Annotated in this window: 56 protein-coding genes and 1 riboswitch (2 of these 57 running past the window's edge); of the genes, 24 read left to right on the plus strand and 32 right to left on the minus strand. The window is 73.8% G+C overall.

Annotation, left to right across the window (positions count from 1 at the left end):
- Positions 1-57 carry the 5' end (the start) of a GAF domain-containing protein gene (locus ACZ7HT_RS05875; protein ID WP_471160280.1) on the minus strand. The gene continues 1,473 nt to the left of window position 1, outside the view, so only the first 57 of its 1,530 coding nucleotides appear in the window; it begins with the start codon at positions 55-57; the stop codon falls past the left edge of the window.
- Positions 58-122: 65 nt separating this feature from the next.
- Positions 123-231: riboswitch (ZMP/ZTP riboswitch) on the plus strand.
- Between the two features lie 28 nt (positions 232-259).
- Between ACZ7HT_RS05875 and ACZ7HT_RS05880 the strand changes: the two genes are divergently transcribed.
- Both ACZ7HT_RS05880 and ACZ7HT_RS05885 read left to right on the plus strand, forming a co-directional pair.
- Positions 260-1,114, plus strand: coding sequence for a bifunctional 5,10-methylenetetrahydrofolate dehydrogenase/5,10-methenyltetrahydrofolate cyclohydrolase (locus ACZ7HT_RS05880; RefSeq protein WP_471160283.1), 855 nt, complete (start codon positions 260-262; stop codon positions 1,112-1,114).
- Between the two features lie 179 nt (positions 1,115-1,293).
- Complete coding sequence (locus ACZ7HT_RS05885; RefSeq protein WP_471160286.1) at positions 1,294-2,007, plus strand: hypothetical protein; 714 nt, start codon at positions 1,294-1,296, stop codon at positions 2,005-2,007.
- Here the strand turns inward: ACZ7HT_RS05885 and ACZ7HT_RS05890 are convergent.
- Both ACZ7HT_RS05890 and ACZ7HT_RS05895 read right to left on the minus strand, forming a co-directional pair.
- A complete protein-coding gene (locus tag ACZ7HT_RS05890; RefSeq protein WP_471160289.1) occupies positions 1,988-3,331 on the minus strand; it encodes an SWIM zinc finger family protein in 1,344 nt (447 codons plus the stop codon). The two genes, ACZ7HT_RS05885 and ACZ7HT_RS05890, sit on opposite strands and share 20 nt — an antisense overlap.
- Positions 3,328-6,348 carry a DEAD/DEAH box helicase gene (locus ACZ7HT_RS05895; RefSeq protein ID WP_471160292.1) on the minus strand — a complete coding sequence of 1,007 codons (3,021 nt, stop codon included), beginning with the start codon at positions 6,346-6,348 and terminating at the stop codon, positions 3,328-3,330. Before ACZ7HT_RS05895 ends, ACZ7HT_RS05890 begins: the two co-directional genes overlap by 4 nt.
- Positions 6,349-6,642: 294 nt before the next feature.
- On the opposite strand from ACZ7HT_RS05895, the gene ACZ7HT_RS05900 reads away from it, so the two are divergent.
- Positions 6,643-7,731: a fatty acid desaturase family protein gene (locus tag ACZ7HT_RS05900; protein ID WP_471160295.1), complete on the plus strand. Its 1,089-nt coding sequence runs from the start codon at positions 6,643-6,645 to the stop codon at positions 7,729-7,731.
- A gap of 87 nt (positions 7,732-7,818) precedes the next feature.
- Entirely contained in the window at positions 7,819-8,364 is a 546-nt protein-coding gene (locus tag ACZ7HT_RS05905; RefSeq protein WP_471160298.1) for an MOSC domain-containing protein, read from the plus strand.
- Positions 8,365-8,382: 18 nt separating this feature from the next.
- Here the strand turns inward: ACZ7HT_RS05905 and ACZ7HT_RS05910 are convergent, their stop codons facing one another.
- The 4 genes from ACZ7HT_RS05910 to ACZ7HT_RS05925 form a co-directional block, all read right to left on the minus strand.
- Entirely contained in the window at positions 8,383-9,825 is a 1,443-nt protein-coding gene (locus ACZ7HT_RS05910; RefSeq protein WP_471160301.1) for a tannase/feruloyl esterase family alpha/beta hydrolase, read from the minus strand.
- Between the two features lie 141 nt (positions 9,826-9,966).
- On the minus strand, positions 9,967-10,836 hold the full coding sequence (locus ACZ7HT_RS05915; protein ID WP_471160303.1) for a hypothetical protein: 870 nt from the start codon (positions 10,834-10,836) through the stop codon (positions 9,967-9,969).
- Positions 10,837-10,935: 99 nt separating this feature from the next.
- A complete protein-coding gene (locus ACZ7HT_RS05920; RefSeq protein ID WP_471160306.1) occupies positions 10,936-11,271 on the minus strand; it encodes a hypothetical protein in 336 nt (111 codons plus the stop codon).
- Positions 11,272-11,353: 82 nt separating this feature from the next.
- Positions 11,354-11,959 (minus strand): class I SAM-dependent methyltransferase, encoded by a 606-nt coding sequence (locus ACZ7HT_RS05925; RefSeq protein WP_471160309.1) that lies wholly within the window; start codon positions 11,957-11,959, stop codon positions 11,354-11,356.
- Positions 11,960-12,120: 161 nt separating this feature from the next.
- On the opposite strand from ACZ7HT_RS05925, the gene ACZ7HT_RS05930 reads away from it, so the two are divergent.
- From ACZ7HT_RS05930 to ACZ7HT_RS05980, 11 genes are all read left to right on the plus strand, one after another.
- Positions 12,121-12,954, plus strand: coding sequence for an MHYT domain-containing protein (locus tag ACZ7HT_RS05930; protein ID WP_471160312.1), 834 nt, complete (start codon positions 12,121-12,123; stop codon positions 12,952-12,954).
- A gap of 71 nt (positions 12,955-13,025) precedes the next feature.
- The gene (locus ACZ7HT_RS05935) at positions 13,026-16,178 is read left to right on the plus strand and encodes a sensor histidine kinase (RefSeq protein WP_471160315.1); all 3,153 of its coding nucleotides are present in this window, start codon (positions 13,026-13,028) and stop codon (positions 16,176-16,178) included.
- Entirely contained in the window at positions 16,175-16,609 is a 435-nt protein-coding gene (locus ACZ7HT_RS05940; RefSeq protein ID WP_471160317.1) for a roadblock/LC7 domain-containing protein, read from the plus strand. The genes ACZ7HT_RS05935 and ACZ7HT_RS05940 overlap by 4 nt, the downstream gene beginning before the upstream one ends.
- 13 nt (positions 16,610-16,622) lie before the next feature.
- A complete protein-coding gene (locus ACZ7HT_RS05945; RefSeq protein WP_376590648.1) occupies positions 16,623-17,039 on the plus strand; it encodes a DUF742 domain-containing protein in 417 nt (138 codons plus the stop codon).
- Positions 17,020-17,637, plus strand: a complete 618-nt coding sequence (locus ACZ7HT_RS05950; protein WP_116164262.1) for a GTP-binding protein — start codon at positions 17,020-17,022, stop codon at positions 17,635-17,637. Before ACZ7HT_RS05945 ends, ACZ7HT_RS05950 begins: the two co-directional genes overlap by 20 nt.
- 218 nt (positions 17,638-17,855) lie before the next feature.
- The gene (locus ACZ7HT_RS05955) at positions 17,856-18,269 is read left to right on the plus strand and encodes a roadblock/LC7 domain-containing protein (RefSeq protein ID WP_471160322.1); all 414 of its coding nucleotides are present in this window, start codon (positions 17,856-17,858) and stop codon (positions 18,267-18,269) included.
- Between the two features lie 164 nt (positions 18,270-18,433).
- Positions 18,434-19,579, plus strand: a complete 1,146-nt coding sequence (locus ACZ7HT_RS05960; RefSeq protein WP_471160325.1) for a DUF6397 family protein — start codon at positions 18,434-18,436, stop codon at positions 19,577-19,579.
- A gap of 52 nt (positions 19,580-19,631) precedes the next feature.
- On the plus strand, positions 19,632-21,179 hold the full coding sequence (locus ACZ7HT_RS05965) for an ATP-dependent DNA ligase (protein ID WP_471160328.1): 1,548 nt from the start codon (positions 19,632-19,634) through the stop codon (positions 21,177-21,179).
- Between the two features lie 57 nt (positions 21,180-21,236).
- Positions 21,237-21,680, plus strand: a complete 444-nt coding sequence (locus tag ACZ7HT_RS05970) for a hypothetical protein (protein ID WP_471160331.1) — start codon at positions 21,237-21,239, stop codon at positions 21,678-21,680.
- 55 nt (positions 21,681-21,735) lie between these two features.
- Positions 21,736-21,903 carry a hypothetical protein gene (locus tag ACZ7HT_RS05975; protein WP_471160333.1) on the plus strand — a complete coding sequence of 56 codons (168 nt, stop codon included), beginning with the start codon at positions 21,736-21,738 and terminating at the stop codon, positions 21,901-21,903.
- 130 nt (positions 21,904-22,033) lie between these two features.
- On the plus strand, positions 22,034-22,819 hold the full coding sequence (locus ACZ7HT_RS05980; protein ID WP_471160335.1) for a polysaccharide deacetylase family protein: 786 nt from the start codon (positions 22,034-22,036) through the stop codon (positions 22,817-22,819).
- Between the two features lie 224 nt (positions 22,820-23,043).
- Here ACZ7HT_RS05980 and ACZ7HT_RS05985 read toward each other — a convergent pair whose 3' ends face one another.
- From ACZ7HT_RS05985 to ACZ7HT_RS06015, 7 genes are all read right to left on the minus strand, one after another.
- Complete coding sequence (locus ACZ7HT_RS05985) at positions 23,044-23,811, minus strand: rod shape-determining protein (RefSeq protein ID WP_471160338.1); 768 nt, start codon at positions 23,809-23,811, stop codon at positions 23,044-23,046.
- 123 nt (positions 23,812-23,934) lie between these two features.
- On the minus strand, positions 23,935-25,122 hold the full coding sequence (locus ACZ7HT_RS05990; RefSeq protein ID WP_471160341.1) for a globin domain-containing protein: 1,188 nt from the start codon (positions 25,120-25,122) through the stop codon (positions 23,935-23,937).
- 71 nt (positions 25,123-25,193) lie between these two features.
- On the minus strand, positions 25,194-25,643 hold the full coding sequence (locus ACZ7HT_RS05995) for an RrF2 family transcriptional regulator (protein ID WP_471160344.1): 450 nt from the start codon (positions 25,641-25,643) through the stop codon (positions 25,194-25,196).
- A gap of 36 nt (positions 25,644-25,679) precedes the next feature.
- Entirely contained in the window at positions 25,680-26,396 is a 717-nt protein-coding gene (locus ACZ7HT_RS06000) for a hypothetical protein (protein WP_471160347.1), read from the minus strand.
- Positions 26,397-26,647: 251 nt separating this feature from the next.
- Positions 26,648-27,046, minus strand: coding sequence for an SHOCT domain-containing protein (locus ACZ7HT_RS06005; RefSeq protein WP_471160350.1), 399 nt, complete (start codon positions 27,044-27,046; stop codon positions 26,648-26,650).
- A gap of 171 nt (positions 27,047-27,217) precedes the next feature.
- Positions 27,218-27,667: a peroxiredoxin gene (locus ACZ7HT_RS06010; protein WP_471160353.1), complete on the minus strand. Its 450-nt coding sequence runs from the start codon at positions 27,665-27,667 to the stop codon at positions 27,218-27,220.
- Positions 27,668-27,768: 101 nt separating this feature from the next.
- Positions 27,769-28,359: a PadR family transcriptional regulator gene (locus tag ACZ7HT_RS06015; RefSeq protein ID WP_471160356.1), complete on the minus strand. Its 591-nt coding sequence runs from the start codon at positions 28,357-28,359 to the stop codon at positions 27,769-27,771.
- A gap of 179 nt (positions 28,360-28,538) precedes the next feature.
- On the opposite strand from ACZ7HT_RS06015, the gene ACZ7HT_RS06020 reads away from it, so the two are divergent.
- Together ACZ7HT_RS06020 and ACZ7HT_RS06025 are read left to right on the plus strand one after the other, a co-directional pair.
- Positions 28,539-29,024, plus strand: coding sequence for an SRPBCC family protein (locus ACZ7HT_RS06020; protein WP_471160359.1), 486 nt, complete (start codon positions 28,539-28,541; stop codon positions 29,022-29,024).
- Positions 29,025-29,160: 136 nt separating this feature from the next.
- Complete coding sequence (locus tag ACZ7HT_RS06025; RefSeq protein ID WP_471160361.1) at positions 29,161-30,576, plus strand: L,D-transpeptidase; 1,416 nt, start codon at positions 29,161-29,163, stop codon at positions 30,574-30,576.
- Positions 30,577-30,642: 66 nt separating this feature from the next.
- On the opposite strand, the gene ACZ7HT_RS06030 is transcribed toward ACZ7HT_RS06025, so the two are convergent.
- From ACZ7HT_RS06030 to ACZ7HT_RS06045, 4 genes are read right to left on the minus strand one after another with little or no spacing between them, the layout of a single operon-like run.
- Complete coding sequence (locus ACZ7HT_RS06030; protein ID WP_471160364.1) at positions 30,643-31,458, minus strand: ABC transporter permease; 816 nt, start codon at positions 31,456-31,458, stop codon at positions 30,643-30,645.
- 22 nt (positions 31,459-31,480) lie between these two features.
- The gene (locus ACZ7HT_RS06035) at positions 31,481-32,404 is read right to left on the minus strand and encodes an ABC transporter permease (protein WP_471160366.1); all 924 of its coding nucleotides are present in this window, start codon (positions 32,402-32,404) and stop codon (positions 31,481-31,483) included.
- Positions 32,405-32,414: 10 nt separating this feature from the next.
- Positions 32,415-33,614 (minus strand): ABC transporter substrate-binding protein, encoded by a 1,200-nt coding sequence (locus ACZ7HT_RS06040; RefSeq protein ID WP_471160369.1) that lies wholly within the window; start codon positions 33,612-33,614, stop codon positions 32,415-32,417.
- A 54-nt stretch (positions 33,615-33,668) separates the two neighbouring features.
- On the minus strand, positions 33,669-34,706 hold the full coding sequence (locus tag ACZ7HT_RS06045) for an ABC transporter ATP-binding protein (RefSeq protein WP_471160372.1): 1,038 nt from the start codon (positions 34,704-34,706) through the stop codon (positions 33,669-33,671).
- Positions 34,707-34,835: 129 nt separating this feature from the next.
- Between ACZ7HT_RS06045 and ACZ7HT_RS06050 the strand changes: the two genes are divergently transcribed.
- Both ACZ7HT_RS06050 and ACZ7HT_RS06055 read left to right on the plus strand, forming a co-directional pair.
- On the plus strand, positions 34,836-35,687 hold the full coding sequence (locus tag ACZ7HT_RS06050) for a FadR/GntR family transcriptional regulator (protein WP_471160375.1): 852 nt from the start codon (positions 34,836-34,838) through the stop codon (positions 35,685-35,687).
- Positions 35,641-36,474, plus strand: a complete 834-nt coding sequence (locus ACZ7HT_RS06055; protein ID WP_471160377.1) for a cache domain-containing protein — start codon at positions 35,641-35,643, stop codon at positions 36,472-36,474. Before ACZ7HT_RS06050 ends, ACZ7HT_RS06055 begins: the two co-directional genes overlap by 47 nt.
- 22 nt (positions 36,475-36,496) lie before the next feature.
- On the opposite strand, the gene ACZ7HT_RS06060 is transcribed toward ACZ7HT_RS06055, so the two are convergent.
- The 3 genes from ACZ7HT_RS06060 to ACZ7HT_RS06070 are packed head-to-tail and all read right to left on the minus strand — an operon-like array spanning position 36,497 to position 38,745.
- Positions 36,497-37,117, minus strand: a complete 621-nt coding sequence (locus ACZ7HT_RS06060; protein ID WP_471160380.1) for a TOPRIM nucleotidyl transferase/hydrolase domain-containing protein — start codon at positions 37,115-37,117, stop codon at positions 36,497-36,499.
- 51 nt (positions 37,118-37,168) lie between these two features.
- Positions 37,169-37,486, minus strand: a complete 318-nt coding sequence (locus ACZ7HT_RS06065; RefSeq protein WP_471161099.1) for a cupin domain-containing protein — start codon at positions 37,484-37,486, stop codon at positions 37,169-37,171.
- Positions 37,486-38,745 carry an MFS transporter gene (locus ACZ7HT_RS06070; RefSeq protein ID WP_471160383.1) on the minus strand — a complete coding sequence of 420 codons (1,260 nt, stop codon included), beginning with the start codon at positions 38,743-38,745 and terminating at the stop codon, positions 37,486-37,488. The genes ACZ7HT_RS06065 and ACZ7HT_RS06070 overlap by 1 nt, the downstream gene beginning before the upstream one ends.
- A gap of 130 nt (positions 38,746-38,875) precedes the next feature.
- On the opposite strand from ACZ7HT_RS06070, the gene ACZ7HT_RS06075 reads away from it, so the two are divergent.
- Complete coding sequence (locus ACZ7HT_RS06075) at positions 38,876-39,823, plus strand: LysR family transcriptional regulator (protein WP_471160386.1); 948 nt, start codon at positions 38,876-38,878, stop codon at positions 39,821-39,823.
- Here the strand turns inward: ACZ7HT_RS06075 and ACZ7HT_RS06080 are convergent.
- The 6 genes from ACZ7HT_RS06080 to ACZ7HT_RS06105 form a co-directional block, all read right to left on the minus strand.
- Entirely contained in the window at positions 39,756-41,045 is a 1,290-nt protein-coding gene (locus ACZ7HT_RS06080; protein WP_471160389.1) for a M20 metallopeptidase family protein, read from the minus strand. The genes ACZ7HT_RS06075 and ACZ7HT_RS06080 overlap by 68 nt on opposite strands.
- 103 nt (positions 41,046-41,148) lie before the next feature.
- On the minus strand, positions 41,149-41,682 hold the full coding sequence (locus ACZ7HT_RS06085) for a VOC family protein (protein ID WP_471160392.1): 534 nt from the start codon (positions 41,680-41,682) through the stop codon (positions 41,149-41,151).
- A gap of 112 nt (positions 41,683-41,794) precedes the next feature.
- Positions 41,795-43,453 (minus strand): acyl-CoA dehydrogenase family protein, encoded by a 1,659-nt coding sequence (locus tag ACZ7HT_RS06090; RefSeq protein WP_471160394.1) that lies wholly within the window; start codon positions 43,451-43,453, stop codon positions 41,795-41,797.
- Positions 43,437-44,054 (minus strand): TetR/AcrR family transcriptional regulator, encoded by a 618-nt coding sequence (locus ACZ7HT_RS06095; protein WP_471160397.1) that lies wholly within the window; start codon positions 44,052-44,054, stop codon positions 43,437-43,439. The genes ACZ7HT_RS06090 and ACZ7HT_RS06095 overlap by 17 nt, the downstream gene beginning before the upstream one ends.
- 75 nt (positions 44,055-44,129) lie before the next feature.
- Positions 44,130-44,285 carry a hypothetical protein gene (locus ACZ7HT_RS06100; RefSeq protein WP_471160399.1) on the minus strand — a complete coding sequence of 52 codons (156 nt, stop codon included), beginning with the start codon at positions 44,283-44,285 and terminating at the stop codon, positions 44,130-44,132.
- A gap of 66 nt (positions 44,286-44,351) precedes the next feature.
- Positions 44,352-44,933 (minus strand): TMEM165/GDT1 family protein, encoded by a 582-nt coding sequence (locus ACZ7HT_RS06105; RefSeq protein WP_471160402.1) that lies wholly within the window; start codon positions 44,931-44,933, stop codon positions 44,352-44,354.
- 298 nt (positions 44,934-45,231) lie between these two features.
- Between ACZ7HT_RS06105 and ACZ7HT_RS06110 the strand changes: the two genes are divergently transcribed.
- From ACZ7HT_RS06110 to ACZ7HT_RS06125, 4 genes are all read left to right on the plus strand, one after another.
- Positions 45,232-45,831, plus strand: coding sequence for a TetR/AcrR family transcriptional regulator (locus ACZ7HT_RS06110; protein WP_471160405.1), 600 nt, complete (start codon positions 45,232-45,234; stop codon positions 45,829-45,831).
- Positions 45,828-47,456: an MFS transporter gene (locus ACZ7HT_RS06115; protein ID WP_471160408.1), complete on the plus strand. Its 1,629-nt coding sequence runs from the start codon at positions 45,828-45,830 to the stop codon at positions 47,454-47,456. The genes ACZ7HT_RS06110 and ACZ7HT_RS06115 overlap by 4 nt, the downstream gene beginning before the upstream one ends.
- 1 nt (position 47,457) lies before the next feature.
- Positions 47,458-48,570: a PP2C family protein-serine/threonine phosphatase gene (locus ACZ7HT_RS06120; protein WP_471160411.1), complete on the plus strand. Its 1,113-nt coding sequence runs from the start codon at positions 47,458-47,460 to the stop codon at positions 48,568-48,570.
- Between the two features lie 197 nt (positions 48,571-48,767).
- Positions 48,768-50,675, plus strand: a complete 1,908-nt coding sequence (locus ACZ7HT_RS06125) for a CocE/NonD family hydrolase C-terminal non-catalytic domain-containing protein (protein ID WP_471160414.1) — start codon at positions 48,768-48,770, stop codon at positions 50,673-50,675.
- 47 nt (positions 50,676-50,722) lie between these two features.
- On the opposite strand, the gene ACZ7HT_RS06130 is transcribed toward ACZ7HT_RS06125, so the two are convergent.
- The 5 genes from ACZ7HT_RS06130 to ACZ7HT_RS06150 form a co-directional block, all read right to left on the minus strand.
- Positions 50,723-52,087: an NtaA/DmoA family FMN-dependent monooxygenase gene (locus tag ACZ7HT_RS06130; RefSeq protein WP_471160416.1), complete on the minus strand. Its 1,365-nt coding sequence runs from the start codon at positions 52,085-52,087 to the stop codon at positions 50,723-50,725.
- Positions 52,084-53,205 (minus strand): LLM class flavin-dependent oxidoreductase, encoded by a 1,122-nt coding sequence (locus ACZ7HT_RS06135; protein WP_471160419.1) that lies wholly within the window; start codon positions 53,203-53,205, stop codon positions 52,084-52,086. The genes ACZ7HT_RS06130 and ACZ7HT_RS06135 overlap by 4 nt, the downstream gene beginning before the upstream one ends.
- A 562-nt stretch (positions 53,206-53,767) precedes the next feature.
- Entirely contained in the window at positions 53,768-54,355 is a 588-nt protein-coding gene (locus ACZ7HT_RS06140) for a nucleosidase (protein WP_471160422.1), read from the minus strand.
- A 49-nt stretch (positions 54,356-54,404) separates the two neighbouring features.
- Complete coding sequence (locus ACZ7HT_RS06145; RefSeq protein ID WP_471160425.1) at positions 54,405-54,614, minus strand: helix-hairpin-helix domain-containing protein; 210 nt, start codon at positions 54,612-54,614, stop codon at positions 54,405-54,407.
- 119 nt (positions 54,615-54,733) lie between these two features.
- Positions 54,734-55,084, minus strand: partial view of a VWA domain-containing protein gene (locus ACZ7HT_RS06150; protein WP_471161102.1) — the final stretch only. It continues 978 nt past the right edge of the window; 351 of the gene's 1,329 nt are visible here — the last part of the coding sequence; its start codon lies off the right edge, out of view — the gene reads right to left on this strand; its stop codon occupies positions 54,734-54,736.

Here is a 55,084-nt window from a genome sequence, read left to right on the forward strand (position 1 = left end):
GTCGAGGTCGTCCCGGCCCGTCGCGGCCATCGTGGTGCGCCCGACGGCCGCCGACAAGCTCCCTCGCACCTCGGCATATGCACCCTGTCCGGGAGCGGCCCCCGGCCCCTCACGTAGAGTGGTGCCCGGGCCGTGACTGGCGCTTGAGGTGGATCACCACCGGGGAGCGGCCCGGCGGAGCGTGCCCCCTGCGGCGCGACCGTGCCGATGCCGTGCGCCTGGGCGAACCACCGGTCAGAGACGACGCCCAGGAGCAGCCATGTCCACCAGCACCGCCATCCTCATGGACGGTACGGCCCTCGCCCGCCGCACGGTCGAGGAGACCGCCGCCCGCGCCGCCGAGATCACCCGCCGCACCGGCGTCACCCCGTGCCTCGCGACCGTCCTGGTCGGCGCGGACCCGGCCTCCGTCACGTACGTGAAGATGAAGCAGAACCGCTGCGCGAAGGCCGGAATCCGCTCCAAGCACGTCGAGCTGCCCGCGGAGACGGCCACCGAGGAGCTCGTCGCCGCCATCACCGCCCTGTCCGAGGACCCCGAGGTCCACGGCATCCTGCTCCAGCACCCGGCCGGCCCGCACATCGACGAGCGCGCCGCCTTCGAGGCCATCGCCCCCGAGAAGGACGTCGACGGCGTCACCATGGCCTCCTTCGCCGCCATGGGCTTCGGCCTGCCCGGCTTCGTCTCCTGCACGCCCGGCGGCATCATGCGCCTCCTCGACGCGTACGACGTCCAGCTCAGCGGCAAGCGCGCGGTCGTCGTCGGCCGCAGCGCGATCCTGGGCAAGCCGGCCGGCCTGCTCCTCCTCGGCCGCGACGCCACCGTCACCTACTGCCACTCCCGCACCGAGGACCTCTCCTCGATCGTCCGCGAGGCCGACGTCCTCGTCGCCGCCGTCGGCAAGCCGAACTTCATCAAGGGCGAGGACATCAAGCCGGGCGCCGTCGTCATCGACGCCGGTTACAACCCGGGCAACGTCGGCGACGTCGACTTCGCGTCGGCCGCCGAGCGTGCCTCCCTCATCACCCCGGTCCCCGGCGGTGTCGGCCCCATGACCATCGCCGTGCTCCTCGCCCAGACGGTCGAGGGCGCGGAGCGCCAGCTCGGTCTGTAGCCGACGGTGACCGGGCGGCGGCGTTGACGGGGGAGCGGCGGTGGCGCGGGCGCTTCGCGACCGACCCGCTCGTCGCCAAGCCCCCTGCCACAGGTGGCGGGTCCGCCTGGTCCACCTGTCTCGTGCGGCTCGGCGCGGCCCGGCCGGGGCCGGAGGCGCGGCGCGCTCGGTGGTTCGGTGTGCCCCTCCTGCCTCTCCTCGCGGCAGCCCTCGTGGCCGGCGCCTTCCTGACCGCCCGAAGCGGGGTGGAAGGTGGCGGACTCGCCGACGGCCGGCCGGGCGGGGACCCGATCGGCGCGCCGGCGCCCGTCGTCACCGGCGGGACCGGTCCGACCACCGGGAGGGCCGACACGCCGAGCCCGGCCACGCCCCCGCACTCCCCGGCCGCGGGCGGCACGCCGACGCTAACGGCGCCCGAGGACCGCTCGGGGCACCCGCAGGCCCGTACGTCCGTGGAGCCGTCTCCGTCCGGGGCCCCCGCACCCGCGAACGGCAGGCGTTCGACGGGTGCCACCCCCTCCGGTCGCCCGACGGGCGACCCAGCCGCCGAGCGGTCCGTCTCCTACGAGGCACTGCGCGTCGGCGACTGCTTCGACATCGACCGCGACGCGCCCGGCACCGCCCTCCGGCGGCGCTGCGACACGCCGCACCACGCCGAACTCGTCGCCCGGCCCCGCCTGGTCGGCTCCTACGCCACCGAGCGGGCGGTACGCGACGCTGCCACCGTGCTCTGCCGCGAACCGCTTCGGCTCAAGGCCGCCCGGCAGCCGCTCGGCACGCGATGGACGACCTTCGTCCAGTACCCGTACCTGACGAGTCATCTCCTCGGCGCGGACAGAGCCGCCTGCAGCCTGGCCGTCCTCGGCGGCAGGCTCACCCACCGGCTCCAGTAACACCGGCGGCGAACGCCGTCGCCAGGGCCGCCGCCGGGTCCCGGTCCGCCGGACCGGCCGGGGACCAGCGCGCCCCGGCCTTCAGATACGGCCACCAGCGCCCGTCCTCGCCGAGCCGCAGTTGAGCCTCCGTGCCCACGGCCGTCCACCGCGCGCCGCCCGCACGCCGCAACGCCGGCCGGTCGTCGTCCGCCCAGGCCTCGGCGAGCCTGGCTCCGGCCCGTTCCAGCGCCTCGGCGTCCGGCGTCCACTCCTCGTCCAGTACGGCGAGGGCGGCCGCGCCGCCGAACCGCCACGCGCGCGTGGCCAGGTCCAGCTCAGCCCGCGACCTGCCCGAACCGGCGGCGAGCCGCGCGGCGATCCACGGAACGGGAACGCCCGCCGTGAGCCGTACCGCGTCCTGAGCGACCGTCGGACGGTCCCCGGCCGGGACCGTCGCGTCCCCACCGCCGAGGAGCGCGCCGAGCAGCCGCTGCGCGCGTGCCGCCGCGTCCGCCGCGAGGAACTCGAGGGCCGCCGGGTCGACCCCCGGCTCCGGCGGGGTGTCCGTGTCCAGGGACGGCGACCGTCCGGGCGCGGCCGGGACGACCGGCGGAGCGGGCAGCGGGGGTACGAGGAACCCCGCCGCGAACGCCTCCTCGGCCGACACGCCGGGCATCCCGCCGACCTCTCCGGGCGCGCCGGCCTCCTCCTCGCCGCGCGCGGACGGTGAGGAGGCCCGTGCGGCGCTGCGTGCCTGCAGCTGTTCCAGGAGGGTGCGCTCGCCGCGCCCCCGCATCAGGAGCAGGACGAACGGGTCCTCGTCGAGCAGGCGGGCGACCTGGTAACAGAGCGCCGTCGTGTGCGGGCAGTGGTCCCAGGCCCCGCAGCCGCACTCCGCCTCCAGGTCCCCGATGCCCGGCAGCAGGTCGAGCCCGGCCGCCGCCGCGTCCTCCACCAGGTGCGGCGGCATCTCGCGGTCGAGGAGCGCGGCGATGTGGCCCGCACTGTCCACCGCGAGGTCGAGGAGCAGTTCCCACTGCTCCTCCGAGAACTCGCGCACCAGCACGTCGCTGCGGTTCGCCGTGCCGTCACGGTCCTTGACCATCGCCGTGATCCGGCCGGGCCGTACCGAGACGGCGCCCACCGCCCCCGCGCGCGCGTGCCGGCGTCCCGCCTTGAGCTGCTGCAGGTCCAGCGCGCTGTCCTCCAGGGCCTTCACCCACGCCCGTCCCCACCAGGTGCGGGTGAACCCGCCGCCGTGCGCCGGCGGCAGCGCCTCGAACGTCCGCTCGTCGTCCCCGTACCCGTGGGCGGGGCCGCGCCCCACTCCGTACCCGCTCATCGTCCGTCCCCTCGCAGTCGCACCAGCTCCGCCAGTTCGGCATCGGTCAGTTCGGTCAGCTCCGGCGGGGCGTCCCCGCCGGTTCCCAGGACGGTGTCCGCCAGCTCTCGCTTGCGGTCGAGCATCGCGGCGATCCGGTCCTCGATCGTGCCCTCGGCGATCAGTCGGTGCACCTGCACCGGCCGGTCCTGCCCGATGCGGTACGCGCGGTCGGTGGCCTGCGCCTCCACGGCCGGGTTCCACCAGCGGTCGTAGTGCACGACGTGCTCGGCGCGGGTCAGGTTCAGGCCGGTCCCGGCGGCCTTCAGGGACAGGAGGAAGACCGGCACTTCCCCGTTCTGGAAGCGGGCGACCATCGCCTCGCGCTCGGCGACCGGTGTGCCGCCGTGCAGGAACTGCGTCCGCACGCCGCGCGCTTCGAGATGCGCCTCCAGGAGCCGGGCCATCCCCACGTACTGCGTGAAGACCAGGGTGCACGCGCCCTCGGCGATGATCGTGTCGAGGAGTTCGTCGAGGAGCTCCAGCTTGCCCGAGCGGCCGCCGATCCTGGGCCGCTCCTCCTTGAGGTACTGGGCGGGGTGGTTGCAGATCTGCTTGAGGCCCGTCAGGAGCTTCACGACGAGCCCGCGGCGCTCCATGCCGTCGGCCTCGGCGATCGCCGCGAGCGTCTCGCGTACCACCGCCTCGTACAGACCGGCCTGTTCGGGCGTCAGGGAGACGGTCCGGTCGGTCTCGGTCTTCGGCGGCAGCTCGGGGGCGATACCGGGGTCGGACTTGCACCGGCGCAGGAGGAAGGGGCGTACGAGCGCGGCGAGCCGCTCGGCGGCGGCCGGGTCCTGCCCGCCCTCGACGGCGGCGGCGAACCGGGTCCGGAAGGCGCCCAGGCCGCCGAGGAGCCCCGGTGTGGTCCAGTCGAGGATCGCCCACAGTTCGGAGAGGTTGTTCTCCACCGGCGTGCCGGACAGCGCCACGCGCGCGCGTGCACCGATCGTCCGCAGCTGTCGGGCCGTCGCCGAGTACGGGTTCTTGACGTGCTGCGCCTCGTCCGCGACGACGAGCCCCCAGTTCGCGGCGGCGAGCCGCTCGGCGTCCAGCCGCATGGTGCCGTACGTGGTGAGCACGAAGCCGCCGTCGGCGAGGTCCTCCAGGTCACGGGCCGCGCCGTGGAAGCGGCGCACCGGTGTGCCGGGCGCGAACTTCTCGATCTCCCGCTGCCAGTTGCCCATGAGCGAGGTCGGGCAGACGACGAGGGTGGGCCCCGCGGACGACGGGTCGGACTGCCGGTGCAGATGCAGGGCGATGACCGTGATCGTCTTGCCGAGCCCCATGTCGTCGGCGAGACAGCCGCCGAGACCGAGGGAGGTCATCCGGTGGAGCCAGTCGAGTCCGCGCAGCTGGTAGTCGCGCAGGGTCGCGGCGAGCGCCGGGGGCTGCTCGATCTCGGGCCGGCCGCCCTCGGGTTCGGCGAGCCGCTCCCGCAGCCGTTCCAGCCAGCCCGTCGCGGCCACCTCGACCGGGCGCCCGTCGACCTCGGTCGTGCCGGTGAGGACGGCCGCGAGGGCGTCCACCGGAGTGACCTTGCGGTCCTGGTGGGCCTTGGCCCGGCGGACCTCGGCCGGGTCGACGAGGACCCAGCGGTCGCGCAGCCGTACGAGCGGCCGTCCGGCCTCGGCGAGCCGGTCGAGTTCCGCCCGGGTGAGCTCGTGGTCGCCCACGGCGAAGCGCCAGTTGAAGGCGAGCAGGGAGTCCGCGGCGAGGAAGGAGGGCAGCGCGGAGGCGCGGGCGCCATCAGCGGGATCCGAGTCGGCACCGGCTTCGATGCCGTCACGGAGTCCGGAGACCCCGACACCGGTTTCGATGCCGTCACGGAGTCCGGAGCCCCCGGCGCCGACTCCGACGTCGTCCCGGAGTCCGGACGCCCCGGTACCTACGGCTCCCTCCGGGCCGATCACCGCGCGCGCGGTGAGCCGGTCGGCGAGTTCGCGCGGCCAGTGGAGCTGGACGCCCGAGGCCGCGAGGGCCTCGGCCGCCGGGCCCAGGAGCTCTCCGACCTCCTCGTCGGCGAGTTCGACGGTGTCGGGTACGGCCGCCGACAGGAGCGGGGACAGCGGGGGCCAGGCACGCGCGGCACGCCGGAGGGCGAGGAGGGCGTCCATCCGGACCCGGGGGCCGAACGCGGCTCCGGCCCGGCCGGAGCCCGCCCACACCTCCGCCGCGTCCGCGACGAGGGTCGGGTCGGCGACCCCGTGCAGCTGGAGCACCGCCCGGAAGGCGGGAGCCTCGTGTGCTTCCCGGGTGAACCCGGGCAGTTCGAGGCGGAGCGAGAGCCGCACGCCCGCGTCGTGCACCGCCGCCACGTCGGCGGCCCACGCCCGCTGTTCGGGAACGGTCTGCGGCGCGTCGGCCGCGAAGGCCGACCCGCCGGCCGCCAGTGGTGCCGCGGGGGTACGGGGCAGCGTGTCGGCCACCGCGTCGGCGAAGGCGCGCAGTAGCGCCTCGGGTTCGGGCAGCAGCAGCGGCTCGTCGTCGGACAGGGGTACGGCGTGCGCGGCGGGCGGCATCGACGCCGCGAGCGTGCGGAGTTCGTCCAACTCACCGGGGCCGAGCGGTCCGACGCGCCACGCGTCGTGGTCGCCGGGCGTGAGACCGGGCAGCAGCAGGCCACGCGCGACGAGGTCCAGGGCGAAGAGGGATGCGGCACCCCAGAACGCGGTCGCGGGGGAGGCGGAGTCCGAGAAGCGGGCACGGGCGAGGAACGGAAGGGCGTCGCGTACGGACAGGCTTCGGGCTGCGACGGTCATGAGCTGGAGCGAGTCGCCGTCGACGACCGTGATCGTGGTGTCGCCCGGATCGGCGTCGTGAGCGTCCGGCAGGGGTTCGCCGTCCGGTGACCAGAAGGCGACGCGTCCGGCGCGGGGCGGATCGGCGGGAAGGAAGACGGCGGAGTGGCGGAGGAGTTCGGGGGCTTCGGGGACGGGTTCGCGGGCCGGGTCATCTTGTCCGTGCGAGAGCGACAACGCATTCCTCAAATTTGACTACCTGGAGACCGAGTCGCCGAGGATACCCGACGGAATCGATCACCAGACGCATGACCGAGGTGATGCGGGTCACATGACGCGATGGAGGGGGGATCTCCCTACCCCCGTACCCCGGCGCGCCTCAGGTCGTGGACGGGTGGTGACGCCATGGCCCCGGACGATCACGGATCCGTACGTTTTCGGGAGGCGCCCGCGCCTCGTACATCGACCGACCTCTTCGTAGATCGACCGACCGCCTTCGCGTATCGACCGACAGAAACCGGAGCCCACGCCATGTCCCAGGCCACCGTCCTGCCCCCGGCCGCCGCCCCCGTCGCGGCGCCCGCCCGCGCCAGGGGCGGCAGCGAGTTCACCCCGCTCCTGCGGACGGTCAGGGAGCAGGGCCTCCTCGCACACCGCCCCGGCTGGTACGCCCGCGGCATCGTCGTCAACCTCCTCGGCATCGCCGCCGTGGTGGCCGGACTCGACCTGATCGGACCGTCCTGGTGGGCGCTGCTCCTCGCCCTGCCCCTGGCCCTGTTCTCGGCGCGCGCCGCCTTCGTCGGGCACGACGCCGGCCACGCCCAGATCACCGCCGACCGCAGGGTGAGCCGGATCCTCCAGCTCGTCCACGCCAACCTCCTCCTCGGCATGAGCCGGGAGTGGTGGAACGACAAGCACAACCGTCACCACGCCAACCCCAACCACCTCGACAAGGACCCGGACGTCGCCGCCGACATCCTCGTCTTCGCCGAGCACCAGACGACGGGCCGCACGGGCCTGCGCGGGTTCCTCACCCGCCACCAGGCCTGGCTGTTCTTCCCGCTCACCACCCTGGAGGGCATCGCGCTCAAGGTGTACGGGATCCAGGCCCTGCTCGCGGAGGACGGCCCGTGCCGCACCCGGCGCGAGCGGCTCGTCGAAGGCGCCCTCCTCCTGGCCCACTTCGCCGGATACGCGACGCTGCTCCTCACGCTCCTGACGCCCGCCCAGGCCCTCGTCTTCGCCCTCGCCCACCAGATGCATTTCGGCGTGCACCTCGGCATGGCGTTCGCCCCCAACCACAAGGGCATGGACCGGCCGGACGAGCACGCGGACGGCGACAGCTGGGGACATCTGCGCCGACAGGTGCTCACCTCGCGCAACATCCGGGGCGGCGCGCTGACCGACTGGTTCCTCGGCGGGCTCAACTACCAGGTCGAGCACCACCTGTTCCCGAGCATGCCGCGCCCGAACCTCCGACTGGCGCAGCCCGCCGTCAAGGCCCACTGCGCCGCCCTCGGCGTCCCGTACACGGAGACCGGTTTCGTGGACTCGTACCGCCAGGCCCTGGGTCATCTGCACGAGGTGGGCGCGCCGCTGCGTACCCAGGACGCCGAGTAGGGTCGTACCTGAGGCGCGATGTGATCATCGGTCCGGTGGGGGTGGGGAGCCCTGCGCCCCGGCCGGCGGAGAAGGGGAGCTCTCACCATGAGCGGCGGTACCGTCACGACGGTCAGCAGCAACGGCACGTACTCGTTCACCAAGGCCAACCGGGAGGGCATCACCCTGCTCGCCGGGCTCGGCGTGGAGGGCGACGTCCACGCGGGCGTGACCGTGAAGCACCGGTCCCGCGTCGCGCAGGACCCCACCCAGCCCAACCTCCGTCAGGTGCACCTCATCCACGCCGAACTGTTCGACGAGGTCGCCGGCGCCGGCTTCGAGGTCGCCCCCGGCGACCTCGGCGAGAACGTCACGACCCGGGGGATCGACCTCCTCTCCCTGCCCACCGGCACGCTCCTCCACCTCGGCGCTGAGGCCGTCGTCGAGGTCACCGGACTGCGCAACCCCTGCGCGCAGATCGACAACTTCCGGCACGGCCTGCTCAAGCAGGTCATCGGGCGTGACGAACGCGGTGAGATCGTGCGCAAGGCGGGCATCATGGGTGTCGTTCTCACCGGCGGGGAGGTGCGGCCCGGCGACCCGATCCGGGCCGAGCTGCCGGCCGAGCCGCACCGCCCGCTGGAGAGGGTCTGAGCCGCCGCGAGGGCCGGCTCACCCGTCCAGGGCGCAGGAGTTGACCACGTCACCGCTCGCGGGCCGCGCGATCGTGCGGTCCGCGGGCGGCGCCGTACCCTCCTCGACCCAGCGCGTCAGGGCGTCGAACGCGGAGCGGTAGCAGGGCAGGATCGGCCGCAGGCGGTCCGGATACGTGTCGTACAGGCCGTCCGTGTGCGTCCCGTCCTGCACCGTGTAGTAGCGGTGCAGCCCGCCCCGGCCCCGGGCGTCGATCATCCGGTCGTACACGTCGGAGTCCGTGGCGATCGGCAACAGGGTGTCGAGATCGCCGTGGAGCGTGATGAGCGGCTTGCCGATCCTTCCGGTCAGCGCGACCTTCGCGACCGCGCGGTGCACGGACGCCGGCCGGGAGGCGTAGTCGTAGCCGGCGTCCGAGGCGCACGGCGCGAAGATCTGCTCCACGGTCCCGCCGGCCGTGGAGCCGGGGCAGTCCGGGTCGTACGCCGGGTCGAACTCGGCCCGGAACAGCTTCTGCGTCAGGCCCCAGTAGGCCTTCTCGTGGTACGGCCACAGGAAACGCGAGCCGGGAGCGAAGCCCGCCGCGATCAGGTCCTCGTCGGTGGCCAGACCCTGGGTCCTGGCCACCGTCACCGGCAGGCTCGTGAGGAGGTTGGGGCCGCGGGTCGTCCACAGCACGCCCTCCCAGTCCACCCCGCCGTCGTACAGCTCGGGCCGGTTCTCCAGCTGCCAGCGCGTGAGATAACCGGCGTTGGAGATGCCGGTCATGTACGTGCGCTCCGGCGCGTGGCCGTAGCGCTGCCGTACGACCTTCTTGGCGGCCCGGGTCAGCTCGGTCACGCGGTGGTTCCACTCGGCGACCGCGTCGCCCGGCTCCTTCCCGTCGGTGAAGAAGTCCGGGCCGGTGTTGCCCTTGTCGGTGGCGGCGTAGGCGAAGCCCCGGGCGAGCACCTGGTCGGAGATCAGCGCGTCCGTGGAGTACTGTCGCCGGCTGCCGGGAGAGCCGGTGACGACGAGCCCGCCGTTCCAGTGGTCGGGCAGCCGGATGACGAACTGCGCGTCATGGGCCCAGCCGTGGGTGGTGTTCAGACGGGAGTCGTCGGGGAAGTAGCCGTCGATCTGGACACCGGGGACTCCCGAGGGGTTCCGGGTCGCCTTCGCCGCGAGTCCGGCCTGGTCCGCAAGGTCGGTGTACGGGGTGCCGCCGAGCCCGGTGGTCGTCAGGTCGTCCAGACAGACGGACTGCTGGCGCTCGGCGCCGGGCACCTGGACCCGGTCCTGGCGGGCGCAGTGCGCGGCGGCCGGAGCACCGGCCCCGGCGGGGCTCGCGCTGGTCGGTGCCTTCGCCCCGGCGGGACTCGTGGTGGTCGGTGCCTTCGCCCCGGCGGGGCTCGCGGGGGCGAGGACGGTGAGCCCGGTGAGGAGCGCGGCGAACACGGGGACGCCTGGGAACAGGCGCATGAGAGCCTCCGGTGGGACGACGTGAAAGGGGTGCGGCGCCACATCGTGCGGCGCGCCCCGGCCACCGGGCCATGGCTCGAAACCACACCTCCGTCCTTCGCCCTATGGGGAGTCGAGACAGGGTGTGACGGACGGAGGTCCTCAGGACGGGCGTACGGCCATCGCGTCGAGTGCTTCGAGGAGGGCGGGCAGATGCGGCCCCCGTGTCACGGGCAGCACCTCGCGAGGCAGGTCGTCGAGGAGGACGAACGCCATGTCGTCGGCCTTGGCCACGAGCGACCAACCGGGACCGTCGGCACGCAGCATCCCGGCGGCCGATCGCACCCGGCCGACCGGCGGAGGCTCCTCCAGGTAGCCGCGCAGCTCGTGCAGGGCCCTCCTGACGCCGGAGTACGGGTCGGAGGGTGCGCCACCGGGGGCCGGGGCCGGGGGCTGCGCCTGCGGCGCGGGCGCCTTCGGGCCGTCGGTGCGCGACGTTCCCGCGGCGGGGGCCGCCGTCGGCTGTCCCTCCGCGCCCTCGTCGCCCACCCTGGCCCGCCACACGTCCCACTGGAGCGCCACCTCGTCGGCCCCCAGCCGGCGCTGAACCGGTCCCCACTCCTCGCCGGAGGGCGGGGTCAGCGGCGCGGGATCACCTTCCTCGGGCTCCGGGTCGTGCGGGGCCGGGACGCCGGGGGCGACGGTCGCCACCGGGAGCGGCCAGCCCGGCAGCCCGGCCACCACGGAACGCTCGTCGGGGGACAGGTCGTAGGCCATGCCGCAGTCCCAGGAGGAGATGGCCACCGCGACGAGCGACACGTCGTCGACGACGACCGTCCAGCGGGCCCCGAGACCGTCCTGGCCGAACACGAGCCCGTACCCGTCGGCGTACGGCTGCACGCCCAGCGCGGCGCAGGCCGCCGGGTAGTCGTCCCCGAGCACGCTCGGGAAGTTCCCGGGCGTCAGCAGTGCCGCGGTCAGCACAAAGAGCGCGTCGGCGTCGGCCTCGGCGATCGGGTCCGTCCCAGCCACGGCGTCCTCCCCATCTGGTCGTCGGCGCACCTTAACCAGTGGGTAACCCGCGCGTCGAGGGTCTCCGCCCCGGAACCTCGCCTCTTCGGGGAATGCCCGTCACGCTTCGCCGGACTGCCGGGCCGGTGACTGGTCGCTGAGGCCGAGCAGCTGGCGGGCCACGCTGCTCGGGGACTGGTTCCGTTCCTGGGCGAGGGCGATCAGGGCGCGGCAGGCCAGTTCGTTCACGCCGAACGACAGCATGCCGGGGGAGACCCGGCTCGCGGCCTCCTCCGCCCTGGCCGGATCGTCCTCGGCACAGGCGGCCACGTACGCGGCCGCCGCCTCGAAGAGGTTGTGCCCCTGTCGAGGGCGTGGTGGTGCCGGCGCGGCGGCTTCGGGGGCCTTGCGGCCGGAGGGGAGGAGTCTGCGGAGTCTTTCGGGAAGGAGTGCCACGGCCCGCCGCCTTTCCCGGGCACGACTGCCCGGCATGTCCACGGTAGACAGTGAAGTGCCGGTAAAGAAGGGGGCGTTGGTATCAAGCCTCGCGGACCGCGAGGGCCAGGTAGCGCGCGTCCTCGTCGACGTAGCTGACGAGCCGCCAGTCGGCCTCGGCGAGAAGGGGACGCAGTCGGGGTTCGGCGCGCAGGTCGTCCGGCGTGATCTGCCGGCCGTGGCGGGCGGCGAGGGCGGCGCGCCCGATCGGGTGGAAGAGGGCGAGGCGCCCTCCGGGCCGTACGACCCGGGCGAGTTCCCGCAGACCGGCGACGGGGTCCGCGAGGTGCGAGATGAGCCCGGCTCCGAACACGGCGTCGAGCGCGCCGTCGCGTACGGGAAGCCGGCCGACATCGGCGAGCAGCAGTGTCCCGCCGTCCTCGCCGCCGCGTCCGGCGTCGACGGCCCGCTCGATCATCTCGGGGGTGAGATCGGCGCCGATGACCGTACCGGAGGGGCCGACGGCGGCGCGGAGCGGCGGAAGCGCCCGGCCGGTCCCGCAGCCGGCGTCGAGCACGGCGTCGCCGGGGCGCAGGCCGAGCTCACCCACGGCCGCGGCGTACGCGGGGCCGTCGTCCGGGAAGCGGCTGTCCCAGGCGGCCGCGCGGGCGCCGAAGAACTCTCGTACCTGTGTGGGGTCGTCACTCATGCGTTCATGATCCCGCACGATTCGACACTCGGAGGGGTGAACGTTCTGTGTGTCCGTTCGAGTCCGGTCTGATCGTTCGGGATCATCTCTCTGTCATATTCCAACAGGTTTCGAAATGCGCCCCCGGTGCGCCCCCCGTTGCGCACTAGCGTCCCTGAGCCATGGGACACCTGGACCACGCCACCTTCGGCTGGCTGACACCCGTGCTGTCGTACGCGATGGCCTGCATCGGCGCCGCCCTCGGGCTGCGCTGCACCGTACGAGCGCTCGACGCGACCGGCCGGTCACGGCGCAACTGGCTGCTCACCGCCGCCTCCGCGATCGGCACCGGGATCTGGACGATGCACTTCGTGGCCATGCTCGGGTTCGGCGTGACGGGCACCGACATCCGCTACGACGTTCCGCTCACCCTCCTCAGCCTCGTCATGGCGATGGCCGTCGTCGGGGTCGGCGTCTTCGCCGTCGGCTACGGACGCGACCGGGTCCGTTCGCTCCTGATCGGGGGGCTGACCACGGGCGTCGGCGTGGCGAGCATGCACTACCTGGGCATGGCCGCACTCCGGCTCCACGGCCAGGTGCGGTACGACCCGCTCCTCGTCGGACTCTCCGTGCTGATCGCCGTCATCGCCGCCACAGCGGCTCTCTGGGCGGCGCTCAACATCCACGCGCCCGTGGCCGTGGCCGTCGCCTCGCTCGTGATGGGCGCGGCCGTCACCAGCATGCACTACACGGGCATGCTCGCCGTGCGGATCGAGGTCGTCCCCTCCGGCGCGCCCCTCCCGGGAGCCATGCTCATGCAGTTCATCTTCCCCCTCGCCGTCGGCCTCGGCTCGTACCTGTTCATCACCTCCGCCTTCGTCGCCCTCACCCCGACAGCCAGTGAACGCGCCGCGTACGCCTCGGCCGGACGCCTCGCCGAACCGGACGAGCGCGCGGTCGACGTCGCACCGCCCGGCTTCCGCACCGCGGGGGCGAGCGGCACACCCACGACCTGACCCGTCCTCCCGACGTACGCCACGCCATGCCACACCGCACCAGAGACCGACGCAGCCGGAACGAGGAGGCCATGCGAACTCCCCGCAAGACCAAGGGCGCCGACGCGGCCACGCCGCCGACGGCGGCCGCGCGCGGGCGGCGCGCTCACGCCGGCCCGCCCGCCGACGAGCCGGGGGAGCGGACCCCCGCGGCCCACGGGGCACGACCCCTGACCCCGGAGGCCTCCTCGACCGCAGGGCACGGGGCACGACCTCGGATCGCCGAGGCCGCTTCGGCCACCGAGTACACGGCACGGCTCCGGACTCCGGAGACTCCCCCGACCGGCGGGCACGCGGCACGCAACGAAGCCTCCGACGTGCCGCACGCGCCCGACGCGCGCCCTGCCCGACCCGCGTTCCAAGGGCTGCGCCCGCGCTCGGTCCGCGCCAAGATCGTCTCGCTCCTCATGGTGCCGGTCGTCTCGCTCCTCGCTCTGTGGGGCTTGGCCACCGTCAGCACCGCACAGGACGTCGCCCGGCTCCGCCAGCTCCAGCGAGTCGACGCCCAGATCCGCGAGCCCGTGACGGCCGCCCTCACCGCCCTCCAGGACGAACGGCGCGCCGCCGTACGGCAGGTCGCGGCGCCCGGGTCCACCCGGGCCGCCGAGCTCAAGGACCGCATCCGCCGGACGGACGAGGCCGTCGACCGGCTCCGCCTGGACGGCACGCACACCGTCGGCGACACCGGAGACCTGCCGGGCGAGCTCGCCGGCCGGGTGAGCGCGTTCGTCGGCAAGGTCGAGGGGCTCGCCCGGCTCCGCACCGCCGCGGCCGAAGGACGCGCCGACGGGGACCAGGTGTACGAGGCGTACACCGACGCCATCTCCGCCGCCTTCGCCGTCGGTGGCGCCCTCACCGGCATCCAGGGCGCCCAGCAGGGGGCCGACGCGCGCGTACTCCTCGAATTCGGCCGGGCCGGCGAGATGCTGTCCCGCGAGGACGCCCTCCTCACCTCCGCCCACCTCACCGGCCGGCTCAGCGCGGACCGGCTCCGCGACTTCTCCGGTGCCGTCGAGACCCGGCGCACCCTCACCGCCTCGGCCACAGCCGACCTGCCCGCCGCCGCACGCGCCGCCTGGGCCCGGCTTTCCGCCGGCGGCGACCAGACGCGGCTCACCCGGGCGGAGGACCGGGTCGGCGCCGCGAGCCCGGGCCGCCCCGCCGCCCAGGCGGTCACCTCCGCCGAATGGGACGACTCCCTCGCCGCCGTCCGCGGCGGACTCGCCGCGATCGAGACGGACGCGCGCGGCGCGGCCGCCGACCACGCCGATCCGCTCGCCGACGGCGCCCTCACGGCGGGCGGCGCGGCGGTCGCACTCGGCCTCGCCGCCGTCGCCGCCTCGCTCGTCATCTCCGTACGGATCGGGCGCGGCCTCGTCGTCGAGCTCGTCAGCCTCCGCAACACCGCCCTCGGCATCGCGCGCCGCAAACTCCCCGCCGCCATGCGCAGGCTCCGCGCGGGCGAGGAGATCGACGTCCAGGCCGAAGCCCCGCCCGGGCCGGTCTCCCAGGACGAGATCGGCCAGGTCGGCGAAGCCCTCACCACCGTCCACCGCGCGGCCCTCTCCGCCGCCGTCGAACGCGCCGAACTCGCCAGCGGCATCTCCGGGGTCTTCGTCAACCTCGCCCGCCGCAGCCAGGTCCTCGTCCACCGCCAGCTCAACCTCCTGGACAGCATGGAACGGCGCGCCGACGACCCCAACGAACTCGGCGACCTCTTCCGGCTCGACCACCTCACCACCCGCATGCGGCGCCACGCGGAGAGTCTGATCATCCTCTCCGGAGCCGCCCCGGGGCGCGCCTGGCGCATGCCCGTCCCCCTCACCAACGTCGTCCGCGCCGCCGTCTCCGAGATCGAGGACTACGCGCGCGTGGAGGTGCGCCGGCTCCCCGAGACGGCCGTCGTCGGCGGAGCCGTCGCCGACCTCACCCACCTCCTGGCCGAACTCATCGAGAACGCCGCCCAGTTCTCCCCGCCCCACACCAAGGTCCGGGTCAGCGGCGAACCCGTCGGAAACGGCTACGCCCTGGAGATCGAGGACCGGGGGCTCGGCATGGGCGGGGAGACCCTTGCCGAGGCGAACGCCCGCATCGCCCAGTCCGAGGCCCTCGACCTCTTCGACAGCGACCGGCTCGGCCTGTTCGTGGTCAGCCGCCTCTCCTCCCGCCACGACATCAAGGTCCATCTGAGGACGTCCCCCTACGGCGGTACGACCGCCGTCGTCCTGCTCCCGACCGACCTGCTCCAGGGCGCCCTGCCACCCGGCCGCGGCACATCGGAGAGCGATTCCGGCACGCCGCACGCCGGAACCCCGCGCGCGGGGGACCCCCGTACCCACGCGTCGGGCGTCGACGGACCGAGGAACGACTTCCGTGCCGAAGAGGCCCCGCACGCCGACAACCAGCGCGCCGCGCGGGAGCGCGAGGAGGCGCACCGCGCCGAAGCCCGCCGCTTCGGCCGACCCCAGGTCGCGCGGCCCGCCCCGGCCGCGCCGCCCATTCCGGCGAGCCCTGCGCTGCCCGGGATTCCCGCCCCGACCGTCCCGTCCGTTCCGTCCGTCCCGTCCGGACACCGCGCCGCCCCGCAGCCGCCGGCGCGCCCCGGGAACCTGCCCCGGCAGGCGGACGGATCGCGGCCCACCGGCCCGCTCCAGCCCCCGCAGGCCGAGCCTCCGCAGGTCGGGCGCCCGCAGCCGTCGGCCCGCCCGACCGCCGTGCCCGCCCTCGCGGCGCGCCCGGAGCCGGGAGCGGCACCGGGAGCAGCGCCGGGAGTCATGCCCAGAGCCGTACCGGGACCCGGCTCCGCGGACGTCACCGAACTGCGCCGCCGCAGTCCCTCCGTACCCACGCCCGCGCGTGAGCAGCCGCCGGGCGAGCCGGCCGACCGAGCCGGTTCCGAAGGCGAACTGCCGCGTCGCATACGGCAGGCGAGTCTCGTTCCGCAGTTGCGCGAGGCACCGGACCCGACGCCGGCGGCCGTTCCCGCCGCACCCGGCACGGACGCGCCCACCCCGGAACAGGCCCGGGACCGCATGGCGGCGTACCGGGACGGCTGGCAGCGGGGCGGCGGCGCGGCCCCGGGCACCAGACGCCCCCTCGGCACGGGCTTCGGAACCGACACGGGCCACGACCCCGGCCACGGCACCGCACCTCACGACCCTCGCTCCGAAGGAGACGACGCATGATCGACCACGAGCGGATCTCGCACCACCGGTCCGGCGAACTGGACTGGCTCCTCGACGACCTCGTCATGCGGGTCCGCGACGTCCGCCACACCGTGGTGCTCTCGAACGACGGTCTCGCGGTCGGCGCCTCCAACGGGCTCAGCCGTGAGGACGCCGAGCACCTGGCCGCCATAGCCTCCGGCTTCCACAGCCTCGCCAAGGGCGCCGGACGCCAGTTCCACACCGGCGGAGTGCGCCAGACGATGGTCGAGATGGACGACGGCTTCCTCTTCGTCGCCGCGGCGGGAGACGGCTCCTGCCTCGCCGTCCTCAGCTCCGTGAGCGCCGACATCGGCCTCATCGCCTACGAGATGGCCCGCCTCGTGAAGCGCGTCGGCGAGCACCTGCACACCCCGCCGCGCCTCACGGTGACCCCGCCGGCCGCCGGCTGACCCGGAGAGACCCATGAACGACGACAGCACCGGCGGCGGCCCGTCCGTGCCGGGCAGTCAGTGGTACGACGCCGACGCGGGACCGCTCGTCCGTCCGTACGCGATGACCGGCGGACGGACCAAGCCGGGTCCCAGCAACGTACGGTTCGACCTCATCGCCCTCGTCGTCGTCGACGACGAGCCGCCCGGACCGGCCGAGGAGGCGCTCCTCGGCCCCGAGCACCGGTCCCTGCTCACCCTGTGCCGGGCCGAGACCCAGTCGGTGGCCGAACTCGCCGCCGACGCCGACCTGCCCGTCGGCGTCGTCCGGGTCCTCCTCGGCGACCTCCTCGAATCCGGCTTCGTGCGCGTCAGCCGGCCCGTCCCGCCCGCACAGCTCCCCGACGAAAGAATCCTGAGGGAAGTAATCGATGGCCTACGAGCGCTCTGAGAGCACCGGCGCGGGCGACGGCGCGGACACCTCCGCCCTCGCCCTGAAGATCCTGGTCGCCGGCGGATTCGGCGTGGGCAAGACCACCCTCGTCGGCGCGGTCAGCGAGATCCGGCCCCTGCGGACGGAGGAACAGCTCAGCAGGGCCGGCGAACTGGTCGACGACACCGGGGGCGTCGACCAGAAGACCACCACGACCGTCGCCATGGACTTCGGCCGCATCACGATCCGCTCCGGGCTTTCGCTCTACCTCTTCGGCACGCCCGGCCAGGACCGGTTCTGGTTCCTCTGGGACGAGCTGTCCCAGGGGGCCCTCGGGGCCGTCGTCCTCGCCGACACGCGACGCCTGGAGGACTGCTTCCCGGCGGTCGACTACTTCGAGCACCGGAAGATCCCGTTCGTGGTCGCGGTCAACTGCTTCACGGGCGCGCGTACGTACGGGGCGCACGACGTCTCCCGGGCGCTCGACCTGGACCGGGGCACGCCCGTCGTCCTGTGCGACGCGCGCGACCGCGATTCGGGGAAGGAAGTACTGATCCGCCTGGTCGAGTACGCCGGCCGGATGCACACCGCCCGCCTCCTGAACACGGTCAGTTGAAGGGGAGTCGGGGGACGGGCCGGGGAGGGCGTGCCGGGGCCGGGGCCGGCGCTTCCCGTCCTGCGGCACGCGCGGGCGTGGTGCGGTGCTTGCCCTGTCCACGACAGTGCGTAAGGCTTGCGGCGATACGCGGACCACGACGGCACGGACCACGAGGGCCTTGAGGACCACCAGGGTCCGGCCCGGGCGGGACGCACCGGCTAGGGGGAGGAACACTGATGGCCCTGGACAAGGAACTGGACTGGCTCCTGGACGACCTGACGCAGCGGGTCGGACACATACGGCACGCGCTGGTGCTGTCGAACGACGGCCTGGTGACGGGCGCGAGCAGCGGACTCGTCCGTGAGGACGCCGAGCACCTCGCGGCCGTCTCCTCCGGCCTGCACAGCCTGGCGAGGGGCTCGGGCCGGCATTTCCAGGCGGGCAGGGCGCGGCAGACGATGGTGGAGTTCGATGACGCGCTGCTCTTCGTGACGGCGGCGGGCGAAGGCAGCTGCCTGTGTGTCCTCAGCGCGGCGGAGGCGGACGTCGGCCAGGTCGCCTACGAGATGACGCTGCTGGTCAACCGGGTCGGCGAGCACCTGGGCGTGGCGGCGCGACAGCCCGGGATCCCGGGCGGCGGAGTGCTCTGACACTCCTGCCGGGAGGACTGCTCTGACACTGCTGCCGGGACGGTTGTCCACAGGCCGTTGTCCACAGGTCGTGCCGATGTCGTCACTCTACGTTACGGTTTTCTTCGTGGGTCCGAGAGGCCCGCGATCGGGAGAGAACACGGACGCAGGGGGAGGGCCGCGGTATGACGGTGGACGAAGGTGCGCGCACGGTGACACCGGGGCGGGCCGCACAGGAACTGGAACTGAGGCGCGACGAGTTCCGACTCGCCGCCCAGCTCGGCCTGGTGAGGACGGTGCCGAGCGGCGGCGGAGGACGGCAGCGGGTCGAGCAGGGCGAGCTCGACCGCCTCAGGGGCGCCCCGGACTTCCCCGTCGGCCTGCGCGAGCGGGTGCGCGCGGTCGGCACGGCGGAGGCAGCCGCCCTGCTCGGGATCACCGCCGACCGGTTCACGCGGCTCGCCCGCACGGGCCACGTCAGTCCGGTGCGGTTCTCGCTGAACCGCTACCGGGCTGTGGTGTGGCTGTACCTGGCGCAGGAGGTCGCCGAGTTCGGCCTCTCCTGTCCGGCCCTGCTGACAGGACGGCTGCCGCTCGAGGTCCGCGAGCGTCTTGCCGCGCACGAGGACCTGCGGGCCAGGAACTGGCGGGCGCGGCGGCTTGCCCTGCTGCTCCGCGGGACCGAGGACCCATGGGCGCGGGCCGCCGCCATCGCCTCCCTGCTCGACCCCGTCCAGGTGGCCGAGGTCGTCGACGATCCCTACGAACGCACCCACCTCGACCGGCTGCGGCCACCTCCGCCGCCCGGGATGCCGATGCCGCCGGTCGCGCGCGAGATCGCCGAACGGCTCACGCGGGCCGACGACCCGGACGAGATCCTCTGGCACCGACTGAGCCTGGCCATGGCCCTGGACGAGGCCCGCGCGGAGCGGCAGGCGCCTCATCCAGGGGAGATGCGTGGGGGTGAGGTCGGTGAGCCGGTGATGACGGTGCCGGTTACGAGGAGGGAGCTTCCGCCGGCGGGGGTTGCGGCGGTGAGGGTTCCGGCGATGGAGGTTCCGGCGGTGGAGCTTCCCGTGGTGGAGGCCCCGGGGGTGGAGCTTCCGGTGGTGGAGGTTCCGGCGGTGGAGGCCCCGGTGGTGGAGCTTCCCGCGGTGGAGGTTCCCGTATGGGAGGTTCCCGTGGTGTCGGTTCCCGAGGCTCGGTCCGGGGTGATCGATCGTCCGCCGGGCCGTCCCGCGCGGGCGAGGTTCCTGGAGCGTTTCCGGCGGGGGAAAGCGGCGGGCGTGGGGCGTCCCCGGCGGCGGAGGCGTCCGGTGGCCTGGCCCTGACCGGGCGGCGCCCTGGCATGCGGTCGGGGCGACGGGCGGAGAGGATGGGCCCATGCTGCTGGCGCGAGTCGCGGAAGTGTCCCGGGAGGTCGCCGCCGCCTCGGCGCGCTCGCGCAAGATCGCACTGCTGGCCGAGCTGTTCGCCGAGGCGGGGTCCGACGAGAGTCCGCTCGTCATCGCCTATCTGTCCGGGCGGCTGCCGCAGGGGCGGATCGGGGTCGGGTGGAGCATCCTCAAGGACGTCGTCCCGCCGGCTGTTCCGCCCGCCGAGCGGCCCGCCCTCACCCTCGGGCAGGTCGACGAGACGATGACGGAGCTCGCCGCCGTGTCCGGAGCGGGAGCGCGCGCCGAGCGCATCAGGCTCGTGCGCCGGCTGATCTCCGCCGCGACCCCTGGCGAACAGGAACTGCTGGTGCGGTTGCTGGCGGGTGAGGTGCGGCAGGGTGCCCTGGACGCGGTCGCCCTGGAGGGTGTCGCGCGGGCCGCCGGGGTGCCCGCGACCGACCTGCGGCGTGCCGTGATGCTCGAAGGCTCGCTGCCCCCGGTCGCCCAGGCCGTGCTGGCCGAGGGGGAGTCCGCGCTCGACCGGTTCACCCTGCGGGTCGGCAGCCCCGTGCAGCCGATGCTCGCGCACACCGCGAGCTCCGTCGCCGAGGCGATCGCGGGTCTGGGGGCGTGCGCCGTCGAGGAGAAGCTCGACGGGATCCGCGTCCAGGTGCATCGGCGCGGCGAGGACGTCCGGGTGTACACGCGGTCGCTCGACGAGATCACCGGCCGGCTCCCCGAGGTGGTCGCGACCGCCCGCGCGGTCGACGCCGACGCCTTCATCCTGGACGGTGAGGTGATCGCCCTCGACCCGGAGACCGGCCGCCCCGTGTCCTTCCAGTCGATCGCCGCCCGGGTCGGCTCCCGGGCCGACGTGGCCGGGGCGCGGGCCGCGCTTCCCCTCACGCCGGTCTTCTTCGACGTCCTCGCGGTGGCGGGTGACGGGCTGATCGACCGGCCGGGCCTGGAGCGGCACGCCGTCCTGGCCCGGCTCCTGCCGGAGGCCCAGCGGGTGCGCCGTACCGTCGTCACCGATCCGGCCGACGCCGCGCAGACCGAGGCCGCTGAGCGGTTCTACGCGGACACGCTGGCCCGGGGCCACGAGGGCGTGCTCGTGAAGGCGCTGGAGGCGCCCTACGTGGCCGGCCGCAGGGGACGGACCTGGCTGAAGGTGAAACCCGTCCACACCGTCGACCTCGTCGTGCTCGCCGTGGAGCGGGGTCACGGTCGCAGGACCGGGCTGCTGTCCAACCTCCACCTCGGCGCGCGTACCGCGGACGGCGGCTTCGTCATGCTCGGCAAGACCTTCAAGGGGCTCACGGACGAGATGCTGCGCTGGCAGACCGAGCGGCTCCGTGAACTCGCCGTGTCGGACGACGGGTTCACCGTGCGGGTGCGGCCCGAGCTCGTCGTGGAGATCGCGTACGACGGGCTCCAGGCCTCGACGCGCTATCCGGCGGGCGTCACGCTCCGCTTCGCCCGGGTCGTACGGCACCGGCCCGACAAGCGGGCCGCGGAGGCCGACGCGGTGGAGCGCGTCATCGAAGGCCGCTGACGGCGGCCGACGTCGACGGGCCTCGCGGGGCGGCCTGCCGCGAGGGATGCTGGAGACGTGGCACGACGAGCGTCCGGCACGAGGCGTGCGTGGCACCACGAGCGGCCGGCGGGCCGCGAGGAGATGAGCGACGTGTACGACTTGCACATCGACACCGACGTCACCGTGCAGCTCAGCGACTGCTGCAAGGAGGACGCCCAGGCCGTGTTCGACGTCCTCGACCGGGTCTACCAGCTGGAGGACATGACGACACCGAGTCCGCAGATGGCCACGGGACCGGCTCCCACCGTCTGGACCGCCACGTTCGACACGGCCGACGGACGGCACGAGGAGGTGGCCCCCACCCACCTGTCCGCCCCGGTCGGAGCCACGCTCACCGGCGGCTACCACGCCGTCGACGAGGTCGAGAAGGTGCTCGCCACGGGATTCGACATCCAGTCGATGCAGTCCGTCTCCGGTGACCAGGAGACCGAGGCCCGGCTACTGCTCGCGTCCCGCTGAGCGGGGCGTGTGAAGGCTCCGGGTGGCGCGGACGGGCGCCACCCGGGGTTTCGGCGTGCCCGTGATCTTCCGAACGGCCGATGCGTCGGCCTGCATCGCCTTACCGGCCGATGCGTCGGCCTGCATCGCCTTACCGGCCGATGCGTCGGCCTGCATCGCCTTACCGGCCGATGCGTCGGCCTGCATCGCCTTACCGGTCGATGCACCGGCCCGCGTCGCCTGAACGGTCGGCGGACCCCGCCGTTCTCCCCGGTATACACCATGTGTAGAGTGCCTTCCGGTCGTGATCACCGCCCTGACCAGCGGTGACGGCCGCACCGAAGACGAAGACACCACGGGGAAGCGGGTCCACCATGTTCCGAACCAGTCCTGGCCGCCGCAGGACGGTGGGCACCGCCGTGCTCGCCGCGGCCACGCTGATGCTGACGCTCGGAGCCTGCGGCGTCCAGCCGGTCACCCCGCAGGACGCCCGGCAGGAGGCCGGGACGGACGGCAAGGCGGGCGGTGCGGCCCCCCGTGTCGACTGCACGAAGGTCAAGTGTATCGCCCTGACCTTCGACGCGGGGCCGGGTGAGGACACCCCCCACCTCCTCGACGTCCTCAAGGAGAAGCAGGTGCACGCCACCTTCTTCCTCCTCGGCAGCAAGCACGTCGACCGCTATCCCGACGTGGTCAAGCGCATCTCCGACGAGGGCCACGAGGTCGCCAACCACACCTGGTCGCACCGGATCCTGACCGACCTCGACGAGTCCGAGGTCCGCGAGGAGCTGTCACGCACCCAGGACGCCATCGAGAAGATCACCGGCCGGAAGCCCACGCTCATGCGCCCGCCGCAGGGCCGCACCGACGGCACGGTGTCCGACGTCAGCCGGGAGCTCGGGCTGGCTCAGGTCCTGTGGAGCGTCACGGCCAAGGACTACTCGACCACCGACTCGGCGCTCATACGGCAGCGGGTCCTGGAGCAGGCGCACCGCGACGGCATCATCCTGCTCCACGACATCTACGACGGGACGGTGCCGGCCGTGCCCTCGATCATCGACGAGCTCAAGCGGCGAGGCTTCACGTTCGTGACGGTGCCGGAGCTGCTCGCCCCCGGAAAGGCCGAGCCCGGCACCGTCTACCGCCCCGAGAAGGACTGACGGACCTGCCGAAATCGGGTGAGGTGACTCACATCGCCCACCGGGGATGCCTCGGAACATTCGGGAAAGGTTTACCGTTCATATGTACGTGACTGCGAAGGGGCCCGGTCCCCAAGGTCCCCCCCCCGAGAGGTGACCGCTCTTCGCGCCGTCACGGCAATCGGCCCCGGTTGGAATCCCCCGTCCAACCGGGGCTCTGTCGTTCCCGTCCAGCGTTGTCGCCGTCAGCCGCGGGGGCGCGCGCCCGCCGGGTGACGCAGGGCGGAGGCCAGCATCAGGCCCGCGCCCCGGACGACGCTGGTCGACGGGTCGTTCGCCAGGCGGAGCTTGGCGCGCAGGAGCTGGGCCAGGCGCCGGGTCACATCGAGCCGCAGCGCACCGCCGCCGGTCACCAGGACGCCCCGGCGCAGCGCCCCGCGGACGGCGCCGGTGCCGTCGTGCCGCCACAGGTCGCTCACCATGTCGGCGGTCGTCGCGGCGATCGCGTTCGCCCCGCTCCCCGCGTCCGGCAGGTCGTCGAGGCCGACCTCGGCCAGCCGGGCGTCCTCGACGAGACCGTCCACGACGAGGGCGACCTCCGTCAGCTGGGCGCCGAGGTCGACGACGAGCAGCGGTCCCCCGCCGGACGGGGCGGCGTAGGCGGCGGCCGCGCGGGCGCTGTCCACGGCGATGACCCGCACTGGGCCGAGACCGGCCACCATTCGCCGCGCCGCCGCCCGCTCCTCCGGACCCGCGAGGACCGGGTGGGTCAGCATCACGACGGTGTCGTGCCCGCCGTCGCCCGGCGCCGAGGCGGCCAGGCGGCGCAGCAGTCGGAGCTGGGAGTCGGCATCGGTCACCCGGCCGCGCCGCACGGGAGCGCTCGGCACGTCCGCGAAGACGCCCGCCCCCGGCGCCCAGGCGCGGGTCCGGGAACTGCCGATGTCGAGGGCGATCCCACGCACCGGCCGACCCGTGGCCCGGCCGGCCGCTGCTGCTCCGAACGATCCCATCGCTTCCGTCCATTTCCTGCGAAACCCGCTGATTGCGAGGTTGATATGGCATTCACTATGCAATATCCGTGGCTGTGACGCCATGGTGCTTGGGGATCGAAGGGGGCGGGTGGTGAGGGTGGGTCAGCCCTCGGTGCCGAGCCAGAGGTCGGGGCCGAACACCTCGTAGTGGATGTCGGCCGCGGCGGTGCCCCGGTCGAGGAGGTCGCCGCGGACCGCGCGCAGGAAGGGCAGCGGCCCGCACAGGTAAGCGGTGGTGCCCGCCGGGAGGTCGGCGAGCGTGACGTCCGCGCGGCCCGGCCGGGCGCCGGACTCGCCCGGCTCCTCGTACCAGAGGTGGAGCGTCCCCTGCGGCAGCGCGTCCACGAGGCGCCGCAGCTCGCCGGCGTGCGCGTGGGAGGCGGGCGAGCGATCGGCGTGCACGACGACGACCGGGCGCGTCGACCCGGTGGCGACCAGGTGGTCGAGCATCGCCAGCATCGGCGTGCTGCCGATTCCGGCGGAGGCGAGCAGCAGCGGGGTGTCGCCCTCGGGCAGGACCAGGTCGCCGAACGGGACCGAGACCTCCACGGTGTCGCCGGCGCCGGCCTGGGCGTGCAGCCAGGAGGAGACCTCGCCCGCCGGGTCGCCGTCGACCCGCTTCACGGTGATCCGCCACTGCGGGTGTCCGGGGGCGGCGGACAGGCTGTACTGGCGGATCTGCCGGGCGCCGTCGGGCAGGGCGACCCGGACGCTCACGTACTGCCCCGGCCGGAACGGGGCCGCGGGGTTCCCGTCGGTGGGCCGCAGGACGAAGGAGACCGTGTCGGCCGTCTCCTCGCGCCGCTCGGCGATCTCCATGGGCCGCCAGACCTGCCCCTCGGCGACGCCGGCCTCCTGGTAGAGGCGGGCCTCCACGGCGATGAGCGCGTTCGCCATCAGCCAGTACACCTCGTCCCAGGCCTGCGCGACCTCGGGGGTCACGGCGTCGCCGAGGACCTCCGCGATCGCGGCGAAGAGGTGCTCGTGCACGATCTTGTACTGCTCGGAGGTGACGCCGAGCGAGGCGTGCTTGTGCGCGATCCGGGACAGCATCGCGTCGGGGCGGCTGTCGGGGTTCTCCAGGAGGGCGACGGCGAAGGCGGCTATGGAGCCGGCCAGCGCCTTCCGCTGCTCGCCGTTGGCCTGGTTGCCCCGGTTGAACAGGTCGCGCAGGAGCTCGGGGTGGGCGGCGAAGAGGCGCCCGTAGAAGCGCTCGGTGATCTCGTCGAGGGCGCCGCCGACGGCGGGCAGGGTGGCGCGGACGACCGGAACGGCCTGCTCGGACAGCATGGGGACTTCCAATCTGGTAGATGATCTGCGTATTTAAAGGTGTGCGGATGTTCCCGGGGGAGCGGGCACGGTCAGGGTGAGTGCGTGGGGCGCGGGCTGAGGGTCAGGAGCAGCGGGCCGGTGGGAGAGCCCACGAGTTCCGCCACGGTCAGCGGGTCGAGCGCGCGGTAGAAGGCCTCCTGAGCCTCGCGCAGCGCTCCGCGCAGCCGGCACGCGGTGCGCAGCGGGCACGGCGGATCGCCCTCGCAGGCGACGACCTCCTCCTCGCCCTCAAGGGTCCGGGTCAGCCAGCCCACCGAAGAGCGCCGCCCCAGCTCCGTCAGGGCCAGACCGCCGCCACGGCCCCGCCGCGCCTCGACCACGCCGAGGTGCTGGAGCCGTGTGACCACCTTCGCCATGTGGGCGTAGGGCACGTCCATCGACTCCGCCACCTCTCGGGTGGTGACGGACTCCTCCGGTGCGGTGACCGCCAGGCGCATCACGGCACGGAGCGCCAGGTCGGTGAACTTCGTCAGCCTCACGGTCTGACCGTATCAAAGACGCATCTCGCGTACGTATTAGGGGGCTGCTTCTCGGTGCTTTCGCCGTCTCCGCCATAGCCACCAGCCGCCGGTGACCAGGCAGCTCGTCGTCAGGACGATCCCGGCCACCGGCCACCGCCCGCCCGCGATGCGGGTGTCGGTGGCGATGACCAGGAGCAGGGCGACCGCCGGCAGCATCATCGATGCCAGCGCGCGCATCCCCGCCACGGCCGTGGCGGGGTCGACCCGGACGCCCCGCGGGGTGCGCTGGTCGCGCGAGCCGACGTAGAAGACGGTGGCCCGGTCGGTCAGACGGGTGGTGGCGCGGTTGTACGAGAAGGCCATGTACGGCAGCCAGACGAGCGGGACCACCAGGCCCACCAGGAACACGCAGCCGACGAGCGCCCACTGGCCGACGCGGGTCCAGCGCCCGACCTTCTCGTCGGAGGGCGTGAGCAGCCCGAGCAGCCAGGCCATGCGCAGCACCAGAGCACGGAACGCCGTCATGCGGCCCTTCCGTTCCGGCCGCGGCCTGTCGGGGGCGGCGGCGAGGGCGGCCCGGGCCGCGGTGGTGTCCGCGTACACCCCTTGCAGGACGAGCAGTTCGGCCGCGCGCTCCGGATCCGTGGTGTCGAGCCCTTCGGTGGCGGCGAGTTCGAGCACGATGCGCACCTGGGAGAGCAGGGCGCCGCAGAACGCCACCGGGATCAGGGCCATGAACGGGCCGCCGACGAAGGAGCCCTCCGCCGTCACCCTCCGCCGCCCGCGGGTGACGACGAGGGCGCGCAGGGCCGGCGCGTCGGCGTCGGGATGGGCGGCGCGGAGGCGTTCGACCGCCGGTCCCGCCCCGGGGCCGAGGTGGCGCAGGGCGAAGGAGGCGAGGGCCTCCGGCAGCCTCCCGGGCTCCGCCGCGACCTCCCGCAGCAGCGAACCCTCGAGCCCGGCGCCGTTCCCGCCTCCCGCCGTACCGGCGCCGCGTCGTCCGGAGCGCCGCTTGTGGGGTTTCAGGACAGGACCTTGGCCTTGGCCTTCTCGAACTCCTCGGCCGTGATCGCGCCCTTCTCCTTGAGGTCGGAGAGCCGGGTCAGTTCGTCGGCGGCCCCGCCACCACCGCCCTGCGGACCGGCGGTCTTGCGGATGTAGTCCTGGAACGCGGCCTCGCTGTCCTTGGCCTGCTTGACGTCCCGCTGGCTCATGCCCTTGCCGCGGGCGATGACGTAGACCAGGACGCCGAGGTAGGGCAGCAGGATGCAGAAGATCAGCCAGCCGGCCTTGCCCCATCCGCCGAGCGAGTGATCACGGAAGATGTCCGTGATCACCTTGAACAGCAGGAAGAGCCACATGATCCAGAGGAAGAACCACAGCATGGTCCAGAAGAGGTTGAGGGCGGGGTAGTCGTCCATTCCGGCACACTCCGTTCCCGCGCAGGCCGGTGGGAGGCCTGGCGATGGAGCGAGTCTCACTCAGTCGCCACGGGTCCGCATGTCGTGTCGGCTGCACGTGCGCACCCGACACCGCCGTGCTCGGATGGAGGCCGCTCCCGGCGACGCACCCTCGTACGACCGGAAGCGGGATCAGGCCCCCCGCAGGGCCGCCAGCGCGCGGTCCGCGTGGGCGCTCATGCGGATTTCGCTGCGGACGACCTCCAGGACCCGGCGGTCCTGGCCGATCACGAACGTGACCCGCTTCGTCGGGGCGAGCGAGAACCCGCGCTTCACGCCGAACCGTTCCCGTACGGCACCGTCCGGGTCGGACAGCAGCGGGTAGCCGAGCGAGTGCCGCTCGGCGAACTCCTGCTGCCGCTCCACCCCGTCGGAGCTGATGCCGACGGGCAGGGCGCCGACGGCACGGAACTCGGCCGCGAGGTCGCGGAAGTGACAGGCCTCGGCGGTGCAGCCCGGTGTGAGGGCCGCCGGGTAGAAGAAGAGGACGACCGGACCTTCCGCGAGCAGGCCGGTCAGCGAACGCGGGGCGCCCGTCTCGTCCGGCAGCGCGAAGTCCTCGGCGAGGTCACCGACGTTCATCTCAGGCCCGTCCCGATCCGTTCCTGGGTCGCCGCCGGTGCCTCCGGTGGCCGGCGGTGACGTTACCGCAGAGTAGGACCGGCGTCATCCCTCGGGGCGGCTCACGCCCGCTGGGCGGCCCGGGGAGCCGCGCTCCGTGCGGCGGCGCGCCGGTCGAGCACGGCGAGGGCCTGTTCCCCCCAGCGCAGGTTCTCCTCCTCGAAGAACCGCCCGCGCATCAGCGTGAGGTACGGGCCGACGCGCTCCGCCTCACCCAGATAGGTGTCCTCGTCGCGCCCGTCGAGCATCCAGTCCCGCAGCCGGTCGTAGCGGGCCAGCTTCGCCCGCGCCGTCTCCATCCGCTGGGCCACGAACTCCCGGACGGCCGCGGTGTCGCCCTCGTCGCAGGCCTGCACCTGCACGAGCAGCTCGTCGCGGACGGCGCTCGGACGCGGCGGCACCGTCGTGTAGGCGACCAGATCCTGCCTGCCCGGCTCCGTGAGGCTGAACATCCGCTTGTTGGGGCGCCGTTCCTGCTCGACCACGCGGGCCGTGATCAGACCGGCCTCGGCGAGCCGCTCCAGCTCGCGGTAGAGCTGCTGCGGGGTGGCGGCCCAGAAGTTGGCGACGGACACGTCGAAGATCTTGGCCAGGTCGTATCCGGAGGCCTCGCCCTCCAGGAGAGCTGCGAGGACGGCGTGCTTGAGGGACATCAGGACACGCTAGCAGCACGTTGAATAGTTTCCTCCGCACCTAATCAACTCCTCCGCACCCGGTCGACCGGCGGGGCACCGGGGTGCCGGACGGGGGTTCTTCGCTGGCACGTCCGTCCGGCGCCTGCCTAGGCTGGAGAGGGGCAGGCCGCGGGGGAGCAGATCCGAGGGGCAGCGCGATGGACAGCGACACGTTCGTCTACACCACCTATATCCGGACCACCCCCGAGGAGCTCTGGCAGGCGCTCACCGAGCCGGAGCTCACGCGTCGCTACTGGGGCGTCGCCTTCGAGTCGGTGTGGACCCCGGGCGCGTCGATGGTCTGGGACGAGAACGGCCGCAGGACCGTGGACCCCGAGCAGGTCGTCCTCGCGGCCGAGCCGGGCCGCCTCCTCTCGTACACCTGGCACACCTTCACCCCGGACTGGGCGGAGGCGGTCCGGCTCGACGAGGAGGTGTACCAGCGTCTCGTGCGCGAGCGCCGGTCCCGGGTCACCTTCGTGATCGAGCCCTCCGGCGACACGGTCAAGCTCACGGTGACCCATGGCGACCTGGAGCCCGACGGCACGATCAAGGCACTGATCGGCGAGGGGTGGCCCGCGCTGATCTCCAGCCTCAAGTCCCTCCTGGAGACCGGTGAGGAGCTTCCGGAACCGCCCCGCTGACCCATTCGAGTCGTCTCGCCCCCGACTCCGCCGCCACGCCCACCGACGTGATCATCTTTTCCTCCTCTCATCCGCTTTGATGCTGCGGTCGGCACTGTCCGCCGACGTCTCCGCGGGAAACGGGAGGATGTCCGACGTGTCGTCACGCCGATCCGCACGGGGGTGGGGAGCGCTCTCCCTCGCCGTCGGAGCCGTCCTCGTCAGCACGACGGCCCAGACGTTCGACGGGGACCCCGAGCGCGCCCACCGGGCCTCCGCCTTCCGGGACACCACCGCCGTCCTCGCGGTCGACGGCTGTGCCGCCGGCGGCGGCCTGTGCTCCGACCCGCGCCACACGGTCGTCCTCGGCGGCGACCGCGTCCTCACCGGGCGGCCGTTCACACTCGGCCCGCGGGCCACCGGGCCCGTCGAGCTGGTGCTCCGCACCCCCGGAGCGCTCGCCGACGTCACCGTCACCGATCAGCGCGGCCACCGGATCGCCGGATGGCAGAGCGCGGACCACACCCGGTGGACCAGCGCCGCGCCCCTGCCGGCCGGAGCGCGCTACGCCGCCCGCCTCGTGGTCGACGGGACCGGGGCCGGCGGCGCGCACCGCGCCCGCCTCGACTTCCGGACGGCCCCGATGCCCGCGGGGGAGCGGCTGACCGTCACCTTCGGACCCGAGGACGGCGGCACGTTCGGGGTGGGCCGACCGGTCACCGCCGAGCTCAGCCGGCCCGTGCCGGAGGACGCCCCCGACGCCCGGCGCGCCGTGGAACGGGCGCTCGACGTACGGTCCGTGCCCCCCGTGGACGGCGCCTGGCACTGGGTGGACGACGCCACCCTCCACTACCGGCCCCGCACGTACTGGCCGGCCCATGCCACGGTCCGGGTCCACAGCGGACTCGACGGGGCCCACATCGGCGGCGGCCTCTACGGCGGCCCCTCACGGCCCCTCATGTTCACCACCGGCCCCCGGATCGAGGCCGTCACCGACGTCTCCGCCCACGAGATGACCGTCTTCCGCGACGGGGAGCTCCTGCGCACCCTCCCGGTCACCACCGGCAAGGCCGGCTACCGCACCCGGGGCGGCATCAAGGTCGTCCTCGGCAAGGAGCCGCTGGTCCGCATGCGCGGCGACTCCATCGGCATCAAGCGCGGCAGCACGGACTTCTACGACCTCAAGGTCCGCTGGGCCACCCGGGTGACCTGGAGCGGCGAGTACCTGCACGCCGCGCCCTGGTCGCTCGACTCCCAGGGCAGCGAGGACGTCAGCCACGGCTGCACGGGCATGAGCACCGAGGACGCCGCCTGGCTGTTCCGGACGGTGCGCGAAGGGGATCTCGTACGGGTCGTCAACGGGTACGGGAAGCTCATGACGCCCTTCGACAACGGCTTCGGCGACTGGAACCTCAGCTGGCCCCAGTGGCTCCGGGGCAGCGCCCTGGCCGCAGGCAGCACAGGCAGCACAGGCAGCACAGACAGCGGACAAAGCGCAGACACCACCGACACGACAGAAGCCGCCGCCCCCGCGTCCAGCCCGGCCGCGGGGGCGCTGAGCCCGACACTCTGAACACAGGGAGGAGCGCGAGCGTGCGCGTGACGCTCGCATGGGTGCGGAAGGCACCCCGCCGACCTCTCACACCCGTCCGCCGCCGGCCGTGTCCGAGGAGAGCCGCTGCGCCGCGTAGATCGGGATCACCGAGAGCAGGACGAGCGCCGCCGCCACCACGTTCACCACCGGCGCCTGCTGAGGGCGGGTCATGTTGTTGAAGATCCACACCGGCAGTGTCTGCACCCCGGGTCCCGCCGTGAACGTCGTCACCACGATCTCGTCGAAGGACAGCGCGAAGGCGAGCAGCCCGCCCGCGAGCAGCGCCGAGCGCAGCAGCGGGAAGGTGATGTCCCAGAAGACGCGGAACGTGTGCGCCCCCAGGTCCATCGCCGCCTCCTCGTACGAGCCGGGCAGCCGCCGCAGCCGCGCCACCACGTTGTTGAAGACGACCACGATGCAGAAAGTGGCGTGGCCGACGACCACCGTGAACATCCCGAGTCCGACGCCGAGGGGCGCCAGGACCGTGCCGAAGGCCGAGTTGAGCGCGATGCCCGTGACGATGCCCGGCAGCGCGATCGGCAGCACGACCGCGAACGAGACGGCCTCCCGTCCGAAGAAGGAGTACCGCTGCACCGCGAAGGCGACGAGCGTGCCGAGCACCAGGGCCACCGCCGTCGCCGCGAGCCCTGCCTGGACCGAGGTCCACAGCGCCGCGCGGGCGCCCTCGTTGTCCCAGGCCTTCGCCCACCAGTCGAGCGTGAGCCCGGGCGGCGGCCAGCTCGCCGAGCGGTCCGGGTTGAGCGAGCCGAGCAGGACGAGCAGCAGCGGCAGGTAGATCGCCGCGAATCCGAGACCGGCCGCGGTGCGCAGCGCGATCCGCGCGGGACGGGAGAGGTTCATCGGTCGCGGTCCTTCCGGCCGGTCACAGGCTGCGCAGCGCGCCGGAGCGCCGCACGGCGAGGAGGTACAGCACGATGACGGCGACCGGCACGGTGCCGAGCGCGGCCGCCAGCGGCAGGTTCAGGGTGACGTTGGAGTAGACGAGGTTGCCGATCAGCTGGGTCTTGCCGCCGACGATCTGCACCGTGATGTAGTCGCCGAGGCTCAGGGAGAAGGTGAAGACGGACCCGGCGGCCACCGCGGGCCACACCAGCGGCAGCACCACCGAGACGAAGGTCCGCCAGGTCCTCGCCCCCAGGTCGGCCGAGGCGTTGAGGAGGTTGTCGGGGAGCTGGGCGAGCGCGGTGTGGATCGGCAGCACCATGTACGGCAGCCAGAGGTACGTCAGGACGAGCACCGTCGCCGTGAGCCCGTACCCCGGTCCGCTCAGGCCGAGCGGCCGCAGCGCCCAGTCGAGCGGTCCGCCCTCGGAGAGGATGAGGCGCCAGGCGTACACCTTCACGAGGTAGCCGGCCCACAGCGGCATGAGCAGCGCCACCACGAACAGCGGGCGGCGGCGCGGGTGGGCGACGCGCGCGGTGTAGAAGGCGAGGGGGAAGGCGATGACGGCGCAGAGCGCGGTGACGGCGAGGGCGACGCCGATGGTGCGCAGGGCGACGGTGCGGTAGACGGGCGAGCTGACGAGTTCCTCGAAGTTCTGCGAGGTCCAGATCCGGACGACCTCGGAGGTGAAGGCGTCGGTCGACCAGAAGGCGGAGAGGAACAGGGCCGCGAGGGAGCCGAGGTAGGCGAGGACCAGCCACAGCAGCGGGGCGGTGAGCAGGGCGGCGAGGCGCAGCCGGGGCCGCCGGTGCAGGGCCCCGGCGAACCGCCGGACGGCGCTTCGTCCGGGGCCGGCGGTTCGCGTCGCGGACTCGGGGGAGAGCCCGGGGGAGAGTGCGGTCATGGCTTCGGGGTCAGCCCTTGATCTCGGTCCAGGCCTGGACCCACTTGGCGTACGGCACGCAGCGGGTGTCCGTGCGGCCGTCCAGGCACTGCTCGATGGGCGTGGTCCAGAAGTGGACCTGCTTCCAGTACGCCTCGTCGCTCGCGTGGAAGACGGCGCAGTGGTTCTTGTCGGCGGTCTCGGCGCACGACTTCGCGTTGGCCGGGGCCTCGCCGAAGTACTCGGCGACCTGCGCGTTGGTCTTCGGCGAGACGATCCAGTCGAGCCACTTGTAGGCGCAGGTGGGGTGCTTGGCCTTGGCCGAGACCATCCAGGTGTCGGACCAGCCGGTGGAGCCCTCCTTCGGGAGGACCGCTTCGACCTTCGCGCCCTCGGACTTGGCGAGGTTGGCGATGACCTGCCAGCTGGTGCCGACGACGGAGTCGCCGCTCTTGAAGGCGGAGATCTCCTTGAGGTAGTCGCTCCAGTACTCGCCGATGTGCGCGTTCTGCTCCTTGAGCAGGGCCACGGCGGCGTCGAACTGCTTCTGGTCGAGGGCGTACGGGTTCTTGATGCCGAGCTCGGGCTTGGTCGCCCGGAGGTACAGGGCGGCGTCGGCGAGGTAGATGGGGGAGTCGTAGGCGGTGACCTTGCCGCTGTGCGCCGAGGCCTTGTCGAAGACGGCGGACCAGGAGTCGGGGGCCGGCGTGACCTTCTGCGCGTCGTACATGAGGAGGTTGGCGCCGCGGCCGTGCGGGATGCCGTAGGCGACGCCCTTGACCGAGTTCCAGTCCTTGTTCTTGAGCCCGGCGAAGACGTCGGCGTAGTTCGGCACGAGCGCGGTGTTCACGGGCGCGGCGTCGCCGGAGGCGATCAGACGGAGGGAGGCGTCGCCGGAGGCGGAGACGGCGTCGTACGCGCCGGTCTTCATCAGCGAGACCATCTCGTCGGAGGTGGCGGCGGTCTTGGCGTTGACCTGGCAGCCGGTCTGCTTCTCGAAGGCGCTGACCCAGTCGACCTTCGGGTCGTTGGAGCCGTCCTCGACGTAACCGGCCCAGGCGATCAGATTGACCTCGCCCTCGGCCTTGCCGAGCGCCGTCGGCGCCTTCAGGGCGGGCGGGTTGAGGCCGCCGGACTTCCCGGACCCCGCCGGGTCGGCCGATCCGCAGGCGGTGACGAGGAGCAGCCCGGAGAGGGCGGCTGCGGTCAGGAGGGAGCGGTGCGGGCGCACGTGGTTCTCCGTTGCGTGAGGGGACGGGGCCTGACGAGAGAGACGCAGGGGGACTTACGGGGTTTCCGGGACGCTCACCGCGTGGCTCGGGTGCCACTGGAGGCCGATCCGGGCGCCCCGGAAGGCGGCGAGGTCGGCGGAGGACGTCTCCAGGTTCTGCTGGAGGGCCGTGAACCGGCCGCCGCCGTCGAGGTCGACCAGGAAGCGGGTGGAGTCGCCGAGGTAGACGACCTCCGCGACCGTGCCGGCGGCGGTGGCGTGCCCGGGGTCGCCGGGTGCCTCGTGGTCGGAGAGGATCCGGATCTTCTCCGGCCGGATGCTGTACGTGCCCGGCGCCCCGACCACCCGTCGGGCGGTCTCCCCGGTCAGCAGGTTGGAGGTGCCGACGAAGCCGGCGACGAAGGGGGTCGCGGGGCGCTCGTAGATCTCGGCGGGAGCGGCGACCTGTTCGATCCGCCCCTGGTGGAAGACGGCGATCCGGTCGCTCATCGTGAGGGCCTCCTCCTGGTCGTGCGTGACGAACACGAAGGTGATGCCGACCTCCCGCTGGATCTCCTTGAGCTCGACCTGCATCCGCTCGCGGAGCTTGAGGTCGAGCGCGCCGAGCGGCTCGTCGAGCAGCAGCACACGGGGACGGCCGACGAGCGCACGGGCCAGGGCGACCCGCTGGCGCTGGCCGCCGGAGAGCTCGGCGGGCCGGCGCTTCCCGAGACCGTCGAGGCCGACCTGGGCGAGGGCGGCACGGGCGCGCACGAGACGCTCGGCGCGGGGCACGCCGCGGACCTTGAGCCCGTACGCGACGTTCTGCTCGACCGTCATGTGCGGGAAGAGCGCGTAGTCCTGGAAGACGGTGTGCACGTCCCGCTCGAAGGGGGCGAGCCGGGTGACGTCGCGGCCGGCCAGTTCGACGGTGCCGGCGGTCGGCTCCTCGAAGCCGGCGATCATCCGCAGCACGGTCGTCTTCCCGGAACCGGAAGGGCCGAGCATCGAGAAGAACTCGCCGTCCGCGATCTCCAGGTCCACCCCGGCCACGGCCTCGGTCCGGCCGTAGGTCTTGCGCAGTCCCGTCAGCCGGATCGCCATTCCCTCCATGGGCGGGAACCTTTCTGGTGCGGTGGAGCGTTGCTCGGGCGTGAGCGTAAAGATATGAAGTCATAGTTCAAATCTCAAGACCCCTTTAAGGTAAAGCCTGAGTCAACGCTCGACGCGAGGTGGTTAACCGTGAGACCGAACGGCAGGCCGGACGACGGAGGCGGCGCGGCCCGGACCGGCGCCGCCCGCAGGGCCGTCTTCACCCCCGTCGACACCCGGGCCCGGGTCGACACCGTCGCCCGCCGCATCGGCGACGCCATCGAACTCGGACTCCTCGCCGACGGCGAGCAGTTGCCCGGCGAGACCGAACTCGCCGGACAGCTCGGCGTCTCCACCGTCACCCTGCGCGAAGCCCTCATGGCCCTGCGCCAGCAAGGCCTCGTCACCACCCGCCGGGGCCGCGGCGGCGGCAGCTTCGTCACCCTGCCCGACACCCCGCCGCAGGAACGGTTGCGCGCCCGCCTCGCCGCCTGGTCCACCGAGGAGCTCCGCGACCTCGGCGACCACTGGGCCGCCGTCTCCGGCGCCGCCGCCCTGCTCGCCGCCCGCCGCACCCAGCCCGGAGACCTGCGCCCCCTCACCCGTACCGTCGAGGAACTCGCCGCCGCCGCCGACCCGGCGACCCGCAGCAGGCTCTACGGCCGCTTCCACGTCGAACTGGCCGCCGCAGCCCAGTCCGCCCGCCTCACCCGCGAGGAGATCGCCCTCCAGACGGACCTCGGCGCGCTCCTCTGCCTCGTCCTCGACGACCCCGCCCATCTCGGCAATGTGTCGGATCGTCACCGCGCCGTGATCTCCGCCGTGCAGGATGAGGCCGACGAGCGGGCCAGAACGCTCTCCGAGACGTGTGTACGGGAGTCGGTGGGGCGGCTGATCGCGCTGCGCCTCGGCACCCCCGGCCGCGCGACCGAGTCCCGTCCCGAGGAGGACACGCATGGGCAGGAGCACCGGGCTCGCGAGCCCCGCGGGGGCCGTCACTGACACCGCGCGCGCGGGCGTGACGACGGCGCACCGGGCCCCGGACCCGTTCGACGAGGCCGCCGACGAGGTGGTCGGACGCGTCCGGGACACCCTCGAAGAGGTCTTCGCCGCCGTCGCCGAGACCAGCGCCGACACGGCCGCCCTGCTCGCCCGGGTGGCCGGTCCCGGCCGCCAGCCCGTCTCCGCCGACCTGACGGCCCTGCGCCCCGGCCTGCGCGCCCGGCTCGCGGACCATCCGCTGGTCTCGGGCGTGGGTTTCGTCGCCGCTCCCGGACTCCTCGCCGACGTACCGGGCTGTCTTGAGTGGTGGCAGCGCGGCCCCGACGGAGCGGTCCGCCCGCTCCTCCTCGACCTCGACCCGGAGCACTCCGCCTACTCCGACTACACGCACTGGGACTGGTACACCCTGCCCCGCGAGACCGGTCACCGGGCGGCCGCCGGCCCCTACGTGGACTACCTGTGCTCCGACGAGTACAGCCTCACGCTCTCCGCGCCGGTCGAACTCGGCGGCCGTTTCGTGGGCGTGGCCGCCGCCGACGTCTACCTGCGGCACTTCGAGGCGGCCGTGCTCCCGGTGCTCCAGCGGCTGCCCGCACCGGCCCGGCTCGTCAACGCGCGGGGCCGGGTCGCCGCCTCCACCGACCCCGGCCATCTCGCCGGATCCCTCACCAAGGGCCCCGACTTCGCCGCCGTCCTCGCCGGGCCACCGGTCGAACACCGCGTCGACGGCCTGCGTCTGCGGCCCTGCGGAGGCACTCCGCTCGTCCTGGTCACGACGGACCCCTGAGCCACGCCGGGAGCAACACCGGTCAGAGACTGGCCAGGAGCCCGTCCAGCGGCGCCGGCACCCGGCCCGCGTCGAGGGCCTCCACCAGGAGGGTGCCGTAGCGGATCTTGCGGCCCTTCTTCGTCCCGAGGAAGCGCTGCAGCTGCTGCTCCCGGGGCCGGCCGTGCTGTGCGGGCTGGCTGAGGAAGGTCTGCCAGGGGCGCATGTCGCCCTCCGCCTCGATGATCTCCTGGACCTTCGCCGGGCCAAGCGCGCGGATGAGCTCGTCCTCCAGGTCCGCCACGCAGACGAAGAAGTCCTGGTCAGGCGCGCCGGCCCGGCGGAGACCGCGCTCGTAGAAGCCCCGCTCGCGTCTGTCGCACAGGCCGGTCAGGCGCAGGTCGAGACCGGGCGGTCCGAGCAGTTCGGCGTAGCGGGCGACGCTCATCGCCCCGCCCATCGACACCACGCACACGCCCTCCGCGGCGAGGTCCCGGCCGTGCCGCGCGGCCAGCGTCTCGACGGCCGCGAAGTCGCTCGGCCCTTCCAGGAGCACCGCCGTCCGCAGCCCCAGGGCCACGGCCAGCTCCCGTGCCGTGTCGCCGCCGTGATCGTCGAACGCCCAGCGGCCCATCTCTTCCTGGAACGCCCTCATGTCTGCCATGGGGCGAGTCTGCACGGCCACGCACCCGTACGGCACCGGAATATCGGGCCCTCAGTCGTTCACGGCCGTCAGCAGCACCACCGCGTCCTCTAGCGCCGTCAGCCCGTGCCGCTCCTTGGGGATCATCCGCAGCGTGCCGGAACGCAGCTCCTCCGTCCACCCGGCCGCCGTCAGGTTCACCCGGCCCCGCAGCACCAGGAGGCTCGCGGCAGGCGGCGCGTTGTGCTCGTCGAGCGACGTGCCCGACGTCAGGGCGATGACGGTCTGCCGCAGCACCCCGTCATGCATCACCAGGTGGGCGCTGCGCCCGTGCGCGGCCGTGCGGGCCGCGGCCAGGTGCTCGTCGGCGAGGGCGGTGAGGTCCAGCATCATGACTCTCCCTGCGGGATGCGCGGACGGATACCCCCAGCCTCCCGTGTGACGTCCCGGACGCAACTCGGGGCCGCGGGTCGCGCGCGGACCACCACGAGCCCGCCGAGGGCGACGCACGCTCCCGCGGCGAGCAGCGCGGCCGTCCAGCCGTGCGCCGCGTACAGCCAGGTCCCGGCGAGCGAGCCGAGGGCCCCGCCGCCGAACGTGGCCAGCATGAAGACCGTGTTCACCCGGGCCGCCACCGCCCGGCCGATCCCGAAGATCCGCGCCTGACTGGCCACCTGGCAGGAGCTGACCCCCACCACCAGCAGGTTCGCCCCGGCCACGAGGGCCACGGGGGAGTACGGGGCGAGCCCGGCCGCCGCGAGGCCGAGCCCCGCGCAGACCAGCCCGCCGGCGTTCACCGCCGAGGCCCCGTACCGGTCGGCCAGCGACCCGGCCGCCGCCGAGAGCAGCGCCGCCGGCAGGGTCAGCACCCCGAAGAGCCCCGCGGCCCCCGGCCCGTACCCGAGCGGCGGGGCCGCCAGGTGGAAGGCGAGCACGGACCAGAAGACGCTGAACGCGGCGAAGACGCACGCCCCGAGCAGCGCCGAGATCCGCAGCTCCCGATGGACCACGAGAAGCCGGGGAAGCCCGGCCAGGAGCCCGGCGTACGAGGTGTCTCCCCGCGACCCCAGCCGTTCGGGCAGCCGGCGGGGAAGGACGAGGAGGAGCGCCGCCGTCGTCACGGCCGCCACCAGGTAGGCGACCCGCCAGCTGCCGCTCGCGTCGGTCACCGCGCCCGAGACCGTACGGGACAGGGTCGAGCCCAGCGTCAGGCCCAGGCCCACCAGACCCACGACCCGGCCCTGCCGCCCGGGCCCCGCGAGCACCGCCGCCACCGGGGTGAGGATCTGCGGCAGCACCGTCGTGGTGGAGAGCGCGAGGGTCGCGAGCGCCAGGGTGACCACGTCGGGCGCCGCCGCGGCGACGACCAGGGCGGCACTGGTCAGGGCGAGCAGCACCGAGGTGAGGCGGCGCAGCCGCGCGGAGTCGGCGAGCGGCACGAGCAGCAGGATGCCGAGGGCGTACCCGATCTGGGCGGCCGAGGCGAGGAGACCCGCCGTCCGCTCCGACACGTCGAGGCCGTGCGCCACGGCGGCGAGCAGCGGCTGCGGGAAGTAGATGTTGGCGACGGTGACCGCCCCCGCCACGGCGAGGAGCAGGACGTTCACGGGCCCGGCGGGGGTGGCGGGGGCGAGGGGGCGTGGGACCACGGAGGGCCTTCCGTACGGGGGAGGGGGTGGTCTCCAGGCTCCCGGCCGCCACCCCGGCCGATCAAGCTGTCATCATGAAACCGGCGTTGAGCCACACTCAACGATCAGCGGACGTGGAGGGAAGGGGCCGGTGCTCGAACGGTACGAACTGGAGGCGTTCCTGACCCTCGCCGAGGAACTCCACTTCGGGCGCACCGCCGTGCGCCTCGGCGTCTCCACCGGCCGGATCAGCCAGACCGTCAAGAAGCTGGAGCGCCGCTTCGGCACCCCGCTCTTCGCCCGCACCAGCCGCAGCGTCCGGCTCACCCCCGTCGGCCACGCCCTCTACGAGGACCTGCTGCCCGCGTACCGGCAGATCAGGGCCGCTCTCGAACGCGCCACCGCAGCGGGGCGCGGAGTCCATGGCCGGCTGCGCGTCGGCTTCGGCACCCCGTGGGGCGGCGAAGTGCTCACGGCCGCCGCCGACGCCCTGCTCGCCTCGCACCCCGACTGCGAGATCACCGTCCGTGAGGTCCCCCTCGACGGCGGGGTCCGTCCCCTCCGGGACGGCACGCTCGACGTCCAGTGCGCCACCTTCCCCGTCCACGAGCCGGACCTCACCACCGGCCCCGTCGTCGTCACCGACGAACGGGTCCTGCTGCTGCCCGCCGGACACCCGCTGGCCCGCCGCGATGCCCTCGGCCCGGAGGACCTCGCGGGCCTCGACCTCATCGCACCCGGCGGAGCCGTACCCCGCTACTGGACCGACCACCACTACCCGCGCAGCACCCCGTCCGGCGCCCCCGTCGGCCGCGGGCCGGTCGCCGCCACCTGGCAGGAGGTCCTCTCCCATGTGACCGCAGGCCGGGGCGCCTCCCCCGGAGCGGCCCGCGGGGCCCGCTACCACCCCCGGCCCGGCATCGCCTACGTGCCGCTCCACGGCGTCCCGCCCCTCGCCTACGGCCTCGTGTGGCCCACCGGCGCCGACTCCGCCCTGCTCAGGGCCTTCGTGGCGACGGTCGAAGGTCTCGCTACCGGACGACCAGAGCGCCCGTCAGATGGTCGTACGCCACATGCGCGTGGAGACGGACACCGGTGACGAGGGTGTCGTCGTCGGCGTAGAAATGCGGGTTGTGGTTGGTGACGAGGCCGCGTCCGCCCTCCACCGGGACCGGTCGTCCCGAGGCGTCGAGCGTGGCGTCCTGGACGCCGAGCATCACGTACAGACCGCCGAACCGGCCGATGAACTCGGAGACGTCGTCGTAGCCGAGCGTCGCACCCGTCTCCCCCACGCGTTCCCGGCCGGCCACCCGGCGGAAGGTCGGCAGCGCGGCCTCCACCCACGGCCCGCTGTTGTGCACGGGCGGCACGGACTGGAGGTACTCCACCGTGGCCGTCGCGCCGTACGCCGCCGCCGAGTGCTCGGCCAGCGTGGTCAGACGGCGCGTGACCTCGGCCATGTCGGACTCCACGGCGCAGCGGACCGTGCCCCACAGGGTCACCGTCTGGCCGATGATGTTGAACCGGCCCACGTCCTCGACGTGCCCGATCGTCACCGTGACCGGGTCGAAGGCCGAGACCTGCCGGTACAGCTGGCCGATGCCGGTGAGGACCGCGCCGGCCGCGGGCATCGGGTCGACGCCCTCCCAGGGCGTGGAGCCGTGCACCTGCTTTCCGGTGACGACGATACGGACGAGGGTGGACGCCCCGTACTGGTTGCCGATCCTGTATCCCACGTACCCCTTCGGATACGGCGTCACATGCATGCCGAAGGCCATCGTCGGCACCGGTCCGGCGAACGCGCCCGCCTCGACCATGGCCCGCGCCCCGCCCTCCTCCGTCACCGGCGGGCCCTCCTCGGCGGGCTGGAAGACGAAGAGGACCGTGCCGGGAAGCCGCTCACGGACACCCGCGAGGACCGTCGCCGCACCCATCAGCATCGCCGTGTGGCAGTCGTGCCCGCAGGCGTGCGACACGGGGAACGGGCCGCCCGGGTAGTCGGCGTCCACCGTCTCGGAGGCGAAGTCCGTCCCGCACAGGTCCTTCACCGGCAGCGCGTCCATGTCCGCCCGCAGCGCCACGACCCGCCCGCCGTCCGCCGCCGAACCACGCAGGACGCCCACGACGCCGTGCCCCGCGATGCCCGTACGGACCTCGTCGAGGCCGAGGGAGCGCAGATGGTCCGCCACCAGACGGGCCGTGTTCACCTCCCGGTTGGACAGCTCCGGATGCCGGTGCAGATGGCGCCGCCAGGCCACCACCTGCTCGGCCGCGCCGGCCGCCCGCTTGTCCAGTTCCTCGTGGATCGCCTCGCTGCCCAAGGGGACTCCCTCTCGTACCGGCTGACGCCGCGGCCGGGAACCGTGCGGGAACAGCCTGCCACCCCGGGCGTGACGAGGCACGGTGCGGACACCTACCGTGAGGTCAGTCGGTCGGGCCGACGGGTGCACTGCTGCGCCCGTGGTCGCGACCGCTCAGCTCGGCGTCGAGGGTCGCCTGGGCCACGCGCATGGCCTCGGCGTACACCGGGTCCTTGAGCCGCCGCCACATCTCGTCCTCGGCGACTTCCTCGACCCGGCTCGCCACCCACCAGATGTTGCCGAAGGGATCCCGGACCCGCCCGCCGCGCTGCCCGAAGGCGTCGTCGGCCAACGGGGTGACGACGTGGGCGCCCGCCGCGACGGACCGGTCGAAGGCCTCGTCCGCGTCGGCGACGAACACGCGCAGCAGACTCGGCAGGACCGGCCAGTCCGCGCGCCGGTCGAAGGCCAGTACGACGGTGTCGCCGACCCGGATCTCGCCGTGCCCGATCGCGCCGTCCTCGGTGGCGACCCGCGCGAGCTCCTCGCCGCCGAACGCCTGGGCGACGAAGTCGAGGAAGGCTCCCGTGTCGTCGGTGACGACCCAGGGTGCGATGGTCGTGTAGCCCTTCGGGGCGGTGCCGCTCTGCTCGGACATGGTGATCCCTCCGTCGATGTGACCCTCGGTGCCGGACAGGAATGACGCTAGGCGTGAAGTAGGCCAGATCCTGTCCGACATGAAGGAACCCCGGAGGTTTCCGTCGGACCGGTCAGGCCGGTGTGCTCACCGCGTCCGGGCCGCTGCGCGCGATGATCGCCGCCGTGTCCACGCCCGCCGACAGCGTCCCGAAGGCGAGACCCCGGTCCCCGTCCAGGCGTGAGGCGCAGAACGCGTCCGCGATCGCCGGGTGGCCGTGCCGGACGAGCAGCGAACCCTGGAGGACCAGGGCGAGGCGCTCGACGAGCCGCCGTGCCCCGTACGCCACCGCCTCCGGGTCACCGAGCCCCGCGAGGTCCTTGCGGAGGCCCGCGACCGCCGCGTCGAGACGCCGGTCGGCGCCCGCGCCCCGGTCGACCTCCGCGAAGTACGCCTCCACCGCCTCCGGCTGACGGACCATCGCCCGCAGCACGTCGAGGGCGGCGACGTTCCCCGAGCCCTCCCAGATCGACGGCAGCGGCGACTCCCGGTAGAGCCTCGGCAGGCCCGAGTCCTCGACGTAGCCGTTGCCGCCGAGGCATTCGAGCGCCTCGGCCGCGTGCGCGGGCGCCCGCTTGCACACCCAGTACTTGGTGACCGCGAGCCCGAGCCGCCGCAGCTGCTCCTCCTCCGCGTCACCGCGCGCCGCCCGGTCCACCGCGCCGGCCAGCCGCAGCGACGCGACCGTCGCGGCCTCCGCCTCCACCGCCAGGTCCGCGAGCACGTTCCGCATCAGCGGCTGGTCCACGAGCCGCGCCCCGAACGCCTCGCGGTGCGTGGCGTGGTGCACGGCCTGCACGAGCCCGAGCCGCATGCCGGAGGCCGAGCTGATGGCGCAGTCGAGCCGCGTCATGTTGACCATCCGGATGATGGTCGCCACCCCGCGCCCCTCCTCGCCGACCAGCGTGCCGAGGGCGCCCTCGTACTCGATCTCGGAGGAGGCGTTGGACCGGTTGCCCAGCTTGTCCTTGAGGCGCTGGAGCCGGATCGCGTTGCGGGTGCCGTCGGACAGCACCCGGGGCACCAGGAAGCAGGACAGGCCGCTGGGAGCCTGCGCGAGGGTGAGGAAGACGTCCGACATCGGAGCCGAGGTGAACCACTTGTGGCCGGTCAGCGCGTACTGCCCGGGCTCGCCCGTCGGCACCGCACGCGTCGTGTTCGCCCGGACGTCCGAGCCGCCCTGCTTCTCGGTCATCGACATCCCGGCGATGAGCCCGCGCTTCTCCGTCGGCACCCGCAGCCCGAAGTCGTACGAGGAGGACGTCAGCAGGGGCTCGTACACCTCGGCGAGCTCCGGCTGGACCCGCAGCGCGGGCACCGCCGCGTAGGTCATGGAGACCGGGCACAGGTGCCCGGCGTCGGCCTGCCCCCACACGAACACCTTGGCCGCGCGGGCCACGTGCGCGCCCGGCCGCTCGTCGCGCCAGGGGGCACCGTGCAGCCCGTGCCGGACGGCCGTGTCCATCAGCTCGTGCCAGTACGGATGGAACTCGACCTCGTCGATCCGGTGCCCGTACCGGTCGTGGGTGTGCAGCACGGGGGAGTGGCGCTCGGCGAGCCGCCCCCACTCCTGCGCCTCCTCGCCTCCCGCCTTCGCCCCGAGCTCGCGGACCTCGGCCTCGGCCCAGCCCGCGCCCTCCCGGCGCAGCGCCTCCAGGAGCGCGGGGTCGGCGGAGACGTCGTAACCGGTCAGCGGCGGTACCTGGTTGGTGACCTCATGCGTGGTCGGCATCGGGAACTCCCAGAGCTCTCAGGGTGAACGTGACGAGTGCGGGTACGGTCTCGGGCCCCACGGACCCCTCCGCCAGCGGTCCGACGAGCGCCTCCGCGCCCGCCCCGACGAGCGCCGAGGCCGTCAGGACCGCGTCCTGCGGCGGCAGCTCGCCCGAGCGCACGCCCTCCTGGACGCGCGCGGCGAACACGTCCCGGAACGCGCGCCGGAACACGAGCCGCTCCGCGTCCACGGCCGGGTCGACCGGTTCGGCGAGCAGCGCGTAGGCCAGGCGCGGCGACTTCAGGGCCCGTTGGGCGAAGGTCTCGATCACGGCGACCACCCGCTCGGCCGCCGATCGGTGCCCGGCCTGCCCGGCCGCCTCGGAGACGGCCGCGACCTCCCGGCTCACCACCGTCCTGAACAGCTCGACGGAGAGTTCGGCCTTGCTCGGGAAGTGGCGGTACACGCTGCCCGTGGCGATTCCGGCGCGCGCGGCGACGGCGGCCATCGTGCAGCCCGCGTACCCCTGCTCGGCGAGCAGCCCGAGGGCCGCGTCGACGACCGAGACGCGCTGGGCGTCGAGCCGGGCCTGGACGGCGGGGGTGCGTCGGTAGGGCATGGAAGGAGTGAAGCAGTGATTCACTGCTTCATCAAGAGGCCGGACGGTGGCGCCCGCCCTCTTGGTGCCGAGAAATCAGCCGCCGGTCAGATCGCGGAGCGCGAAGTCGTCCGGCAGCGGGGTGCCGAGCTCGTCGAGGGCCGAGACGAGCTTCTTCTCCTCGTACGTGAAGTGCGACTCCACCAGCGCGACGAGACCGTCCAGCTCGCCGCGCACCCGCTGTACCTCCACCGGGCCCGGAACGGTGCACGCCCCTTCCCGGAGCGGGAAGGGGCGTGCGCCGGAGCGAGGGGCTGCTCAGCCGGTGAAGACCTCGGTCAGGGACCAGAGCGCGAGGCCCGCCATGCAGACGCCGCCGATGCGCTGCACGACCTTGAGGGGGACGCGCTTGGCGATGAAGCGGCCGGCGACCAGGGCGAGGGCGGAGACCGTCGTCAGGGCGGCGAAGGAACCGATCGCCGTCGACCAGGTGCCGTTGGTGGCGGCCAGGTTGGCAGTGGTGATCTGGGTCAGGTCGCCCCACTCGCTGATGAAGACGGCCATGAACGCGGTCGAGAAGACGGGCCAGAAGCCGCTGACCGTCCGGCCGCCCTCGTCGGCCTCGTCGTCGCCCCCGCCGCGCAGCAGCATGAACGCGCCGAAGCCGAACATCAGGGCCGAGACCAGCTTGACGGTCCAGCCCGGGAGCAGCCCGAGCAGGCTGCCGGCGCCCACCGCGATGGCGACGTGGGCCAGGAAGGCGGTGGAGGTGCCGATCCACACGTACAGCGGACGCATGCGCGTGCCCATGGCGAGGGACGCGAACATCGTCTTGTCGGGAAGCTCGGCGAGGAAGATCAGCCCGAAGGCGGTGAGGATCGCCAAGGGGTCGAGGTGCATACCGGGGCTCTCTGCTCGGTCCGGGCCCCGCGGCTCCGCACGACACCTCGGTGGGCGACGGGAGGACCACTCGGCCCGGCATGACGGACCACGCCCACGGGAACGCGGACGTGGCTGTTGCCTGGCCGAAGGTCTCGCCCGTCCGCGTCATACGCGGACCCGGTCACCGGGAACCCGGGGGTTCCAGTGTGTCGACGACCGGTTCGCAGGGCTACTCCCCTTCGCTGTCGCCCAGTGTAACGGATCAGGGCGCGCGATCGGGTAGACACTGTCTACTCGATCTTGGTAGACAGTGTCTATGTCCCTGCACGAGAACACTCCCGACGACACGCACGAGGACGGACTGCGCGTCCGGCTCGTCCGGGTCGGCGTCGAACTGGTCAACGCCGAAGGCGCCCAGGCCCTCTCCCTGCGCGAGATCGCCCGCCGCGCCGGCGTCTCCCACGGCGCCCCACGGCGGTACTTCCCGACCCACCTCGACCTGCTGTCCGCCATCGCCCGCCAGGGCTTCGCCGAACTCGCCGCGCGCGTCGCCGAGGAGGACCCCGAAGGGGCCCCGACGCGCGAGCGGATCGAGGTGCTCGCCCGGGTCTACCTCGACTACGCCGAGAACCGGCGCGGCATGTACGAGCTGATGTTCCGGCACGACCTCCTCGAGAGCGGCCGGCTCGGGCTGCGCGAGACCAGCCTGCCGCTCTTCGCCCACCTCACCGGGCTCGTCGCCCGAGCCCGCCCGGCGGCCGACCCCGCCGTCCTGGCCGGCGCCCTCTGGGCCAACCTGCACGGCATCGCCCAGCTCTGGCACTGGGGCAGCCTCCGTCTCGCCACCGGCGGCGACGACCCCGGCCCCCTCCTGTCCGCCGCGCTCGCAGCCCACCTGGGGGACACCGCCCTGTGAACCGCACCCTCGCCTGCAGCGTCGTCGGCGCCGCCGTCGTCGCCCTCGACGGTACGGTCCTGACCGTCGCCCAGCCCGCCCTCCAGCGCGATCTGCACGCCGACGTCGGCCAGGTGCAGTGGACCAGCACCGGCTACCTGCTCGCCGTCGCGAGCCTCCTCGTCCTCGCGGGCCGCCTCGGCGACCGGTACGGCCACCGCCGGGTCTTCGCCGTCGGCGCCCTCGGCTTCGCCGCCGCCTCCGCCGGAATCGCCCTGGCGCCCGGCATCGGCGCCGTGATCGCCCTGCGCGTGCTCCAGGGCGTCTGCGGGGCGCTCCTCCAGCCCGCCACCCTCGGCATGCTGCGCACGGCCTTCCCGCCCGAGCGGCTCGCGACCCCGATCGCCGTACGCACCGCCGCCATCGGCCTCGCCGCCGCGACCGGCCCCGTCATCGGCGGGGCACTGGTCTCCTCGTACGGCTGGCGCGCGGTCTTCCTCCTCGGAGTACCCCCGACCCTGGCGATCGGCCTGCTGGCCCTGACGGCGAAGGACCCCCACCCGGCACACACGCCCGAACACCCGGCGTCTGGCCCGGCTGTGCGGGGTCCTGCGGGCGCCCTGACCTCGCCGAACCACCGACCGGCGGACACCGCGCACCGACCGGCGCCGAGCCTCGTCGCCCTGGACGCGCCGGACCACCGTCCGGTGGACTCCCTCGACCGCCCGGCGTCCCGCCCGCCTGTGCTCGCGCCGCGTGGCGCCTTCGACGCGCCGGACCACCCCCCGGCGGATTCCCCCGCCCGCCCGGCGTCCCGCCCCGCCCGGATCGATCCGCTCGGCGCCCTCCTGCTCGCCGCCGCGCTCGGGCTGCTCGTTCACGGGCTCGACCAGGCGTCCCGCCCCGGTGGTGGCGGGATCGCCCTGCTCGCCTGTGGCGCGGCCCTCGGTGCCGGGGTGGCCTTCGCGCGGCACGAGCGGCGGGCCGTGGACCCCCTGCTGCCCCCGGCGCTGCTCCGGAGCGTGCCGGTCGTCGCGGGGCTCGCCGTGCTCCTCGCGGCCTCCGCCGCCCTCTCCGGCGCCCTCTTCGTGGTCACGTACTTCCTCCAGGACGTCCAGAGGCTCGACCCCCTCGCCTGCGCGCTGCGCGTCCTCCCCCTCGCCGCCCTCATGATCCTCGGCACGCCGCTCTGCCCGCCGCTCCAGCGCCGCTTCGGGCCCCGGCGCACCGCGACCGCCGGGGCCGCGCTGCTCACGCTCGGGGTCACGCTGCTCTCCCGGCTCGACGCGACGGCCGGCGCGGCCGCCGTCGGCGGCGCGTCCGCGCTCATCGGCGCCGGGTTCGTCACGCTCATGGTCACCGCGACCTCCGTCGTCGTGCACCGCGCCCCCGAGGCCCACGCCGGCGTCGCCGGCGGCCTCCAGCAGACCGCGATGAACGTCGGCCCGGCGCTCGGCGTCGCCACCGCGACCCTGCTCCTCGCCCTCGTCCCGGACGGCGGCTTCGTACCGGCCCGGGGCGCCGCCCTCCCCGTCCTGGCGGCGATCGCCGCACTCGCCCTCCCCGCCGCACTCGCCCTCCCCGGTGGGACACGCCCGGAGCCCGCGGCACCCCGGCCCCGCCGACGGCCCTGCGTACGATCATGAGATGCCCGCAGCCGGTCACCGCCCTCCTCCCGGCACGGCGACGCGCACCCAGTTCAACCTCGGTCGCGCCCTGCCCTTCCTGGTCCTGGCCCTGGCGGTCCTCGCCGACCTGCTCACCCCGGACCGGGAGCGCTTCGACCGGATCCTCGTCGCCGCGCCCGCGCTCGCCGCCGTCACGTGGAGCGTGCGCGGGACCATCGGCATCGGACTGCTCGCCATGGCCGCCCGCGTGCTCCTCAACCCCACCAGGGACGTGTCGTCCCCCTCCGAGCTCCTCGCCAGCGAAGCCGTCATCGCCGCCGTCACCGGCGTCGCGGCCTGGGTCAGCCGGGTCAGGACCCGCTACGAGCAGGACCTGCGGGAGGTCACCGCCGTCGCCGAGGTCGTCCAGCGGGTCGTGCTGCGCCCACTGCCCGAGCGCCTCGGCCGCTTCGACCTGCATCTGCTGTACGTCGCGGCCGCGGCCAAGGCGAGGATCGGCGGCGACTTCTACGAGGCCGTCAGAATCCCCGGCGCGGTGCGCGTCATGCTCGGCGACGTCCAGGGCAAGGGCCTCGGCGCCGTCGAGACCGCCTCCGTCCTGCTCGGCTCCTTCCGCGCCGCCGTCAACGAGGCCCGCGACCTCGCGGACCTCGCGGACCGGCTCGACGAGGGCCTCGCCCGCTACGGCGCCTGGGACCCGGACTCCGACGCCGCCGAACGCTTCGCCACCGTCGTCCTGGTGGAGCTCCCCGACGGCCGTGACGTCGTACGGCTCCTCAGTTGCGGCCACCCCGCCCCGCTGCTCCAGCGCGCGACGGGCGTCGAGCCCGTGCACTTCGCCGACCCCTCCCTGCCGGTCAACCTCGCGGGCCTCGCCGACAACCACCACCGGATCGAGGAGGTGCCCTTCGGCCCGGGCGACCGGCTGCTCCTCTACACCGACGGCGTCAGCGAGACCCGCGACCGGGCCGGCACCTTCTACCCGCTGGAGCTGCGCCTGGGCGGCTGGGCCCGGAAACCGGCCGCGGAGCTTCCCGCGCTCCTCCACAGCGACCTCGCCGACTACGGGGCGGACGGACTCGACGACGACGTGGCGGCCGTCCTCGTGGTCCGCCCGCCCGAAAGCCAGTGACGAGGCCGTGCCCCGCACGGTCGCGCGTCGGCCCTGACCTTCCAAACCACCCGCCCGGGGCGGCTTGTGTCGTTGACGCCCGGTTGCGCGTCCTGTGCGCCGTTCGTGCGCTCTGGTCGCTCCGTTCCCGGTACGTGAGGCTTGCGACCATCCGCAGCGCGGACCGCCAGCAGCCCAGTCGAGAGGAACGGGTGCACGTGCCCCAGGCCAATCCCTTCGCCAACGGATCGTCCGAAGAATTCCCCGGCTTCCCGGGCATCACGGCGGGCCTCACCGCGGCCGAGGCCTCCCGCCTCACCGGCCGCGGCCTCTGGGCCGCCGACGGCACCGTCGACCCCGACGTCGTCCGGCTCGGCCAGACCCTCACCACCGCGCTCCTGAACGGCACCGGCGAAGGACCCGCGGCCCTGCTCCCCGCCGAACTCGCCGCGCACGTCGACGAGGTACGGAACCTCGCCCTGCCCTCGTACCACCGCATCGAGGCCATGGACGGCATCCGGCTCTCCGCCCTCAGCCTCCGGCAGCTCGGCCCCGGCCCCCACCCGCTGGTGGTCGTCCCGGCCGGCTGGACCCCCTTCGGCTGGCCGCTCTTCCTCCGGGCGTACCTCGACCTCGCCCGCAGGGGCTACCACGTCCTCGCCTACACGCCCCGCGGCCTCGGCATCCCCGGACTGCCCTCCACCTCCGAGGGCTTCGTCGACGTCGCCGGACCCCACGACTGGGCCGACGGCTCCGCCGTCATCGACTTCGCGACCGATCACCTCGCCCCGAGCGCGATCGGCTTCCTCGGCGAGTCCTACGGCTCCGGCATCAGCCAGCTCGTCGCCGCCCACGACGACCGCGTGACCGCCGTCGTCGGCCTCAGCACGTGGGGGAACCTCGCCACCAGCCTCTACGACCACGGCACCCGCCACCTCGCGGCCGTGAAGGCCCTCCTGGCGCTCACCGGCGGCCCGGTGGAGACCAAGTTCGACGAGCGGAACCGGGAGATCCTCACCGACTTCCTCGCCGACCGGAACCTCGACCGGGTCGTCGAGTGGGGCCGGCTGCGCGCCCCCGAGTCGTACCTCCACCTCACCAACGACAACGAGACCCCGACCTTCTTCTCGAACACCTGGCACGAGGGCCTCTTCGCCGTCAACCAGCTCCTGCGGACCTTCGAGGGCCTCGACGTCCCCAAGCGGCTCAACCTCTGGATCGGCGACCACGCCGCCCCCGAGGGACCGGGACTCATCGGCTCGGAGCCCGGCGAGGCCGACCTGCCCCTGGCCGAGGCGTACGCCTGGCTCGACCACCACCTCAAGGGCGAGCGCAACGGGGTGGAGGACTGGGAACAGGTCTGCAACCAGGTCATGTTCACCTATGTCACGGAACCCGTCCTGGACCCGGGCACGGGCGAGCCGACCGGCGAGCACCGCATCGTCGAGGAGGCCCGCCGGGAGAGCCGCGCCGACTGGAGCCGGGTCACCACCGGCGTCGAGGTCCTCGGCCTCACCGGCGACGGCGCGGGCGGCACCGACGGCCGGCTCCTGCCCGCGGGCGAGACGTCGGCGCCCTCGGAGGTCACCGGCTGGCGCCGCGCGTTCCTCGCGGGCGTGGACACCGAGGCCACCGTCATGGACGCCCTCATGAAGACGGGCCAGGCGGAGTGGGCCGGCAACCCCAAGGCCTACGACACCCGCAAGATCGACCGCCGGCACGCCGTCGTCTGGACCACCACCCCGTTCACGGCCTCGTGCATCGCCCCGGGAGGCGAGGGCACGGCCGGCCGCCGGATCCGCGGCGTGCCGCGCCTGCGCCTCACGGTCCGCTCCACGGCCGCCTCCGCCTGCCTCGTCGCCCACCTCTTCGACGTCGCCGAGGACGGCACCGCCCGGATCATCACCCACGAACCGCTCAACGTGTACGGGCTGACGCCCGACCAGGACCGCACCATGACCTGGCGGCTCCAGGCCGCCGCGTACGACATCGCCGCGGGACACCGTCTGATGCTGGTCGTCGACAGCAAGGACCCGCTGTACGGCGACGCCTCCGTCACCTGGACGCAGACCGTCGTCAGCTCCCCGGAGGGGGCCCCGGCGTTCCTGGAACTGCCGCTGGGGTGAGGGCGCCGGAGCCGAGGCGGGGACACCGCCCCGGCTCGGCTCCCGTGTCAGACCGCCGGTGCGAGCCCCAGGTGCTCCCGGAGCGTCGTCCCCGCGTACGCCGTCCGGTACACGCCCCGCTCCTGGAGCTCCGGCACGAGCAGGTCGACGATGTCGTCCAGGCCGTCCGGCACCAGATACGGCGAGATGTTGAAGCCGTCGACGGCGCCGTGCCGGGCGAACCGGGCGAACTTCTCCGCCAGCCCGGCCGGGGTGCCGACGTGCCCGCGCTGCGGACCGAGCTCGATGACCGTCTCGCGCAGCGACCAGCCGTTGGCCTCGGCCTTCGCCCGCCACTCGGCCACCGTGTCCAGGGTCTCGCCCAGCTGACGGGTGCCGAACTTCCCGTCGTACGCGGCGACCACCGGATCCTCGGCCGGCAGCGGCCCGTCCGCGTCCCGCCCGGACAGGTCGAAGCCCCACAGCCGGCTCGCGATGCCCAGCGCGACGGCGGGCGTGACCTGCTCCAGGCGGACCCAGCGGGCCTTCTCCTCCGCCTCCTTCTCGGTGGCCCCGATGACGATCTCCGTGCCCGGCAGGATCCGCAGGGCGTCCTCCGGCCGTCCGGCCGCCCGCAGCCGACCCCGGATGTCCTCGGCGAAGGCCAGCGCGTCGTCGAAGTCCGTACCGTGCGCGGAGAAGATCACGTCCGCGTTGCGCGCCGCGAAGTCCCGCCCCTCGCCGGAGTCGCCCGCCTGGAAGATCACCGGATGCCCCTGCGCGCTACGCGGCAGGGTCGGCGCCAGATCGACGTCGAAGTGACCGGTCCGCGACCGTACGCGTCCCACCGCACCCGGCACCGACCAGGACCGGGCCTCGACGGAACCGGCGACGGCGCCGTCCGCCCAGCCGCTCCACACGGCCCGCGCGACCGCGAGGAACTCCTCGGCGCGCCGGTACCGGTCGGCGTGGCCGAGGAAGCCGCCGCGCCGGAAGTTCTCCCCGGTCCAGGCGTTGTGCGTGGTCACCACGTTCCAGCCGGCACGGCCGCCGGAGAGCAGGTCGAGGCCCGCGAGCCGACGGGCCAGGTCGCCGGGCTCGTTGAACGTCGTGTTGGACGTCGAGACGAGACCGATCCGCTCGGTCGCGGCGGCGAGCGCGGAGAGCTGGGTGATCGAGTCCGGGCGGCCGGCGACGTCCAGCTCGTGGATGCCGCCCTCCGACTCGCGCAACCGCAGGCCGTCGCCGAGGAAGAACGCGTCGAAGAGCCCGCGCTCGGCGGTCCTGGCCACCCGCAGGAAGGACGCCGGATCGATCTGGGAGCCGCTGGAGGGGTCCGACCAGATCGTCCAGTGGTTGACGCCCTGGAAGAACACCCCGAAGTGCAGCCGGGCGTCCGGGCGGGGAACGTCGTTCGCGTCGGCGCGGGTCATCGGGTCTCCTCCCGGACGGGCGTGGCGGCACCGTCGGTCGTGAAGCGGCTGAGGGGCCGGGGGAGGCCCAGGGAGGTGCGCAGGGTGGTGCCCGGCAGCGGGCGGGCGGCGAGGCGCCGGGCGAACAGCTCGGGCAGCACGAGACGGGAGAGCACCGCCAGGTCCTCGTCGAGGACGAGCGGTCGAAGGCGCACCCCGTCGACATGCCCCGAGAGCTCTGCCAGAAGGCCCACCAGACCCGCCGCGGGGCCGGTGTACCGCAGCCGGTCCGGGCCGGGTTCCCAGGGGGAGTACCGCTCCAGGTCGGCGATCCGCTCCCGGGCCGACTCACCGGGGGTGTCGAGGGCGACCTCGACCTCGGCGAACGCGAGCGGCGCGCCGGCGGCCCTCGCCGCCCCGCCCGCCTCGGCGGGCGTCGCCCCGCCGACCAGTGCCACGTCGGCGAGACCGGCCGGGACGAGCTCCGGGCGGGCCAGGACCACGGGACGGCCCTGCGGCGGGCGCGGGACGATCGACGGGCCCCTGACGGAGTACGTCTCCCCGGCGAAGTCGATGGCGTGGAGCCGCGACCGGTCCAGATAGCGGCTCGTGGCCACCGACCGGATCACCGCGTCGTCCTCCCACGAGTCCCACAGGTCCCGTACGACACGGAGGCCGTCACGGGCCTCGCGGGCGAGCGCGTCCGCGCCCTCGACGACCGGCCGTCCCCAGGCGCGCGCGGCGGCCGGATCCTCCTCGGTCCCCACCACCCAGCCGGCCCGGCCGGCCGAGACGTGGTCGAGCGAGGCGAGCTGTGAGGAGACGTGGAACGGCTCGGCGTACGTGGTGGCCACGACCGGCGCCACGCCGAGGACGCTCGTCGACGCGGCCACGAACGCGGCCCGCTCCACGGCGCCGATCCGGCCCACGGGACCGGAGCCGCTCGGGGAATCGGGCGGGAGGATCGAGTCCTCCAGGGTGACCAGGGCGAACCCGGCGTTCTCGGCGACGGCCGCCACGCGGGCGAGCCGGCGCGGGGTCAGCAGTTCGCCGGGGGAGTGGGCGGCACGGCGCCACGCGGCCGGATGGGCACCGTCGCCGTCGATCTCGACGGCCAGGTGCAGGGCAGGGCGGGGCATGGGAGTCCTTCCGAACGACAGGGACGCGCGCCGGCACGGCAGCGGTGCGGGGCACGGCTGTACGGGGCCGGGCGACGGGACGTCACGGGACGCGCGGACCCACGCGGGGCGGGGTCAGGCGTGAAGGGAAGGACAGATGGCCGAGGAGGTGCGGCAGAAGTCGACGTGCCGGCGGCAGACCAGGCGGGCACGCGAACGGGCGGGGACGTGCGCGGCGGTGAGCACTGCGAGCACGCGCGCCTCCCCCGGTTCCGGTCCCGTCCGGATGCGCCTCACCTTAGGCAGGCGGCATTCCAGGCTGTCAAGGCCTTCCCGCCCGGCGGGACGGCGGGACGGGGGAGGGGAGTTGGGGTGGAGGCTCGCCGACGGCGGTCCGTCCATCGGCGCCGGGCCGGGCCGGGCCGGGCCGGATCGTGTCGGATCGTGTCGGATCGTGTCGGCATCCCGGCCCGGCGCCCGTGAACCCCGGGGTCCGCTTCCCGTGCCGCCGAGGGCTCAGGCGCGGTGGTGCGGGTTGTCGGCGACGGCTCGGGGGCGGTGGTGCGGGGTTGTCGCCGACGGCTCAGGCGCGGTAGTGCGGGGTGTTCGCCGCCGCCCAGTCGGCCAGCGCCCGCGCGCACTCGGCGACCGACTCGCGCCAGGTGCGGGCCGCGCCGTCACCGGCCTCGTCGCTGACGTGCTTCACGATGCGCAGCGGCACCCCGGCGAGCTCCGCCGCCGCGGCCAGCGCGTACCCCTCCATGTCGACGAGCGGCGCGCGCACCGCGAGCCGGGCGCGGGCGGCCTCGTCCGAGACGAACGTGTCACCGGTGGCCAGGACCACGTCACCGCCGTCCGGCAGCGTCAGCGGGGCCCCGTACGTCTCGCCGGTCAGCGTGGCGAGCAGCTCGCCGTCCAGGTCGTGCTGCACCACGGTGCCGACGACGTGCGTCCCGGTCCAGCCGGGCCGCAGGGCCCCGGCCGTGCCGAGGTTCACGATCCCGGACGGCTTCGGGCCCCGGCCGAGGACGGTCGACAGCGCGGTGGCCGCGTTGACCTTGCCCATGCCGGTGAGCAGGACGGGCAGCTCCGTGTCGAGGAACTGCGCCTCCTCCTTGACGGCGAGGACGAACAGCGGGCGGTCGGCCGTGATCTCTCCCAAGAGTTCCATGGGGGCCACGCTAGTTCGAGGGGGCGCCCCGCGTACAACCGGGCGGGGCTCAGCCCAGTGAGAGACCCTGCTCGGCGAGCGCCTCGCCGAGCACCCGTAGGGCCTTCGGTCCCACGCCGTGCAGGGCGGCGAGCTCGGCGGCGGGCACGCCGGCGAGCTGGGCGAGTCCGGTGTACCCGGCCGCCACGAGCGCGCGGGTCGCGGGCGCGCCGATCCCGCGCGGGAGGTCGGTCTCGGGTCGGTCGGATGCGTCTGCCATGGACCGATCGTGCCACGCTGGGGAGCCGGGAGCCGGGAGCCGGGAGCCGGGAGCCGGGAGCCGGGAGCCGGGAGCCGGTCGACGGCACGGGGCCGGGCGGGGGAGCGGGGCCCCGGCCCTCACACCGGGAGCAGGCGGCCGATCAGCGCCCCCAGCTGGCGGGCGTTCCGGCACGGGCGCATCTCCACGAGCTCGGCGTACGCCGGTGCCACCGAGTCGCCGGTCCCCCAGAGCGAGGGCTGCTCGGGGTTGAGCCAGTGGACCCGTCGGGCACGGTCCGCGATCAGACGGAGCGCCGCGAGATTCGGGTCGGCACCGTTCGTACGGGCGTCGCCGAGGACGAAGACCACCGCGCGCGGGCCGACCGCCTCCGCGTACCGCTCGGCGAACTCCCCGAGCGCCGTCCCGTAGTCGCTCTGCCCGTGCCACCCCGTGAGCTCCGCCTCCGCGAGGATGCGGTCGCCGAGCCC

The sequence above is a fragment of the Streptomyces sp. NPDC037410 genome (genome assembly GCF_055602235.1).

What these genes read in the sequence shown, in the direction of transcription:
- ACZ7HT_RS05880 (WP_471160283.1), top strand. Translation starts at nt 260, where the DNA reads ATGTCCACCAGCACCGCCATCCTCATGGACGGTACGGCCCTCGCCCGC.
- ACZ7HT_RS05890 (WP_471160289.1), bottom strand. Translation starts at nt 3,331, where the DNA reads ATGAGCGGGTACGGAGTGGGGCGCGGCCCCGCCCACGGGTACGGGGAC.
- ACZ7HT_RS05900 (WP_471160295.1), top strand. Translation starts at nt 6,643, where the DNA reads ATGTCCCAGGCCACCGTCCTGCCCCCGGCCGCCGCCCCCGTCGCGGCG.
- ACZ7HT_RS05905 (WP_471160298.1), top strand. Translation starts at nt 7,819, where the DNA reads ATGAGCGGCGGTACCGTCACGACGGTCAGCAGCAACGGCACGTACTCG.
- ACZ7HT_RS05910 (WP_471160301.1), bottom strand. Translation starts at nt 9,825, where the DNA reads ATGCGCCTGTTCCCAGGCGTCCCCGTGTTCGCCGCGCTCCTCACCGGG.
- ACZ7HT_RS05925 (WP_471160309.1), bottom strand. Translation starts at nt 11,959, where the DNA reads ATGAGTGACGACCCCACACAGGTACGAGAGTTCTTCGGCGCCCGCGCG.
- ACZ7HT_RS05930 (WP_471160312.1), top strand. Translation starts at nt 12,121, where the DNA reads ATGGGACACCTGGACCACGCCACCTTCGGCTGGCTGACACCCGTGCTG.
- ACZ7HT_RS05935 (WP_471160315.1), top strand. Translation starts at nt 13,026, where the DNA reads ATGCGAACTCCCCGCAAGACCAAGGGCGCCGACGCGGCCACGCCGCCG.
- ACZ7HT_RS05940 (WP_471160317.1), top strand. Translation starts at nt 16,175, where the DNA reads ATGATCGACCACGAGCGGATCTCGCACCACCGGTCCGGCGAACTGGAC.
- ACZ7HT_RS05945 (WP_376590648.1), top strand. Translation starts at nt 16,623, where the DNA reads ATGAACGACGACAGCACCGGCGGCGGCCCGTCCGTGCCGGGCAGTCAG.
- ACZ7HT_RS05950 (WP_116164262.1), top strand. Translation starts at nt 17,020, where the DNA reads ATGGCCTACGAGCGCTCTGAGAGCACCGGCGCGGGCGACGGCGCGGAC.
- ACZ7HT_RS05955 (WP_471160322.1), top strand. Translation starts at nt 17,856, where the DNA reads ATGGCCCTGGACAAGGAACTGGACTGGCTCCTGGACGACCTGACGCAG.
- ACZ7HT_RS05960 (WP_471160325.1), top strand. Translation starts at nt 18,434, where the DNA reads ATGACGGTGGACGAAGGTGCGCGCACGGTGACACCGGGGCGGGCCGCA.
- ACZ7HT_RS05965 (WP_471160328.1), top strand. Translation starts at nt 19,632, where the DNA reads ATGCTGCTGGCGCGAGTCGCGGAAGTGTCCCGGGAGGTCGCCGCCGCC.
- ACZ7HT_RS05980 (WP_471160335.1), top strand. Translation starts at nt 22,034, where the DNA reads ATGTTCCGAACCAGTCCTGGCCGCCGCAGGACGGTGGGCACCGCCGTG.
- ACZ7HT_RS05985 (WP_471160338.1), bottom strand. Translation starts at nt 23,811, where the DNA reads ATGGGATCGTTCGGAGCAGCAGCGGCCGGCCGGGCCACGGGTCGGCCG.
- ACZ7HT_RS05990 (WP_471160341.1), bottom strand. Translation starts at nt 25,122, where the DNA reads ATGCTGTCCGAGCAGGCCGTTCCGGTCGTCCGCGCCACCCTGCCCGCC.
- ACZ7HT_RS06005 (WP_471160350.1), bottom strand. Translation starts at nt 27,046, where the DNA reads ATGGACGACTACCCCGCCCTCAACCTCTTCTGGACCATGCTGTGGTTC.
- ACZ7HT_RS06010 (WP_471160353.1), bottom strand. Translation starts at nt 27,667, where the DNA reads ATGAACGTCGGTGACCTCGCCGAGGACTTCGCGCTGCCGGACGAGACG.
- ACZ7HT_RS06015 (WP_471160356.1), bottom strand. Translation starts at nt 28,359, where the DNA reads ATGTCCCTCAAGCACGCCGTCCTCGCAGCTCTCCTGGAGGGCGAGGCC.
- ACZ7HT_RS06020 (WP_471160359.1), top strand. Translation starts at nt 28,539, where the DNA reads ATGGACAGCGACACGTTCGTCTACACCACCTATATCCGGACCACCCCC.
- ACZ7HT_RS06030 (WP_471160364.1), bottom strand. Translation starts at nt 31,458, where the DNA reads ATGAACCTCTCCCGTCCCGCGCGGATCGCGCTGCGCACCGCGGCCGGT.
- ACZ7HT_RS06035 (WP_471160366.1), bottom strand. Translation starts at nt 32,404, where the DNA reads ATGACCGCACTCTCCCCCGGGCTCTCCCCCGAGTCCGCGACGCGAACC.
- ACZ7HT_RS06045 (WP_471160372.1), bottom strand. Translation starts at nt 34,706, where the DNA reads ATGGAGGGAATGGCGATCCGGCTGACGGGACTGCGCAAGACCTACGGC.
- ACZ7HT_RS06055 (WP_471160377.1), top strand. Translation starts at nt 35,641, where the DNA reads ATGGGCAGGAGCACCGGGCTCGCGAGCCCCGCGGGGGCCGTCACTGAC.
- ACZ7HT_RS06060 (WP_471160380.1), bottom strand. Translation starts at nt 37,117, where the DNA reads ATGGCAGACATGAGGGCGTTCCAGGAAGAGATGGGCCGCTGGGCGTTC.
- ACZ7HT_RS06065 (WP_471161099.1), bottom strand. Translation starts at nt 37,486, where the DNA reads ATGCTGGACCTCACCGCCCTCGCCGACGAGCACCTGGCCGCGGCCCGC.
- ACZ7HT_RS06085 (WP_471160392.1), bottom strand. Translation starts at nt 41,682, where the DNA reads ATGTCCGAGCAGAGCGGCACCGCCCCGAAGGGCTACACGACCATCGCA.
- ACZ7HT_RS06090 (WP_471160394.1), bottom strand. Translation starts at nt 43,453, where the DNA reads ATGCCGACCACGCATGAGGTCACCAACCAGGTACCGCCGCTGACCGGT.
- ACZ7HT_RS06095 (WP_471160397.1), bottom strand. Translation starts at nt 44,054, where the DNA reads ATGCCCTACCGACGCACCCCCGCCGTCCAGGCCCGGCTCGACGCCCAG.
- ACZ7HT_RS06105 (WP_471160402.1), bottom strand. Translation starts at nt 44,933, where the DNA reads ATGCACCTCGACCCCTTGGCGATCCTCACCGCCTTCGGGCTGATCTTC.
- ACZ7HT_RS06110 (WP_471160405.1), top strand. Translation starts at nt 45,232, where the DNA reads ATGTCCCTGCACGAGAACACTCCCGACGACACGCACGAGGACGGACTG.
- ACZ7HT_RS06120 (WP_471160411.1), top strand. Translation starts at nt 47,458, where the DNA reads ATGCCCGCAGCCGGTCACCGCCCTCCTCCCGGCACGGCGACGCGCACC.
- ACZ7HT_RS06130 (WP_471160416.1), bottom strand. Translation starts at nt 52,087, where the DNA reads ATGACCCGCGCCGACGCGAACGACGTTCCCCGCCCGGACGCCCGGCTG.
- ACZ7HT_RS06135 (WP_471160419.1), bottom strand. Translation starts at nt 53,205, where the DNA reads ATGCCCCGCCCTGCCCTGCACCTGGCCGTCGAGATCGACGGCGACGGT.
- ACZ7HT_RS06140 (WP_471160422.1), bottom strand. Translation starts at nt 54,355, where the DNA reads ATGGAACTCTTGGGAGAGATCACGGCCGACCGCCCGCTGTTCGTCCTC.
- ACZ7HT_RS06145 (WP_471160425.1), bottom strand. Translation starts at nt 54,614, where the DNA reads ATGGCAGACGCATCCGACCGACCCGAGACCGACCTCCCGCGCGGGATC.